Origin of the sequence: Cysteiniphilum litorale, assembly GCF_003428165.1 — a bacterium.
Classification (GTDB): Bacteria; Pseudomonadota; Gammaproteobacteria; order Francisellales; family Francisellaceae; genus Caedibacter; species Caedibacter litoralis.
In genome coordinates this window covers 1-57,671 of sequence record NZ_QLIQ01000015.1, presented here as the reverse complement: position 1 = coordinate 57,671, position 57,671 = coordinate 1, and the positions used below count along the sequence as shown (strand labels likewise).

Here is a 57,671-nt window from a genome sequence, read left to right as displayed (position 1 = left end):
GTTCATGGTTTATAAGCAAAGATATAATCCCAAGGTATAATGAGCTTTTGAGTGTGTCGATCGTATTGATTTTTCTATCGATTATATATTGAGTATCAATTCCATCAATCACTCTCCAGAAGTTATGGTTTATATCGTCTTTATTTTGCCAAAGTATATATGAATATGGCTTTTTGGACATGAGGCAAAAAGTCAATGTTTCAATGTGTCGATTTTTGGAGATTATATTAATTTGTATTTCAACATCTCGATCACTATTGTTTTTATTTTGAATGTTTATAACATTACCAGTTTGATCAATTTGTATCATTTCTTTGTTCCCAATAATTTTGAAAGTAAAATCAGTGTTAACTATGCTTGATGGATTTTTTTTAAATGTAAAGGCATTTGCATTATGAAGGTCAACTGTAAAATTTATCTTTTTTCCATAAACTATATTCTTTGACACATTACTTACTTTGACAAAAAGAATATCGTCGTCATTGGCACCGTCGAAAATATGCACGTCATTGACATCATTGCAACCTGTGCATAATAAAACTATGATCCATGTTAATTGGTTAATTAGGGTTTTTAAAAAATTCATATGTGTAACCTCGTAAATTTTTGTGAAAATTTAGAGGTTATCTAACAAGTACTAATATTATTGAGTTTGGCTCTATTAATGTTGCAAGGAAATTATAACATTTAACGAGCCTAATTTACGCCCTGTTTCATAGGATTACTGCTCATCTATTAGGTGTGTTGAGTTAATCATAGCCATATCTAACTTCCTGAAACACAAATAAAGCCTCATATAATGTGCAGATAATCCTGTCCTTATGCATACAAAATATATCCTTATATTTGATTGATAGAGTCTTGCATGATACATGAAATAAAAAAATCAACAACTATAGCTATGTATTGTGTTGTAGTAATATGTTTTTAATAATTAAATTATATTACAATAGGTTACCTTTGGATTTGGATGTTGGCGAGTTGAATTCAATGAGAAGAACTGATATTAATAAGTGGGTAAAGCTCGAGCATTAGCACAATGGTTTAGTCGTTGTTATTTTGATAAGATTATTGCCCAATTAAATAATAGCTGGCTAGCTAGGTGTTTTGAAAATGCAAAAAATTATTATTCATGGCGGATGTGGTGCTAGAGAGGATAAAAATACCCAATTTAGTGATTACCATGTACATCTATTAACCATTGTTGAGGAGACCTACGCCTTTCTTAAAACCTATGATAATGCCTTAAAAACTGCTGTTTTTGCGGCGAAATTATTAGAGGATGATCCCATATTTAATGCCGGTACGGGCTCGCGTTTGCAGCAAGATGGACAGGTGCGCATGTCAGCTTCAATTATGGATGGTGCAAAAGCTAAATTTGCAGGCGTGATTAATATTCAAAATATCCAATATCCCAGTGAAGTCGCTTTGGCACTTTTAAACGAACACCACAGTGTATGCGCAGCCAATGAGGCAACGCGCTTTGCACATGATACATTAAAAATGCCAGAATATAACCCCATAACTGAGCATCGTTATCAAGAATATCTTGAGTTAAAAAAAGGCTTAACAGGGACTATTGGTGTTGTCGTATTAGATAGTCATGGCAGTATTGTCGCATTAACCTCAACAGGTGGAGCAGGATTTGAAGTGCCGGGACGCGTGGGTGATAGTCCAACCGTTGCTGGTAACTATGCATCAAGCATTATGGGGATATCGTGCACTGGCATTGGTGAGCATATTGTTAATCAAGCTGTTGCAGCAAAAGTACATACTCGTGTCAAAGATGGTATGTCTTTGGATGAGGCTGTTGCTAAAAGTATTAAAGAAAGCGATGCTTTGGATGATTATGTGGGTTTGATTGCATTAGATCAAAAGGGCAATATTTCGACTGGTTCAACCCAAGTTGCACAAACATTATTTGCTTATCATGATGGAGAGAAAGCTAAAACGTTTTATGAGTAAATAACCAAAGTTGCATAATTTCAATCATATGATATATTCTTAATATATCAACGATAACAAGGTGATGCTATGCAACAGGGTAATCAAAGTAATCAAAATAATTTTTGGGATGCCGTTGGTATTCCGTCACGTGGTGAGCGTCTCTATCAGGCAATTCATGAGGGATTTAGCTGTGAGGTTTTTAGTAAATTGGCTGATATTTCTGGGATTGAAAAAAACCAGCTTGCTAAAATTACCACGATAGCACCGGCTTCACTTAATAGAAGATATAAAGCAGGTTTTTTTACTGAAGCTGAAAGTGATAGATTATATCGCTATGCAGAAGTTTATAAATCAGCTTTGAATTTATTTGAAGGACACGACCAGAAAGCACTGCATTGGTTAATGTCTCCGGTTAATGGATTGGGTGGCAGAAAGCCGATTGAGATGCTTAGGACATCTGCTGAAACAAAAGCAGTACTTGATCTCATTGGCAGACTTGAGCATGGCGTTTTCGTATGAGCAAAGTATTTGCCTATAGATTGGTGAAAAGCAAATTTGCACAAGATGCATTTACGGGTGATGGTGCCAGAATATATGGAGGAAGGTGGAATAATAAAGGAAGTCCTTGCGTATATTGCGCAGGCTCAGAATCTCTCGCAATATTAGAAATATTTGTCCATTTAGAGGACTATGCTATTTTGCCAAATTACACACTATTTCAAATTGAGTTGCCAAAATCAGAGATAAACTATTTAAAGCCTGAGCTATTACCACATTCATGGCAAGATCAGCCCGCACCGCCTGAAACAGCAGATATTGGTGATCAATGGCTCAAGCATTGTGAGTCTTTAATATTGGCTGTACCAAGCGTTATCGTTCCAAGAGAGTATAATTATATTCTAAACCCATTGCATAAAGGATTTGCAAAGGTAGTCAAAAAAGCCAAAGTATTAGACTTTAGCTTTGATACGCGATTAGCAAAGTAAGTATTTCACTTTACCCGCCCCAAACCATTTTGCAGTATTTCTGCCATTGAATTTCTTCGACATCAAAAACCACAGAATGGTTTACGATGGGTATATAAAAAATTTGCTTATTATTATTATTGACTTATATTTGATAGTGGTTATCATTACGCTTGTTATCGCAAATGACAATAATTATCATTTAAATCATAGGGTTTTTTTATGGAAACAAATAAAGTTGAAACGGCACTAAGAGCAAGACAGTTAACCAAACAGAAGCTATATGGCGTATTAGCAACGCAATCTGTCGCAATGCCTGGCTATCCTTTTGGTTCATTGGTGGCGTATGCATTTGATACCGATGGTGAGGTGCTTGTTTATATTAGTAAGCTTGCTCAGCATACTCGCAATGTTGCTAAAGATGACAAAGTGTCATTAACGATTATTGAAGATGAAAAAGAAGATATTCAACAGGCGGGACGTGTCACTATTTTGGGACGATTAAATCGTTTGGAAGATGAAGAAAAGGCAGCAAGTGTTTATACGCGTTTTTTCCCAGAATCAAAAGATTATCAAGACAAAACCCATGATTTTCACTTTTATAAATTACACATTGAAAAAGTGCGCTTTATCGGTGGCTTTGGTGATATCAATTGGGTGAGCAAAGAGAATTTCTGTATTGAGCAGGTGTTTAAAGACGACGAGATTAATGGTGCTATCAAGCATATGAACGAAGATCATAAAGATGCGTTAGCACTTTATTGTCAATGTGCGGGTATTTCATTAACAGAAGATAGCTCGCTTGAGATGGTCTACTTTGATCAAGAAGGCATGTGGTTGCAGAGTAAATATAAAAATCACTATATTCCATTTGATCATGATGTGACAAATCTTTCGATGTTAAGAGCGGTACTTGCGGCGATGTCAAAAAAGGCAAGACAACAAATAGCAAGTAATGAAGAAGCATTAATGGAAAAGGCAGTTTAAATATTATGGGGCATTTCTTTAGTCAATTTGGTTTAGTCAGCTACGCTATGTTGGCGGTGAGTTTTTTGATTGTTGCGATTTGTATCGAGCGGATAATTACTTTTATCAGTTTACCGAAGCTTAATTTAGGTAAGGTAGAATGTTTGATTAATGCGGTTAATCGTGATGATAAGAAGACGCTTAACCTAAGATTAAACGCATTGGCTAAGCCTATATTAAGATATATTTCACCTTTGATCACTGAACCTAAAGAACTTGCTGAAGGTGAAGTGTGCTTGTTAATGCGCAAACAACGTCAACGCATGCAGCGTCCATTAATCTGGCTTAATTTATTTGCTGTTGTTTCACCAATGCTTGGGCTTTTGGGTACGATTTGGAGCATGAGTCATTCATTTGCTGCATTAGCTGAGTCCTTAAGTGGCAATGGTTTGCAGAATATGATTATGTACTTATCTGAGGCAATGTATGCAACGGCATTTGGTATTGTGTTGGCTTTAGTGAGCTTATTAGCATTTTATTGTTTTCGACAGTTTAGTGAGCGTTATTTAGCAAATGCAGAAGAAGCATTAAATCAGTTGATTTTAAGCCTAGATCGACAAAAAGCGCGTAAAAAAGATCAGAAAGAACAAAAAGAGCAAAAAGAGCAAAAAGAGCAAAAAGAGCAAAAAGAGCAAAAAGAAATTGCTGAAATGAGCGACTTAACTGAAATAAATAAAGTAAATAAGGCAAATAAAGCAAATAAGGTAAATAACAAAACCAATATGATTAATTTGCGTGAACAGGCTCTCTTATGATCAGTAGTTTAAACCATCATGAGCATAATAGTTTGGAGGTGGATGAACCCAACTTGATTCCATTGCTAGACTTTATGTTGGTGCTTTTGGTAATGTTTGTACTGTTAGCTGGTCCCATTCAGCATTTGCTTAAACTCCCTTTGCCTGATGTAAAGGGGGCAAGTGTTACGCAAAGCAAGTCTGCTCAGACAACGCTTTATTTAAAGGCGCACGATTATATGATCAATGGTGAGCATTTTACGAGTATTGATACACTTAAAAGTTATTTATTATCACAAAAAGATACGATATCAATGTCGCAAATCACCTTGGCGGCGGATAAAAATATTCCGTTACAAACAATGCTACAGGTGTTTGCGGTGCTAAAAGAAACAGGTCTAACTGCAGCAGATATACAAGTTAATCATTAGTTATAGTGAAGAAATAAGGTAAGCTATTTTACCTCGCCCCTTGCGGGAGAGGTCGCGTGGCATAAGCTGCGCGGGTGAGGGGTGTTCAGCTTATTACTCATTTGTTACTTAGTATTGCGTAAGCGTTGGCTGAGCGTGAGTCGAAGCCTTCATGAGTCTGGTCTAGATAGACCCTTCGACTGACGCTCAGGGAGCAGGAAGTGCTTGCAGATAAAAATTCAGATATCACGAATAACTTGGGAGAGAGTGTTAAAAATGAAAACAAAATTATTAAGTGTGCTTGTGTTAACAGCCATTGCTCAGCTTATGTATGCAAGTGAAGAATCAGCAAATACGCAAGCGGTAGATTTAGGTGAAATTCAGGTGGTTGCTGTTAAGAAAGCTTTGCCAAGCATGCCTGAGAAACAAAGTAGAATAAGTCAAATCAATGTGGCACCTGAAACGGGTAGCGCTTTACCTAATATTTCAGTGCAGCAAGGAGGAGGCACGAATCTAACTCAATCAACAGCTATGCAATTAAATGAAATGGTAGGTGTGCAAATGGTTGGTGGCAATCGACCAACAACACAAAGCATTAGCTTGGGTGGTTTGTCAGATGATCGCGTTTTTGTTGGGATTGATGGTATTAATAATAATTTGGCATCCTTTGGGCATAATCAGTCACGTCAGTTATTAAACTCAGCACTATATAAAGAAGTCTCAGCAAGTCAATCTGGTAGTAATATTGCTTATGGCAATGGTAACTTGGGAGGGGCAGTTAACTTTGAAACATTAGATCCAAATGATTTTTTAGCTCAAGATAAATCCGTTGGTGGACAAGTTGGATTAGGTGGTGCGACAGGTGATTATAGTGGTGATGCCAATGCCGCCGTTGCTTTTAAAACCGGTGATGTCAGTTATTTATTAGATGTGGTTGCTGGACGTAGTAATAATGTGCGTTTGGGTAATGGTCAAACCTTAGCAGATTCTGCTAGTAATAATTTACAATATTTACTTAAAACGGTTTGGGATATCTCAAAAGCACAAACCTTGAAGGCATCCTTCTTATCAATGCAGAATGTTGGTCTTTATCCAGCAACGGTAAATAAAGAAACTTACTCAAAGAACCCAAGTTCAAATTTTAATTTCTTCCAAACGCAAAGCATGTTGGACTATCATTGGAATCCAGATAATCCGTATATTGATCTTAAAGCCAAATTATATTACAACGAAAATCATTTGGGCTCATCACCAACCAATAATGGTGGAGGCTTTGCCTTACCACAAGATGTGCATGTCAACACGACGGGTATGCAGTTATCAAATGTAACCACTGTTTATAAGCAACGCTTGTATTATGGGGCAGAGTATAGCTATATCAATGGTTATGATGGGTATAGCAGTAAAACAAGCGCTAATTTTCCGACAGCAAATCAGCAACTTTATAGTGCATTCTTACAAGATAGTTGGGATATTTTGCCTAAGCTAAACATAACTGTTGGTGGGCGATTTAATGGCTACCAAAGCACAAGTGGCAATATGAATAATGATGGCTCATTCTTTACCAAACAAGTGAGTATTAGCTATAAGGTGATTGATCCATTAAAGGTTTACCTAGGTTATACCGAAGGGTATTGCATTCCATCGCTGCAAGATTTATATTTAGGAGGAGATCATCCTAACTCAGGCTATGTGTTTTTACGATTTATACCAAATCCAAATCTCAAACCTGAGATAGGGCATAATAAAACAGTTGGTTTTGTCTATGATCACAATTTTGCAGATAAACAGAGAGTGCGTGTTACAGGTAATCTTTTCTTAAACGACGTAGATGATTATATCTTAAATAGTAATATAGGTAATGATGGTCCTCCGTTTTATACTGCAGTAAATCAAAATATTAATATTTCCAAAGCACAACTATATGGTTATAACGTTTCAGCTGAGTACCAAAATCATTGGTTTGAAGTAATGACGAATTTTACCTATACGCGTGGGAAAACAAAATCGGCATATCGTAATGAAAATGGCAATACCATTCCTGCGGGTAGTGCCTTACCTATCCCTAGAGCCAAAGGGATGGTGGCATTCGCTGTGCCGATTAGGGTTATTGACAGTACAGTTCAAACACGATTTGATTATGCTTTAGCACAAAACCATGTGCCAAATAATACACCTAAAGTCCCAGGATATGCGCTTTTAAGCTTGGCATATCAATGGCAGCCAAACTTTGTCAAAGGTTTCACAATGAGTGCAGGAATTGATAATCTATTTGATCAGTATTATCAGGATTATGATGGCAGCACCTTGGTGCCTGCTATGGGTCGAAGCATTTATTTACAGCTTAACTATCGTTTTTAGGTGAGATTGAATGTTGCTCAGAGTATTTAAAATTGCTATTGCCATTACGGGGTCTATTGCGATTAATTTCTCAATTTGGGCAGCATTAAACAGTACACCAAAAACAACATGGCATTTGGGGCAAACTGATTTTAAGGCGCAGACCGTTGCGTCTTTAATGCAGGCTTTACAGCTCACAGAAACTACAGCAGCTTCAAGCGCTACACCGGTTGCTAAAGATCTAAAAACAGCCAATGTTGCTGTAGAGCAAAAAGAGAAAAAGCCACAAAAAATCATTAAGCCAAAAGAGCATAAAGCTGAAGCTCACAAGAGCACAGTGAAAACTCAAGCCAAAGAAACAAAAGAAGTAAAAGAAATATCGAGGCAAAATGTTAAAAAGCAGCAAGCCATTGCCAAAATCACACAAGCACCAAAATTGGCGTTTACCCCGCCTCAATTAACATATCCAGGTTCAGCGATTAAAAATAATGAAGAGGGCAAGGTTAAAGTTAAGGCGGTTATTAATGCACAAGGGCAGGTTGCCGATGTCAAAATTATTCAATCCAGTGGTTTTGGCGTGTTAGATCAAGCGGCAATCGCATGGTTTAAGAAGTTACATTTCAAGCCTGCACAAAGTGGCAAAACGCCAGTAACTGCAAGTGTGGTGCAAATGATTTCATTTAACTTACAGGAGCAAAAAAGTGCGTAAAATTATAATGTTTATCATGTCAGTTGTGCTGCTAGTAGGGAGTATGCGTTTAGCTTTAGCACAAACCGTGGTTACACTTGGACCAAGTGCTAGTTCCATTGTTAGTGCGCTAGGTGTTGATATAACGGCAAGTGATACTGAGAGCGTTAAGCTGCTAGAGAAAGCGGAAAATAAACAAAGTAAGCACAATAAGCAAGTAAAGGATGTAGGCTATATGCGTGCATTGACGATTGAAAGCTTACTAAGTGTGAAGCCAAATATAGTGATTGCGGATGCGTCTATTTCTCCTTTGTCTGTGTTAACACGTCTGCAGGCTTTTGATGTACAAACAACGCTATTGACTGAGGTAAAAAGCCTAAGTGATGTTGAAAAAAATATTAAAGAGATTGCCAACAAACTCGGTAAGCAAAAAGAGGGGCAGCAGTTAATCACAACACTTCAAGCGCAAACTAAACAAGTCAATAAGATTGTCAATGCGTATGCTAAAGAGGGTAAGGGCAAGCCAAAGCAAGTGCTAATGCTTTTGCAGATTTCTGCCAATGGTGCTTATATGCTTGGTAAAGATACCCAATCAGATCGTTGGCTACAGCTTATTAAAGCGCATAATATTTTATCCTTTAGTGGTATGCGCCCAGTGTCAAAAGAAGGGCTGATGAGTTTAAAGCCACAGGTGATTGTTATTGCGCAGGCTTCAGCAAACATGGTCAAGCCTTACCCTCAGGTTTTAGACTATCTGCATGAAAAATATCACACTAAAATTGTGACAATTGATGCATCACGCATTGATAATTTTGGTGCTGAGTTTGGACAGACTGAATTGTTGTTAGCGCAGAAGGTTTATTTATAGAAAATGAAATATAGACTGATCGTATCCTGAGCGAAGTCGAAGGGTGATTTAAAAAAGGCTTCGACTTACGCTCAGCCAACGCTTACATAGTGGAGGGAATTAGAGTGTGTAGTTTCATAGCAAAAAAAAAGAGAAAAAAATGCAAACACATAATATAGCTGCTAAATCCCTATTTACCTTACAACGCCAGAAATACTGTTTTTGGTTTTGTGTGTTTATGGTCTTACTCATTGCTGCTTGTTTATTATCGCTGTTATTTGGCGCATTAAATTTGCAGTTTTCACAATTATTTGTCGATGGCAGTTTTATGCAAAAAGTGGCATTAGAGCTTAGATTGCCGCGCTTAATTGCAACCGTGGTTGTTGGTAGTGCACTTGCTGTTGCTGGTGTTGTGATGCAAGGGCTATTTCGTAATCCTTTGGCGGATCCTGCCCTTTTAGGGATGACCAGTGGCGCGTCATTATTTGCTATTTTGTTTTTGCTACTTAGTGCAAGCTTAGTGCAGACAAGCTTCTTAATCACTTGGGGATTGGGTTTAAGTGCATTTGTTGGTAGTCTGGTGATTACCTTTTTAACGTATTTACTATCGATTACTAAGGGTCGCAGTAATTTAGGTATCTTGGTGTTAGCGGGGGTTGCGATTAATGCATTGTGTGGTGCGTTGATTGGTGTGATGACGTATCTATCAAATGATAGTATTTTAAGAAGTATTACTTTTTGGAGTATGGGCAGTTTTGCTAATATTACATGGGGTCAGGTGTTGTTTCTGTTGCCATGTATTTTCGTAGCATTTATGTTATTAATGAATACTGCAAAGTATCTTAATGCGATGATCGCCGGTGAGCAGTATGCACGCATGCTTGGTGTTAATATTCATCGGCAAAAGCTAAAAAGCATCATCGCCATTGCTTTGCTTGTTGGCGCCAGTACTGCCGTTGCCGGTCCTGTGGCTTTTATCGGCTTGGTTGTGCCACATATTATTCGTTTTCTTATAGGCAATGAACATCGTCATTTACTGCTTTTTTCATGTATCTTTGGCGGATTGTTACTGACTGTTGCTGATGTTGTGGCCAGAGTGGTCTTAGCACCTGCTGAATTACCCATCGGTTTAATGACGGCATTAATTGGTGCACCATATTTCGTTTATTTGTTGTTTAGTCAAAAATTACAGCGAGGTGTCTAAGATGTTAACGCTTGAAAATATTAGTTTAAAGTTATCACAAAAGACCCTGCTTGATAATGTTTCAATGACAGTTAGAAAAGGGCAAATAACCGGTATCTTAGGAGCAAATGGTGCAGGTAAATCGACGTTGATGAAAGTGATTTCAGGCGAGCATTTACATTATACTGGATGGGTGAAATTAGATGAAATGGATATAAAAGCGATCTGTCCCGTGACAAAAAGCATGCAAATGGCTTATGTCACCCAGCACGAAGAAATTTATACAGACATTAATGTTATTGATTATGTGCTCTTAGGGGCACTGTCTTATTGCAAAGGCAACTTTTCACAAAAAGAGTATCAAAAAGCCTTATGTGCTTTATCCTTATTAAAAGCTGAGCATTTTAGTCAAAAGAAATATCAGCAATTATCCGGTGGTGAGCGTCAGCGTGTGCAATTGGTGCGCGCATTACTGCAATTGAACCAACATGATGATAGTTATCAAGGGTATTTGCTATTAGATGAATATAGCGCACATATGGATGTTTATTATCAGCGTCAAACCTTACAAATATTAAGTGAGCTTGTCCAGCAACATGATTTGGCCGTGCTTGTGATTGGGCATGATTTAAATATCGCGCTTAGTTACTATCATCAAAGCCTTCTGTTAAAAAATGGTCAGATGTTAGACTTTGATCAAACGGAAAAGGTATTAACGCCCGAGCATATTTATACGGCATTTCAAGTTGAAGCGGATATTATTCATCGACCTCAAAATAATAAAAAAGTCATTGTACTTGCTTAATTTACTCGACTACTTGCGAGCAATCAGCAGATAGATAGTAGTGATCGATATAGGTATTAAGGTCACAACAATCGCCTTGTTCAAGCTGTGATTGTGCGGCAAGTGAAGCTTGTGCTTCATGCATAAACGCTTTGCGCTCTTTGTCATCTAATCTGAGTTCTTGCAAATGCTCTGTATTTGATGCGGATAGATTAAGTACCTCACTCAAATAGCCATTTTTAACGGCATCCATCAATTGACCGGAAAGCGTTGTTGTTGGATCAGTTAGTTTTTTGAGCTGCTTATTGATGGCTTGTTCATATTGCTCACCCATATTTTTTGCTGTGTGGGCAATGTACTCAAGAAGCTCCATGCCTAAAGTTTGCAATAATTGTGGTTTGTCCTGGCTGTTAATCAATTGCAACTGAGGATTACGTCCTTGTGTTACAACTTGTGAGAAGTTTAGTTTGTTGCGTGCGATATTATTTTTTGAATACTGCTTAGTTGGCAGCATCAAGCAGGTCATTAATAAGGCTTCAATAAAATGTGCTGTCTCTTTATCTATCCCAAGTGGTGAAAACGGATTAACATCCAATACACGAACCTCAAGATAAGCCACACCGCGATTAAGCAAAGCGCAAGCAGGGCGCTCGCCACGCTTAGCAATCTGTTTTGGGCGAATACTGCTGTAGTATTCATTCTCTATTTGTAGAATGCTGCCATTAAGCTGTTGACGCAACCCATTGTCATCAAATAAACCAATTTCCTCAAATACAGAATAAGGGGTTTTAGTGGCATTGACTAAGTCATAAACATAGCTTTGCAAGTTGTCATAGGAGATAAATAGATTCTCTTGTGCTGCACTTTGATAGCCTAAATTACTCATTCTCAAACTAGTGGCATACTCTCCAATATAAAACTCATCATCAAATGATGTTAGATAGTCAGGTTTTTGCTTCACAGAAGTTTTAGCGCAAATGGGGGAAGCACCAAATAAGTAGGGTATCAGCCACATAAACTCAAAATAATGATTGATCGCTGAGAAATACAGCGCATCACTGGTCATTTTGCGTGTTTGAGTGAGCTCATGCATAAGCTTAACATCATATGAGAAATTATAATGCACACCAGAAATCGCTTGCATGATTTTGCCATAACGTTTGGCCAAACCACGACGATAGACCTCTTTCATCTTACCTGAATTAGAGCTGCCAAAATCAGCGATTTTAATCTCTTGTTCTGTGGTTGTTAATGGCATACTAGTCGCCAAAATAAGCTCATTTTGAGGTAAGTTTTGTGTGGAAAAAGCCAAGATGTGCTCTAAACGTGTGAACGTCTTATCAATAGAGTCATATGGCTCGGTAATAAGCTCAAGCAAGCCTTCTGAAAAATCAACCGTGATATTGCTATTGGTAAGCTTTGAACCAAGGGCTTTAGGGTGATCTGAGGTGGCTGTTTTGCCTGAGCGTAATATACGTAAGGTTTCGCGCTCAATGCCGCGCTTATGCTGATATTGATTTAAGTTTGAAAATAAATTCATCGTGTCACTAGCTAAGTGGAAACTTCCTGCAGTTTACGGCAAAAGAGTGTCACTTGCTAGGTTATCTCAAGTAGATAGAATGATATTTTTTTGTTTGAGCTTAACCACGCTTCATAATATTAAAAAACTCTTCATTGGTTTGCGTTTTTTTCAAGCGTTCTGTTAAAAACTCCATTGCCTGCGTATCTTCCATTTCATGCAGAATCTTACGCAGAATCCATAGTTTTTGCAGCTCTTCTTGTGTGGTTAATAGCTCCTCACGACGTGTACCAGAACGTCCAAAACTAATCGCAGGATAAACACGTTTTTCAGCAATTTTACGATCCAAATGAAGTTCCATGTTACCGGTTCCTTTAAATTCTTCAAAGATAACTTCATCCATTTTAGAGCCTGTTTCAACAAGCGCTGTCGCAATAATTGTTAAGCTACCACCTTCAGCTGTGTTACGCGCTGCACCGAAGAAGCGCTTTGGTTTTTGTAAAGCATTGGCTTCAACACCGCCTGATAATACACGACCTGAAGCAGGGGATACGGTGTTGTAAGCACGCGCCAGACGCGTAATAGAATCTAATAAAATAACCACATCTTGCTTATGCTCAACCAGACGTTTTGCTTTTTCAATAACGATTTCAGCTAATTGCACGTGACGCGCTGCCGGTTCATCAAAGGTACTAGCAACCACCTCACCACGCACAGAGCGTTGCATTTCAGTTACCTCTTCAGGACGCTCATCAATCAATAGCACAATCAAGTAACACTCAGGATATTTCTTAGCAATCGATGAGGCGATATTTTGCATCATGATTGTTTTACCCGTTTTAGGAGGTGCGACGATCAAACCACGTTGTCCTTTACCAAAAGGTGCCGCTAAATCAATAATTCGTGCAGTAATATCTTCACTTGAGCCATTACCTAATTCCATTGACAAACGTTCTTTGGCGTATTCAGGGGTTAAGTTTTCAAACAACACCTTAGTGCGTGCAAGCTCAGGTGAGTCAAAGTTGACACTATCAATATGCTTTACTGCAAAATAACGCTCGTTGTCTTTAGGTGGGCGAATTTTACCGATAATGCTGTCGCCCGTGCGTAAATTTAATTTACGGATAAAGGTCGGTGAGACGTAAATATCATCAGGGGACGCAAAGTATGACGTATCAGAGGAGCGCAAGAAGCCATAGCCATCTTGTAACACCTCAAGCACACCTTCACCATAGATGTCTTCACCTTTGTCAGCATGCTCTTTTAAAATACCAAAAATGATCTCTTGCTTACGCGCGCGCCCTGTGGCTTCAAGACCAAGTGAGCGCGAAAGCTCCATTAATTCAGGGATGGATCGGTTTTTTAAGTCGGTTAAATTCATTGAAAATTCTCACGAATGTTGAAGAAGGGGAACCCCTTCGGGTTGAACGAAAAGTTTATTTTTTATTTTATAGTTGAAATTAAATATGTTTATCAAGGATTTGAATCAATTGTGATTTCTGTACTGCACCCACTTTGGTTTCGACGTTTTCACCATCTTTGAAAACCATTAGCGTAGGGATACCACGCACACCAAACTTAGCAGGGGTATCTTGATTGTCATCAACGTTGATCTTAACGATTTTAAGTTTCTCACCGTAATGTTCAGCAACTTGATCTAAAATTGGAGCAATCATCTTACAAGGTCCACACCATGGCGCCCAGAAATCAACTAAAACAGGCTGTTCGCTGTTAACAACAGCTGATTCAAATTCACTATCAGTAATATTTACGCATTGTGACATAATTAAATTCCTTTAATGTTTAAGTTTGTCAAAAAAGATTGTTTTGGATTCTAGCAGAAAAGGTGCTTCAGGTGAATGCACTTTCATGCCAATTTATAAAGCTTGAAGATAAGTAGATTATTCTTGCTCTGTTGGTGCCAAGTTAACCACATAATCACACTCGTCATTAGGGCAAACTTTTTGCTCGCCATCTTTTTTAGTGGTTTTATGCAAAAGGATTGGTGAGTGACATTTCGGGCATTCCTCGGCAATCGGTGGATACCAGAATGAGTTTTTGCACTTAGGGAAACCAGCACAAGCGTAGAATACTTTGCCTTTGCGGGATTTTTTCTCAACAAAGTTGTTTTTCTTACATTTTGGACATTCAATACCAGTATCTTTTGGTTTTTCTAATGGCTCCATATGTTTGCATTTTGGATAATTAGAACAACCAATAAATTTACCATAGCGACCTTGTTTGATTAAAAGATCTGACTCACATGCCGGGCACTTACGATCTGCGACCACCTCAGGCTCTATTTTTTCTTGAGGCTCTTCACCATCTTTGGCAATGGCGCGCGTATAAGTGCAAGCCGGATAATTCGTACAACCGATAAAGCGACCACTGCGTCCTAAACGAATAGAAAGCTTGTGTTCACATTCAGGGCAGTCTTCATCCATTTCCTCATGTGTCACATCACTTTTTTTGACCGTGGCATCAATCTCAGTAATTTGCTTGATAAATGGCTGCCAGAATTTCTCTAACACCGGCACCCACTCGATCTTACCATCGGCAATATTATCTAGCTCATCTTCAAGCTTCGCCGTGAACGTATATTCGACATAACGATGGAAATAATCGGTTAAAAAGCTATTAACAATACGACCAACATCGGTTGGTTTAAAACGCTTTTTCTCTAATAGCGCATAATCACGCTGTTGCAGGGTTGAGATGATTGTCGCATAAGTTGATGGACGCCCAATACCGTATTCTTCAAGCGCTTTTACAAGAGATGCTTCCGTGTAGCGTGGTGGAGGCTCAGTAAAGTGCTGTTTACCGATAATATCAACCACCGGCACTTTTTCACCTTCTTTGAACTCAGGCAGGATTAAGCCCTCACTGTCATCACTGGCAGCATCTTCATCCTTGGCTTCTTGATACACTGCTAAGAAACCAGGTTTAGCAACGACTGATCCCGTTGCTTTAAAAGTATGTGCTTTATTTTCAGTAATAAAGTCAATCGCAACAGTATCCATTAATGCATGAATCATCTGGCAGGCTACGGTACGCTTCCAAATCAGATCATATAGTTTAAATTGATCATTGGATAGAAATGCTCTGACATCTTCAGGTTTACGATAAGCTGAAGTAGGGCGGATTGCCTCATGTGCTTCTTGGGCATTTTGATTTTTGGTTTTATAAATTCGCGCACTTGTTGGCAGGTGATCCTGACCATATTCCTTGACAATAAAGTCACGTAATTCATTTAAAGCATCTTGTGAAAGGTTCGTTGAGTCAGTACGCATATAAGTAATCAAACCAACAGCGCCTTCGCTACCAATCTCAATACCTTCATATAGTTGCTGTGCTAACATCATCGTTTTCTTGGTGGTAAATCCAAGTTTACGCACGGCATCTTGCTGAAGTGTTGAGGTGATAAAAGGTGGCAGTGGATTGCGACGCTTTTGTTTCTTTTCAATGCTATGAACGATTAACTCGCCATTGGCATCTTTTTTGATGATATCAAGTGCATTTGTCGCATCGTTTTCATTGGTGAAGCTAAATTGCTCACACTTTTGATTATTAAAAATAGAGAGTTTTGCCATGAATTTTTTGCGCTTTTTAAGCTCAGCAGTGATGCTCCAATACTCTTTAGATTCAAATGCTTCAATCTCAAGCTCGCGCTCAACAATCATTCTAAGCGCTGGACTTTGCACGCGTCCGGCTGAAAGTCCTCGGCGAACTTTTTTCCAAAGTAAAGGGGATAGTTTAAAACCGACCAGAAAATCCAAAGCGCGTCGCGCCTGTTGGGCATTAACAAGATCCATCGCCAGCTCGCGCGGATTAGCAACAGCGGCATTCACCGCTGATTTGGTAATCTCATTAAATGCAATACGATGCACGGGTTTATCTTTGATGAGTTTAGCACTATTTAGAAGTTCATAAATGTGCCAAGAAATTGCTTCACCTTCACGATCTGGATCCGTTGCCAGATAGATTTCATCCGCCGATTTGGCAGCCTTTTTAATCGCATCGATATGACGCTTGTTGCGCTCAATCAGTTGATATTTCATTTTAAAATGATCTTCAACATCGACTGAAGACTCTTTCGGCTCAAGATCGCGCACATGTCCATAAGAGGCAAGAATTTCAAAATCATTGCCTAAGTATTTTTTAATTGTCTTTGACTTTGCAGGTGACTCAACAATTACAAGGTTTTTTGCCATAGTTTTTTCTTAATTTCTTAAATAATATTTTTAATTTGTTTTTATTTACTTTATTTATTTTTATTTTGTGTTGTTTAAGGGGCTGATGATCAACAAACAGAACCATAAGCTTAAAATTAATCTAACGAGTTAGCTGCGACTTGCCAACTATTTTGTGCGTAAAAGTGCAGCTGCTGCGGTAAAGCCAGAGCCAAACGCGCATAATGCGACAGTTTTATCAGTCGCTTGAGCGTCTAATGTTTCGCCCAAAGCAATTGGAATAGTGCACGATGAGGTATTACCAAAACGTGTAATATTGCTATAAAGCGTGCCTGAATGCATTTTCAAGCGCTTCTCAACCGCATTGGAAATACGTTGGTTTGCTTGATGTGGGATGACTAAATCAACCGTATTTAGAGCAATATTTGCTTGCTGGCAGCACTTATGCATAATCATTGACATGGTTTTAACTGCAAAGGTAAAAAGCTTTTTACCTTGTAGTTGTGTGAATTTTGACTCATCGGTTGGAATATTAAGTACATCACCATTCTCAGCAATCGCTGTTAATGAAATCTCATCAATAATAGCTTTAGAATCCGCTTGATGCTGATCACCATTAATAATCGTCGCAGTTGCTGCATCACCAAATAAAAATGCCGTATCAAAGTCTTTTTGATCCATGCGTTTGGTCATATACTCGGCACTAATTAATAACACACGTTTATTCGGACGTGTTTGCAAGTAATCACGCGCACTTTGCAAACCATATAAATAACCGCTACATGCCGCATTGATATCATAAGCAGGCACATTATGTTCACCATAAGTTTGATAAAGTCTCTCTAATATTAAGCAAGCCATAGAAGGCGAGATATATTGATCAGGCGTCGTAGTGGTACAAATCAGCATATCGATATCTGAGAGTTTAAGATTGCCACGAGTTAAAGCATCTTTGGCAACGTCTGTTGCTAGATCAACGATATTTTCATGATCAGCAAGCCAGAAACGTGATTCAATTCCGGTGCGATCAATAATATCGCGTGAGGTGTGCTCAGGGAAATTTTGTAAAAGCTCATCATTGGTTACCAGTCTTGAACCTGTTCTGAATGACGGCGTGCTAATGCCTACTGGATAAATGCTATGTTGCTTATTTTGCTTGGCAATTTCTTGTTGAATTTTGCGCGTTAAAATAGGGCGCTTTTGGATTTTTTGCTTATCTTGAGCCCCAGCTGGCAGGCGTAGTTTTAATAAGTTCTCGCCAACGGTTGCACGCTGTGATTCTTCGACATAAATCTCTTCAATCGTGCCATTACTTGGCGATAGAATTTCACCGGCTGATTTACTGGCCTCAAGATCAACTAATTTATCACCGACCTTAATTTCATCGCCGACTTTAACGTGTAACTCGGTAATAAGAACACTCTCGTCAGATGGGCTCGCACCAATGACTTCAACATTATAAAATCCTGCATCATTGTGGTTTTTGATCTCCCACTCAAGAGATAAGTCAAGTAACTCTGCAGCCCCTGTTAAAATACGCTCATAAGAAGGTAAAACCTCCATTTGATTGTCAAAATTGCAGGGCACATAAGTATCAGCGCGTGTTATACGCTTGACTTTAACAGCCCTTTTAGCATGTTCAACCACTGAGGCAATAAGATCACCGCCAACACCACAGGTATGATTATCTTCGTGTGTGACGATTAAGTGCCCAGTTTTTTCCACTGAGGCAAGTACCGTTGCAAGGTCATATGGTTTAATGGTGCGTAAATCGATAATTTCACTATCAATGCCAACCGTTTCTAAGGTTTCAGCGGCTTCTTGGCATAATGAAACGGTGTTACCCCAGCCAACAAAGGTAATATCAGAACCTGCTTTGACAATACGCGCTTTACCAACAGGTATGATTTGTTTTTCTACATCTGTTGATGTGGTATCAGCGATACTGGCATTATTAAGTAATTTTTTAGGGTATAAGAAAACACTAGGGCGATTAGACTCAAAAGCAGCATTAAGCATACCTGCAGCATCTGCGGCATTTGATGGCATGTAGACATCAATGCCAGGAATATGAGCAAAAGTGCCTTCATTGGTTTGTGCATGAAAGGGACCTAAGCCTGGGCGATAACCACCACAAGCAGCAAAGACAATAACTGGACATTCCCAGTCACCATTTGAGCGCCAATACATGGTAGCTAGTTCGGTAAACAGTAAGTTATACGCCGGTGGCATAAAATCAGCAAACTGAATAAAGGCAACAGGGCGTTTGCCAGTTAATGCCATGCCTATTGACACACCCATAATTGTTGCTTCAGCTAAAGGACTATTAACGACACGTCCTGGGAATTGGGTTGATAAGCCTTTGGTTACCCCAAAAACATCACCTTTGTCATCTTCAATATCTTCACCTAATAAACACACACGATCATCATTTAATAAACGCTGGCGAAATACCTCGCGCATAGCAGCCCCCATACCAAGGCGTGTTTCTTGTGAGAAGTCGCCACGATATTCAGGTGCAGTGGGTAATAAATGCTCCGGTAAGGGCGCTTCAGCATCAAAAGAAGCTTTAGGTGTCGTGCCTTTTAAGGCAAGCTCCATCGCTTCTCTAACGGCTTGTGATGTTTTTGCTTCAATCTCTTGTAGGAAGCTTTCTTTGACACCGGCATTTAATAAAAATTGACGACTTAACAAAACAGGATCATTGTGTGCAATGTTAGTTAACTCATCACGACTGCGATAGATTCTATGATCATCTGCATTACTATGACTATTTAAGCGCTCCACTTTAAAGACAATAATATGTGGTGCACGATTTTGACGCATATCACTAATAATTTTTCCAACTTTTTCATGCGAAGCAAATGGATTAGTGCCATCGATATAAGTAATTGGAATGTCATAAAACTCATTAGGTTGTGAGTGATCAGGTAATGAGAAAAAGGTATTACCCTTGGTTTGCGTGGAAATTGCATAATCATTATCCTGCACAACAAATAGCACAGGTAATGTGCGGCGTTTTGCTTCTGCAAAGGCTTCTAATACTTCACCTTGTTGTGTCGTACCATCGCCCATGCCACAATAAACAATCGGATTATCCGCATCATCTTTAACACTTTGCGCAATCCCAACAGCGGGCAAAGCCTGATTGCCAACAGGCGTGATAATGCTGACAATGTTGAGTTTGCGTTCACTGACACCAATCACCATTTGGCGACCATTGGAAGCGCCTTCAGCTTTACACAAAGAGCTGTAGAAAAACATTTTGGCTTCCATTCCGCGGGCGTGCATTAATGGCTTATCACGATAATGGCAGTGTAACCAATCTTGAGGTTTTAAGTATTCCGCAAAAATAGCCGCACCCTCATGACCCTTGGATGAGGCTAGGAAGTTGGCAGTGCCACTATTAACCATCTCAGCTTCGGTATTATCAATTTGACGAATGCTATACATTTTTTGATAGCAGTTAATTAGCATATCTAAGTTCGCAGTTGTTGCGTTCATTAAAGTTTGTTCCTTAAAAAAAGTATCCACAATATTGATGATCTGGATTTTAGTGTGGTAAATATTGGTAAAGTTCGCCCTTAATGTCAAATATAAATCACGCAAATGTCAAAAAAGCAGCGAGAAATAGGGCTGTGACCATATTCCTGACCACTTTGATTGTGTAAGCGTTGGCTGAGCGTCAGTTGAAGCCTCTATGAAGTGTGATTTTCGCAAGATTACCCATTTCGACTGATGCTCAGTGCACCGCTTCGACTTGCGCTCAGGGTACGGTGAGCACTTGTGGATGAATAAAGCACTTGAACCACTATAAGCTATATTTTTTTAAGAGTGCTTGCATGACTTCTTTACAGACCTGACGTACCCAGCGATTTTTTTTGTCATGTTTCAAGCGTTCAGGATACGATAGCTTAAAGGGAAGCCCAGGCAAATCAAAAGGCAGTGGTAAATGTTTTTTGTCAAAGACGCGTGCCAATATCGTTGAAGCAGTCATGACATATTTATCTTGTAAGAGCTCGGTGGCTGCGCGCAGACTACTGATTTGTAAACATAGATTACGTGGGTCAGGATGCCCTAAAATATCCAAGAGTAATTGATTGCTACTACCTTGGGAAAAAACGATATGAGGAAGTTGTAAATACTCATCGTAAGAAATAGATTTTTTAGCATCATCAAAAAAATAATCAAACATCAAAACACCTGTCTCATAGCTATAAATTTCGTCATTAAATCCTTCAATATGCGTGGGAATGCCAATGACGGCATCGACATTTTTAAGGGTTTGATCGTGGGCTTGTAGTGAAGTATAAGACAGGGTGGTAATACTTATTTTATGTTGGTTATTATATTTTAAAAAAGCATCGATAAGTGCTTTGGTGCTTGTTTCAGAAACCGCTTCGGTGATCTGTAGTTGAATATGCGTCGGTGTCGTGTAGGGGTCAAAATCGTGAGCTGGCATTAAACTTAGCATTTCATCGGTGATTCTAATAATTGGATTCACCATATCCTCAGCTTTAGGCGTTAATTTCATCTTATTGCCGTCGCGGATTAAAATGTCATCTTTAAACATGCCTCTTAACTTGCCTAAGCGCATGGTAATTGCAGGTTGTGATACATTCATTAATTTAGCAGTTACACTAATATTCTTTTCAATGAGAAGATGCCGCAAAATCATTAAATCACTGCTATCCATTGTAATCACCTTAAACGTCTTTGTTACGCATTTTTTGTTCTATAAATAGACAATAGCAAAATAATTCTATAAGTCCATTTTATAACCTATTTATAATGAACATCTACGAAACGGTCGTTTCATCAAAGTTCACACCGATAGCGGCATATAATTAAAGCGTTATAAAACGCAGTGAAAGATCTAAAAAAGATATAAAAATTATATTGAGCATATAAACGATCTGTTTTAAGCTGAAACTCAAGGAACCAAGGAAAATATAAAGTTGGAAAAATAAAAAATGTCTGAGTATAAGCCAGCTAGATTTGCGATGTTGTTTGCACCGATTTTGAGTATGTGTATCCTAACGATCGGCAATACTTTCTATACGACCTATACCACACTTGAACTTGAGCGAATGGGGCAGAGTAATTTTGTTGTCGGTTTGATTTCAGCAGCTTATTTCACTGGGATGGTGTTAGGCTCATATTTTACCCAACGACTTATTTTGCGCATTGGTTACATTCGCGCCTATGCACTATTTGCGACATTAATGGCAGCAGGTGCAATGTCTCAAGGCATCTTTTATGATGTGAATGTCTGGGCGGCAGCGCGTTTTATCTGTGGCTATGCGCTAGCGGGATTATTTATCGTTGTTGAAGCATGGTGCTTGGAAGGAGCTGGCAGCAAACATAAGGGATTGGTGCTATCAATTTATCTGTTTGTTTACTACTTTGTGCAGGCATCAGGGCAGTTTTTATTGAATATCCCTTTTGAGACGGTGCTATTAGCATTTTGTGTTATTTCAATTCTGGCAACTTTATCGATTATTCCTGTTTGTTTGACACGCTTTGAAACGCCAAAACAAGAGCATGTTGAGCTCTTATCACCTTTTGTATTGTTTAGAAAAGCGCCACTTGGCATCTGGACAGCGATGACCGCAGGCATGATTTTAGGGAGTATTTACACAATTTATCCATTGTTTCTGAAACAAACTGATGTGCCTGTGCATACGATTTCTTATATGATGTTTGCCATTATTATTGGTGGCATGCTACTGCAACTACCCATTGGCAAAATATCGGATGTTATTGATCGGCGATTGGTATTATTAGTCATGCTCATAGGCTCTGTGGTGGTTTCAATCCTTATTTGTGTCTTGCATGGAAGTTTTTGGCAGTTAGCTATTTTCTCCTTTTTACTAGGGGGGCTTACCTTTACCTTTTATCCATTATCGATTAGTCACTCTAGTGATTATCTAGATGCCGATCAACTGGTGGGTATCGTTGGTATCTTGGCGCTATCCTATGGTATTGGCTCTATGGTCGGACCATTGCTAACAACGTGGTTTATGTCCATTTTTGGACCCTATGGCTTCTTTACTTTTGTCGGCTTTATCTGCTTCTTATTAGGTGTTTATACTTTATGGCGTTTGCGTGCGCGTGAGGCGCCTAAGGATGATGAAAAAGTGGCTTTCCAAACAGTGGTTGCCGAAGCATCTATTGCGACAGAAGCTGTGGTCGAGCAGCAGCTAATCGAAGAAAAGGAAAGTAACGACCATAGATAAAACGATTGAGTAATTGATGGTTTCTGTTACGGCATTTAAAGGCGATTTTATCCCATAACCGTTGTGCAAGCATGCCCTTTGTGATCTTGAATAATATCCTTACGGCTTAAGTGCTTGTGCTTATTTTTTCCAATCCAGTGTGTGATGAGTAACTTATGATCACTAAATACAAACTTAATCTGCTGCTTGGCAATCAATAAGTATAGAAATTCCTGATAGACATAAACCAAATGGAAATCCACTTGAATATCCTTAATGTCAAACTTAGTAAGCGCTTTTTGCCATTTGTGGGTATGAAACTCACCAAAAAGTGAGATATCGTCACCTGTTGTTAACAGAAGTGTGTGGGGAATAATAATGGGAATATGTATTTCCAATTTTAAACCATGATGTGAAGCATATGCTCTAAGCTGTGATAAAGTCTCCGCTTTTAATTTATGCTGCTTAGGTAGATAAATTAACTTATCCATAAGATCTCCTTATAAAACGTACTGTTGATGGCTGTTGATTATCTAAGTAACACAGTAGATAAATTTCCTTATTCTGGTCACTTAGTTTATTTCTAAATGAGAGCACAGTATATGTTGCAATGCCAAAAATGAGCAATGAATGTCTGGTATTGATTAGAGTCTATGCGCCTTGTATGACCGTCAACTGGCGATGACGATCATACGCTGCACTCCCTCGTGCAAGAAGATGGCAGAAATTTTGTTAAGTTCAAATTATGGTTAAAGATTAGAGAGAGGCTGATTTTGTTTTTAGCCATCTCACAAATAAATAAGATGGGCACATCAATATGAGTACAACAATAACTTTTGAAGTTAATGACACCATTATAAGTTCAATAATTTCACCAACGGATTTTATTCCCCAAAACCATATGAAGTAGCCAATAATGGTAAAAATAGTAAGACCAATAATTGTTGAAAGAAAGCTTCTTAATACATACCATTTACCATTAAATACTCGTTGCCACTTTGCCATAAGGAAGATGTTGATCAATGCGCTTATAAATAATGCTAACAACGCACCCCAATAAACCGTTGGCAATGTTCCTATTACTTGATTATAAGCTGGTTGTTGTAAGAACGAGATCGGTGAGGGTAAGTGAATAATCCATCCCAAACCAACATCTAACAAAAATTCTGAGAAAAGTGTTGTATACAGTAAGAATCGAGCTGTTTTTTTGCCGTATAATTCCGTCACAATGTCACTGAGCAAGTAGACAATTGGGAAGGTGAACAGTGAATCTGAACCAGTAAAACCATTGATCTCAAAGAGTTTATAGGTTAGTAGATCGCTAGCAATTACAATCATTGCAGACAGTGATGCGATAACGATAAGTATTTTTGTGTCAAACAGCAATTTTTTATTATCCATGTTGATTTCCTTAATGGTTAAAGTTATTTGTTTTCTGATTAATTTAAGGTCTTTACCCGACGTACTAAAATTTATCTTTCTGATATCATAAGCCTATAAGATTGACATTTATGCCACAACTCAATTTTATTATTTTTGAATGAATAATAATTCGTTTATTATTTTATTCAATCTATAGATGATATAGATTTTGATATAAAGTGGTTTACTTTCAATCTCATTGGAATAATAATAAGCCCAAAAAATGACATGGTGAATGATCTATTATGATTGATTTTGGCAATATCAGTATCAATAACCTTGTTGTTTTTAGAAAAATTATTGAAACAGGCTCTGTTACTGAAGCTGCAAATCAGCTAGGGAAAACCCAACCAACGATCAGTGCTGCCTTAAAGCAATTAAGAAGCTATTTTGGTGATGGAATATTATTAGTTGATGAATATGGCAGATACGTACCAAGCCAACATGGAATGAGAGTTTACCTTGCTATCAATAATTTGTTTGAACATATTGCGCCTGAAAATGCGAGTATAAAAAACACTACAACAAATCACTATCGATTGCTTGTAACCGATTATTTTGCAACACTTTATTTAACGAGTTTACTAGAGTACTTTAAGCAAATTAATATTGAAGTAAAAGTGAGTGTTATTTCCTCTAAAGAGAAATTTTTCAAAACCATTAGCGATAATAAAGAGCAATATGACATATATGTTGGCTCTGATGAAAATATTGTAGGTTATAATAATCAGCAACTTGATCATGATCAACGTATAGTTATTGCTAACATAGACATGCCAATCGATTCGTTGAGTTTAGATCAGTATTTATGTGCTCGCCATGTGAGTCTTACCGAGAGCGAGCCGCCATTTTTTACTGATATTGTTGCGCAATCGGTCAAAAGGAAAAAAGTGATTACTTGTAACCATACCTTGTCACTACTACATTATATTTCACAAATGCCTGATGTTTTAATGACAACAACACAGAAAACCTATGATAAGTTTCGTCAGTTGTATCCTATTAAGGCGCTGCTTACAGACTTTAAACTACCAAAGAAAGTTATATTTATTAATTATTTAAACAAGGCACACAATAACGCTTTTGTTAATTGGTTTATGTTGTGGTGGGAACAATCAAAACGTGAATCAGCGAATTAGCGAATTTAAGTGCTCAAACATTTTCAGATCTCAGTGCGGAAAATATCTAGCTTAAGAAAATACAAAGTTATTATATTTAAATTGCCCAGCCATGATTAAGTCTGTTTTTATGCTGGTTAAAAAATTATTAGGATCAAGCTCGCCTAAAAAGAGAACAAGTGTGTTGTTTGGTAAGTTCTTGAAGCGAGTATCGAAAAACCAAATATCCTACTGTTTCCTTTGCTAAGCGCTTCAGGTAGAATCTCATCCCATGATGGAAGGCTAAGACCTATAACAATGAAAAAATCATTCTACAACATTCCTGCCACACGGCTTCTGCCAAGTAAGTGGGATCTTTTCTCTTTATTTTTTGTACTTTCAATGGTGTTTGTTGTCGCTTGGGTGTGTAGCTCGTTAGGTGGTAGTGTTGATTATCGTAATCTTACTAGCGTGACGCAATATGAGCATATTTCGATGGATTTGTGGAATCTACCAAGATATGCAGCTGATACCACGGTGCGGATGTTTATAGCCCTTTTTTGCTCATTTATCTTTAGCTTTGTTATCGGTGCATGGGCAGCTAAGAGCAAACGTGCTGAGAGCGTGATTATCCCGATTATCGATATATTTCAATCGATTCCGATTTTGGGCTTTTTAGCTATAACTATCACGGGTTTTTTAGCTATTTTTCCGTATTCGTTATGGGGCGCACAGCTGGCAGTAATCTTTGGACTTTTTACTGCGCAAGCTTGGAATATGATGTTAAGTTTTTACCAGTCGCTTAAGACAATACCCAAGGAATTGCGTGAAGCGGCTGATATGTATCAATTATCAGGTTGGCAGCGTTTTTGGAAGCTTGAAGTACCTTTTTCAATGCCTGGGCTTATCTGGAATACGATGATGTCGATGTCAGCCAGCTGGTTTATGATTGTCGCATCTGAAAGCATTGTCGTTAATTTCTCAGCGACAACGTCAGCGGCTATTAATTTACCGGGGATAGGTACTTTTATCGATCAGGCAAATAATGAAAGAAATTTCACAGCAGTTATTGCTGCCATTGTTGTTATGCTGATTGTGATCGTGCTTTATGATCAACTTATCTTTCGTCCAATTGTTAAATGGTCTGAGAAGTTTGTCGTTAGTGATATGCAGCAAGAAACCGGTTCAAACTCATGGTTTTTAACGTTATTACAACGCTCAACGATTTTGCAAAGCTTTAGTCATTTTATGGCAGTGCAAGCCAATCGATTGGTGAATATTTCATACCTTAAAAAAGACCTAAGTAAAAACTATAATCAAATCGAGCATCAAAAAAATGAGCGTGAAAACTCTCGACTACAAGCCGCTATTTGGCAGCTGTGCGTTGCGTTAAGTGTTGCCTTGTTTTTATATTTATCTTGGCAATTTATCTATGGTAATAAAGAGGATCCCATCACCTTTGCCGAGACTGTTAAAGTCTTTGGCTATGGCGCATTAACCGCAGTGAGGGTTTTTGTGCTTATTATCTTAGCTTCAATTATCTGGGTGCCCATTGGGATTTGGATTGGTTTAAGACCAAAGGTTGCTGAGAAAGTGCAGCCTTACGCACAGATTTTTGCCGCTTTTCCTGTGAATGTGCTTTATGGATTATTTGGTACCGTTGTTATCGCGTTTAATTTAAATTTTAATATCTGGTGTATCTTGCTTATGGCACTAGGTACGCAGTGGTATATCTTATTTAATGTGATTGCCGGTGCCTCTGCCATACCTTATGAGCTAAAGATGGCAGCTAAAAACATGCAATTAAAAGGCATGGTTAAGTGGTTTAAGTTTTTATTTCCTGCTGTGATGCCGTTTTATGTTACAGGTGCGATTACTGCCGCAGGTGGTGCTTGGAATGCCAGTATTGTCTGTGAGTATATCAACTGGGGCAAAGACTCGGTGATTATGGCTTCAGGTATTGGTGCTTATATTTCTGAGCAGTATAACGCGCCAGGAGATCACACTGCCAATATTGCATTGGGTGTCGTTGTGATGTGTATTTTAGTCGTACTAACGAATAAGCTGTTTTGGCGCAGATTGTATAACTATGCTGAGAAACGTTTCAGCATGAATATGTAACTGTTAAATATTAGCAAGTTTCAGAATTTGAAAACGTAAAAATTTATAATTAAAAAAATAAAAAATGGTGGATCATTGTGATGACAACTGAAGCAATCAGTAAGGTAAAACCAACCACAAATAAAATTATATTGAATGTAGATAAAGTCTCTAAAGCATTTAGAAAGGCGGATCGTCAAGATTTGGTGGTGTTGGATCATGTTGATTTTTCGATGAAAGAGGGTGAGATTGTCGCACTCTTAGGTAAATCAGGTTCGGGTAAATCAACTCTACTTAGAATTATTGCCGGATTGACCGCACCGACAACAGGTGAAGTGATATATCGCGAGAAAAAAGTCTCAGGTCCTGTGCCGGATATTTCGATGGTCTTTCAAAGCTTTGCACTCATGCCGTGGCTTACTGTGTTACAAAATGTGGAACTAGGGCTTGAAGCGCGTAATATCAACGCCAAAGAGCGTAAGGAAAAAGCGCTCAAAGCGATTGATATGATTGGTTTGGATGGATTTGAGAATGCCTATCCTAAAGAGCTTTCAGGTGGAATGCGTCAACGTGTTGGTTTTGCGCGAGCTTTAGTTTTACAGCCGGATCTGTTGTTGATGGATGAACCATTTTCAGCGCTTGATGTGCTAACGGCTGAAAACTTACGTGAGGATTTGCTTGAGCTGTGGGAAAAAAATGATGCGATGAAGGGCATTTTATATGTTACACATAACATTGAAGAAGCCGTATTAACAGCGGATAGAATCATTATTTTTGGTAGTAACCCTGGCTTTATTCGTGGTGAGTTGAAGGTTGATTTAACACATCCTAGGAACTCAAATGACGAAGCGGTTGAGGATCTCATTGACGAAGTCTATCGCATGATGACAACGTCAGAAACGCGTGAGTTAACAGAGCGCATGAATAAACGCAAAGCACTGAATATCGGTTATCGCTTACCAGATGCTGAAGTCTCTGAGTTAACAGGTCTGTTAACCGAGATGGATGATCTTCAAGCCAAAGGATCGATTGACTTACCAGACTTGGCAGATCACGTGCGTTTGGATATCGATGATTTATTCCCGATTATTGAAACGTTGTCTGTACTGCATTTGGCGAGTGTTTCCGACGGGGATATCACGATGACGGCTTTAGGTAAGCAGTTTATGAATGCCGACATTGAAGAGCGTAAAGTGATATTCTCTAAATTATTAGTGCAGCATATTCCATTAGCGCGCCATGTGGTCAAAGTGCTAAAAGAGCGCCCAAATAAAAAAGCACCTGAATCACGTTTCTTATCAGAGCTTGAAGATCATTTGAGTGATGATGAAGCAGCACGCGTATTTAATACCTTTATTGGTTGGGCGCGTTATGCTGAGATTATTGAGTATGATGCGGCACTTGGTGTATTAAATCTGGATGAAACGAATACATAAACTAATGGCACTACCTTAAGCGCTGTCAATGCATAAAGACGCACTTTAAAGCATGAATTTTTTGAAGTCAGTAACCGCATGGGTGTACATATTTTTGCCTAAAAACTCAAAAACCAAATGGATATAATACCCCAAGAAATTTAAAGCAACGCTTTATTGAGGAATTAGAGAAGGTAAAAGTAGGGTTAAGCAAAAAAAGGTTGCACCAAGAAATATGATAAAGTCTGCGAAAAACTAGGGAGATTAAAAGAAAAATACAGCAAAGTAGCGAGTCATTTTGAGTTAGAGCTAAAAGCAGATGCCAACAAAGAAAATGCTTTATCCTTGACTTGGCATGACAAGGAAACTCGGGCGAATAAAAACAAGGGAATTTACTGCATTCGCACCAATCAAGCCCATTTAAATAATCAACAAATATGGCAAACCTATTGCATGCTCAATGATATTGAAGCTGCTTTTAGAGTATTAAAAAGTGACTTAGGGATGCGCCCTGTTTATCATCAAACCACAGAGCGCATAAGTGGTCATATTTTTATTAGTATACTTGCCTATCATATTTTGCATTGCATCCGTTTTCAGCTTAAGAAAGTTGACATACATGATAGCTGGAAGACTATTTTGTTAAAATTAAGCACGCATTATCGTGTCACGACCACGATGCAAACCAAAGAGGGGAAAACCTTACATATTCGTAAGTCAGCTAAACCCAATCACGAGCAGTCTAAGATTTATAAAGCCTGTAATGCGCCAGCTATTCCGCTAAAGCAGATCATCACAACGCTATAACGCGTCGATCACGTCTTCACAAAAAATCAAAAAATCAAAAAAACACAAAAAATCTGTAGTGCCTTAACTCACCTTCGCATATGGCGCAAAGCATTATGCTGTCTACGTTTCAGAAATTTTGCTTACCAAGTTGGATTACGTTCAGGGTACGGTGAGCACTTGTGGGTGAACATTTAGTCTTAGCCTAACTTTGTGGATTATAAGTCACTACTTCGGTCTTACATACTCCGTTATCACAGCGTGAGCTATTTTTATCCCCAGCATCTGACGGCGTTAAGCTAATATTGTTCTCATCACTTGTCAGTGTTAAGGTGTAAAGTCCCACTACATCACTATCATTTGTTTGAATTTTAGCTGCAGGTCTTAGTGTCATATAGTGAGTATGACCTGATGGATCAGTAACGCTGATATTCATAGATGCACTATTAATTGCAGAAGACTGAGAGTTAGTAATCAGATTTTGGCAATCATTATGTTGTGTTTTAAAGTATAGTGGGGTGCTGATACAGTGTGTGCCACTTTGATCTTTAGAGAAGTTTACTATCCCAAGGCTCGTGCTGGGAGAGATAGGCGTAATTTCGGTTTGATCATCAATGCTAGGATATAGCTTAGTATCTGCAGTCTCAATACTATTAAAATCATTTAATTTAAATTGATATTGTACAGCTTCAGATGCGCGAGTTGCCAAGCTTACACAAAAATTTACTTTTGCTTCTAGTATATTTGGATATAAATATAATGAGCCTATTTGATTTTTTTGATCGCTCCAGCTGCTTTTGTTTGTTTTGATAATGCATGCCAAATTTTTAAATTGTTTGTCATGATAATCATTCGCTGTAGAGCGTAATGTAACGTGCTGAGGATTATCAGGATTATCTGCAATCATATCAGAACCACTGATAGGATAATCGGGGTCAATGGAATAAATACTACTATATAATCTGAATTTACCTACTACTCCATCTTTCTCTTTCGCAGTCTGAGAATCCCCTGGCATGCCTGGATCTGTCTGGAATTTTTCCCCGCTTGCAGTATTTACATGAACAAAGTCATATCCAGGCTTGTAAGGTCCGCTATAATCACCAGAAAAACCATACATAGAAACTGTATACGCAGTATCATTGTAAATATAAAACTTATATTTAGGATAATCGCAGACATATTTATTGTCTCCTTGATCAATCCACATCCCTTTGCCATTATTACAGTTATAATCGGTCACATCCATCCTACAGACAACAGGGATATTGTCATGCCACGCTGTGCTAGTACCTGCCCCATGAAGATCACACGTAAAGCTTCCAGCGACATAATCACCATCTTCACAGTATTTAGTGAATCCAGTCCAGTGTTGACAATCATCCCATGGGTCTGCAGCAATAGCTACAGAACTAGATAGGCTCGAGACAATCATTGCGATGATTAACGTATTCTTCATTTTTTTCATTATTATACTCCTATGGTTGGGGTTGGTTGTGCTAAATTTAACCTTTCATTTGCGGACATTTATTATTTTTTAGTTTGTAATAACATCTGATCATGGATAGTTGGTTTTATGAAAACGCTTAAAAATAAAGGGGCATTCAGTGGCTATTGATCTGTAGTGTGCTTATATCTATTAATTTTTCTGCCAAAATAGAACGAATCTTTTGAATTGCGTCAAAGCATAACTCATGACCAGTTTCATAGGTGTGCCATGTGACATTATAACCATGCTGGATCAGCATATCTTTAGCTATGGTGCCAAGCTTTATCGGAATAATTGTATCTTGCATGCCATGCATACAGATGTAGTTAGTATGCTTGTGAGGTATTTGAATATTTCTCGCAAAGAGTGACCACTCAGGTAAATAACCCGATATTATCATACTTGCAGCAAGTGCATGTTTTGTGGTTAATGACGACAGTCCTGCAATAAGTGCGCCTTGAGAGAAGCCTATGAGTATGATGTTATGAGGTAAAATGCCAAGTTTTATTTGTTGATCAATAATGCTATGAATGTAAGCACATGAATACAAGGCTGATGTAATATCAATTTCTCTGACCATGGTAGTGTTGCAAACAGATTTAATATCATACCAAGAGTGTATGGACTCAGATTTATTAATCGTTAGCGAGTTTATTTCTGCAAATGGGAAAATAAAGCGAATACTATGATTAATAGGTAAGTCAAACTCAGGGACTAACTTTGAAAAATCACGTCTTGCACCAAGACCATGCAACCATATAACGCATGATCTAGCTTGAGTTATTGGCTCAATAATAATACTTTTTTTACGCATGAAATAAATTTAAACATAAGCTGTTGATGACCTTTGGCAGTATCCTCAGAGATAGATGCTTTGTAAATTAATTTATAGTTAAAAAGCCTTAAATATTAATTAATTTACAAATTAATTGAAAATTTATACATTTAAATTTCAGCGTGACTAATGCTTTTTTGTATTAACATCTGTTGATTATGTGGATATAACAATGAAAAATAAGGAATATATTAAGATGAGGAAAAAATTATTATCAGCATCAGTTTTAGCATTGCTGATAGGTAGTACAGCGTATCTAAATGCATATTGTCAGTTAGTTACTCAAAAAGAAATAGTGACAACGGCAAGTGCTAAATCTGTAGATGTAAATAATTTCAATCAGAGAGTAGCTAACAATGGCATGATTAAAATCATGCCTCAAGTAACCAATGGCTTTGGTGACAATCAAAGGCTAAGCTATAAATTACGAGATAAAGAAGGCGCATTAAAAAGCCAAGGAATGTTAGCGATTGGACAAATTACAACGATTACAAATCTTGAAATTGGGGCAAAAGGAGGTAGTTATCAGCTTGAGATTAGTCCGCAGTCAGTCAAAGACCACGGTGGAATACGTCGTTTAACAGGAGCGTATACTAAAAATATTGAGCTTACTGCCACCGCACCTGAAGCAGATGTTTCTTTGTTATATAAAAACACAAATGATACGGATCGCCATATTATGTTGGGATACTTCATGCCGCTTATTCCAAGTGTTAATTATTATGAGCTCGCTGCAGAGCATGGTTATAACGTGGCAATCAATGCATTTGTTAAAATACAGTGCGATACAGATAGTAGCTGTGTGCTTACAGATCAATATGGACAGCAAGCTGTGGATATTGCCCATAAAGTGGATGCTGCTAAAGAAAAATACCCCCAGTTTAAATACGCAATGCTTTCAGTTACCTGGCAAGGGCTAGATAATTTTAATGTCGGATCAGCTTCTGCTAATCATATTAAACTTTTGGCACAAACGATTGTTGATTATTTAAATCAAGCGCATTTAGATGGTATTGACTTTGACCTTGAGGCAGCACTTTCGCTAAAACATTGGGATGGAGTAGCATTAGATCATCTCATCAAACAAATACGGGCAGATAAACCTAATGTTATTGTTACGGCAGCACCTCAATTATTCAAAAACACAGATGGGAAGTATATTTTGGTAACTCAGGGGTTAAATCAAGATTATGATGTGGCAATAGAAAATGGTGATTTTGATTATGTGGTAATACAAGAAGCTTTGAGCCTGCCTGAAGAAGCTAATCCTAATATTATTTCTGAGAGCATTAAACAGCTTGAAGGCAGTGATTCTGCCGTGAAGATACCATCAAAAACCAAACTTTTGCCAGATGTTTTATCAGGACCTAATGTTAATCCAAGCAATCCTAATAGTGTGTGGTATGCATGTGCGAGCTCAAAAACGCCTGATTGTACGACCGTTTTTAAAGCATTAGCCGAGCAATATCAAAGCTTGATTGATAATCCACAATTTGGTGGCGCTGCGACTTGGAGCATTAATCAAGATCAAAGCAATACAGCAGCTAAATCAAATCCATGGCAGTGGGCAACGACTATTGGTAATGTTATTTAATTTTGATCATTGCCTGCCATTTGGCTGCTTTTGAGTAAATATTGGTTGATTTATAGTTATGTCTATTTTTTAATCCACTTTGGTATGAATTAAAGGATATGCGCTAGGGGTTTTGCGTCATTTGATAACTGGATATTAATCATTATGTATTAAGCGAATATAAACAGGAGAATAGGCATGCGCTTAAAAAAACACATTACATTTAATCCAAATAATTGATATTGAGGTTTTAGATGATTCATAAATTTAAGTTAAGTCTGATGGGCTGCCTTTTTTTGTCAGCTGTTAGCTATGGGACGAGTGTTGAAAGCGTATCAGCACCAGTTGCTGTTCATCATAATAAAGCATCACTTAAAAGCCCAAGGAATACATCATCTCAAGATGATGAGAAATCAAACTATAAAGGTTCGCAGGCAGACAATAAAACGATTAAAAGCTTAAGTGAGAGTGTCAATCCAGCAACTGGGGCTCTAAGTATTTCATTGCCGTTATTATCGGTTAAGGGCTTTATTCCTTTAGATGTCAGTGTGAGCTTCAGTGCAGGCAGTTCTGGAATGTTAGGACTTCCTAATGGTTGGCAATTTAACATTGATTATGTGGTGCCAGGAAAATCCATGACATTTAATGGTAAAACTTATGTGATTGATTTTAATTGGAGTGATAGCACAGGTTATCAATCAGGGCTTAAATATTTAAATCAACATGGTGTGTTGTTTAAAGATATGTTGACCGATACGCCATTACCTACAAGTTTCGCTGATTCAAGAGCTTATCGTTATTGTTTGAGTATGCCAGATGGTTCAGCGGATTACTTTGATGCAACGGGCAAGCTGATTGCCAAGGGGGATCGTTTTGGTAATCATATTCGATATGATTATAACGATCCAGAGATGGGTGTTCAGCATAACTATCTAAAATCAATTACCGATAGCTTGGGGCAAGTATTTAACTTTGGCTATAGTGCTAATGAACTAAGTATTAGTTATATCGATAGTCAAAATAGATCGCATACGCAGAGCTTAGCCTACAATCAAAATGGCATATTATCATATACCGATTCGTTAGGCTTTATAACTCAGTTAAATTATCAGACACGTAATGGCGTCCCAGTCGTTAATCAGATTCTTTATCCTAATGGATTGGAAACGGACATCAGTTATCAAGATCTACACTTTAAAACACCTGATAATAAGATAGGTGCTTTAAATGCGGTGGCAACAATTAATCATATTGATCATGCTAATGCTGATCAGGTCTTGGCAGAGGCAGACTATGAGTTTAGTCAGAACAATTTCACAGGATATCCAAATAATTATCCACTATCGGATGATAAAGACAGTTTAATGGAAAGTAATAATCCAGATTATCGCTATACGGTCACGGTCAAGGTTAACGAACACAGTAAAACAGCGAGTAATAGTATGGATATTCGTAAAACACAGACGATTTATAACGCGATGAGTGAGCCGGTTGAGCAAGATGTGTATTTAGCAGGGGAGAATACCCCGACGTATAGAACAAAAAATAAATATCAATTGATTAATAACAAGCATTTGCGAACGGTTAATTATAATAAGCCGATAGAAGAAACTAGTGCCATTTATGATGCTGCTACTCAAGGATATATAACGCTAGGCAAGAGCGACTACACGTACGATGCTTATGGTAATACATTAACAACCGATACGTATAAATATAATCCCTTGACACAAAAACTGGTTGAATCAACTAAGTCAATCAATAGCTATGATCAAAGCTTTAATCAACCTTTGACCAACATTAATATGGCATGGAATCCGTTAACCAATACATTCGATACAAAATCTGTGGAAAACACATTATCAAACGATCATAAAAATGTTCTTCAAAGTACACTGTATGATGGGGATATTAATGCTACTAACGCCTGGAAAAGTACCGATTATAGCTATGACAGTCATGGTCTTGTCATACAAAGTACGGTGAAGTGGAGCCAAGCAGGTCACACTGGGGTGCAATCTAGTACAGTCAAAGATAGCTTTAGTTATGATCTTAGTAAACGCTTGGAAACACTGACACATACCGATGCCTTAGGTAGTGTCACTACGCAAGTAATTGATAGCATAACAGGTGATCTATTGAGTAAGTGCTCAGCACTGGGTAATACCATAACATCTAGTTATGATTTAGATGGACGAGTTTTGAAAAAGACGCTGCCAGCAGGGCAAAGCATTACGTATCAATATGAGGATTACCAAAAAGATAAACAAAATGCCGTAACTGAAATTTCGCCATTGGGCGCTAAAACCACAACACAATATGATGCCTCAAATCACAAAATAGCAACATATAGCAACACCGATCCCAATAATATTAATGACATGGTACTGCAAGAAGCTGATCGCTATAATTCCTACGGTGAGCTAGTTCAGAAAAAGGATGCCTTGGGTAATGTAACAAGTTATAGCTATAACGCACTCTCCTTACCAACGGCTCAAACCGATAGCGATGGTAATGTAACGACAATGCAATATGATCTTGCGCACTTAAGTCAAACAAGTTTTGTCAATGGTATCAAAACTAAGACGGTTATCTATAACCCAGATAAAAAACCATTAAAGACAATAAGCTACCCAAATAGTCATAATCCACTGCAACCACATTATCATCTGGAAGAAATATCAACTTTAGATGGCAATAATCAAGTGCTGGAAACAACACATAATAAAATAGATGATAGCGGAGCGGTGACCGTTCTTAATACGTTAACTAGCAGTTATACACCTGATGGCAAAACCCAAAGCCAGATCTTACAAAGTGGGCAGTCCAAAGAAACGATAACAGCAGAGTATGATCTATTAGATGATGTGCTTGATAAAACAAAAACATTGGATTTTAGTGATATTACTGGTAGTCACCATTATATTACGCATCGCGACCATTTTAACTATGATGCGGCAGGAGAACTGATAGCTGAAACCAATCAAGCAGGTCAATCGATTACTTATAGCTATGATCAGGATGGTAATAAAATCACTGAGACACGCCTTGATGGCACGGTGGTGCACTTTGCTTATGATAAAAATGACAATCTGATCACTAAAACATATACCGATAACAGTGGCAAACATAGTTACAATTATAGTTATGATGCCGATGGCAATAAGGTCTTTGAAAGTCTCGATGGTCAAGGTATTAAGATAAGCTATACACTTTCAGGATTACAAACGGCGATTAGCTATCCAGATGGCAAAGTGGCAACGGCAACATATAATAAATATGGACAACTGCTATCAAGCACGGATGTCAATGCTCAACAAACAACAATGACCTATCTTAAAGATGGCAAACTCAATACGGTGAGTAACAATCAAGACAAAGTGACTTATTTGTATAGCACACAAGATAAGCCAAACGAGAATAATCAATATGGCGCACTTATTGCTAAGGACTATCAGGGGATTTATACACAGCAATTTACAGCAGATGCATTTGGTCAAGAGCATGAGTTAAAACAAATTGATAGCTTAGGCACGACACTTCTTGATATCGTTAATACCTTTGACGCAAAGGGTATGTTAACTGACGTTATCGCGACTTCGGATAAGGCGCCAAATGATCCCAATGTTAACTATATTAAACACTATACTTATGATGATTTTAATCAATTAATTAAAGAAGAGTCGGATAGTTTGCAAAAGCAACCAATAACAAGTACAAGCTTCGCTTATGATGGTAATGGTAACATTCTTCGCAAAACCAAAGATGGCAAAATAACGACGTATCAATATAATAATCTCGATCAATTGATCTCTTATACCGAGGATGGTAGTACATACACGCCTAAATATAATGCCAATGGTGATGAGGTTGATGATGGCAAGGGCACAAGCTATCAATTTAATGGCATAAGTCAGCTGATTGGTGTGCAAAATCAAGCGATGCATCTTGAATATAGTTATTATGCCAACGGCTTAAGATCAGATCGCACAGGATTAGATACCAACGGCATTTCTCAAGATCATTATCGTTATTACTATACGGGAGATACCATAAGTGCAGTTAATGACTTAACACACCCTGATAATGTGAGCTTTTTCCTTGATGGTAAGAATCGTATTCATGCTTATAGCGTAAGCTAAGTTTGATGTGTATTCACCATAAATTATTGTGCCATGGGTATAAACCAAGGATAGAAAATAAAAAAAGCAAATGATGGTAAGTCATGAGGGGTGAGCTAAATGAATAATAAACGATATCAACAAATTGTGGTAATAACTGGTTGTATGTTAGCACTGCTAACTGCTCAGATTAGTTTTGCACAAGAATCGTTAACAACAGGCGCAAATGATATTTATTATGTGAATAATGGCAAAAGTAATAGTTTAACCTTGGATAAGCCAATCAATAGCAATGCAGCAGTTGCCATTCAAAGCACGACAGATTATCAAGCCTATGGCGCGCATTCTGATACGCTTAACACCAATGTAGCAACGAATTTTAGCTACAATGGAGAATATCAAGACCCTAGCTCTGATTTGGTGTATTTAAGAGCACGTGACTATGATGCAGGAACACAACGATTTATCGCACAAGATAATGCTAATGTTTGGAATAAGTATAACTTTGCTGATAGCAATCCGATTATGAATATTGATCCAAGTGGGCATTTTTCTATAACCAATGTATGGAAACATTCATCAAGTGGACTCTTGATGACACTGATCATGTCTGGCGTTATATTTACTGGAGGATATCTGGGTATTGCTGAGCTTGCTGCCTTAGGTGCTGAGAGTGTTGCGACTTCCGAGGCAGCAGGAGTTGCCACAGAAGGGCTTGAAGCTGGTGCTACTGCTACTGCTACTGCAGAGTCAACTGATGTAGCGGAAGGATCATCTGCAGCATTAACGCAATCTGCAAATGATAGTGTTGCTGGTGAGGATGCTAATGGGATAGTTGATACTCAAGAAGCTGATATCGATGCACAAGAGCATTCTGTTGTTGGTACACAGGAGGGTGGGAGTGCCGAAGCTACTAACCCAAATGAAGCAAAGTTTTTTTCATGTGTATCACGCAAAACCGAGTTGCGTTTTGGTTTATTTAGTGAAGCATTAAGTGCGGTTGGCGTGATTGGCACCTATGGCAGTCATTTTTCGCCATTCTTAAAAAAATACGAAGGAGTGTGGGGTTTTTTAGACTATTTTGGTGGTGGTGCTGCATTTGGATTGATAAAAGGGTTGAAATTTGCAGACTATGTTGAAAATGCAAGTCAGACAACAAATTATTTGTTGCGTGCAGCAAACGGTGTTATGCGATTGTATAGAATGCCTTTTGGACGCTTTGCTCAAACGAATTTTATTCGTTCAGCTTCTGCAGGAATGGCGTATATGACCGTGAAAACACCATTTCTTATGGCGAGTTATGCAGGCGCTGATGCTGTTTATGATGCGACTAATCATGGGGAAGATTTGCCTGATTGGGTTTAGGAATCAATTTGCATAACGGTAAACAAGTTATTATTGAAAGCGTCAATAGAACTAACGGTTACGGATGAAACTTATGAATAAACTACCAATTATTTTGGTAACTATCGGTATCTATCTTATAGCATTAATAACAACACAAATAAGTTACGCTCATACAGCAAGACTTAGCATCAGTCTTTACTATGTGAATGATGGAAAAAGTAATAGCTTAATTTTGATTAAACCAATTAATGGCAATGCAAGTATTGCTATACAAGGTACGACGGATTATCAAGCCTATGGTATGCACCCTAATACGCTAAATACTAATGTAGCAACAAACTTTGGCTATAATAGTGAATATCAAGATCCTAGTTCTGATTTGTTGTATTTAAGAGCGCGTGATTATGATGCGGGAACGCAACGATTTATCACGCAAGATAATGCTAATGTCTGGAATAAATATAACTTTGCTGATAACAATCCGATTATGAACATTGATCCAAGTGGGCATATCAGTTTAAACACTATTGGGCTGTTAATGACAGTTGTTGTATCCTTAGCTAGCGTTCCTGTTACAAATGGAACTTCTTTGATGATGTTAGCTGAAACAGGAGCAAGTGTTTCTAATATTTTGTTTGGTATTGGTGACATAATTCATCATAGGTACTATGCTGCAGCTGGCGATTTTGCTATGGCTATAGGTGGTATGATCGGTGTCTATTCAGCCCAGGATAGTATATTTCCATTAGGGAGAAAAGCTTTGCTATCTAGACAAACTAGACAATTATCTGTCGATGAGGAAGCAGATATAAACATTGATAATATAGATATCCATAGTGAAGAGTTAAATGCGGCTAAAGTGACTAGAAGTAGTGCGGGATCAAATCTTTTATTAGGTGTTGGTTCAGGATTGAAAACATATCAAGACAACGATGGGAATCATTTTAACTTGAGTGACCTTGCAAGATTTACATTAATCAATGGTGCAACAGGATTTGCAGGTGGTCGAATCTACGGATGGGTGAGTGGTAGAATGGGCGAGGCTAATGGCATGGTTAAAAAAATTGTCTATGGGGCATTAAGAACAACGCTTAATGGTGCGGTTGGCATGACAGGCAATATGATTAATAGTGCAATTAGTCATGATATTAACTGGACAAATACAGCAGTTAATCTTGCTGCGGCACCACTTATGGGCGCATATTCTGGATTCTCACAAACTTACTTAGGTAATTATCCCAATAGTAGGTTAGCAAAAGCGATGAGATTTACTTATCTTAATTTAAAGACACCAATATTTGGTGCTTTGCTTAGTGGAGATATATCTGAGTTATGATTGAAATGAACATCTATTTTGCCTGTGGAAATTTAGATAGAAGCGGATAATCTCGTGCCTTGATTAGGTTGTATGTTTTGATATATGTGAAGCAAATTAAAAACGTCTTAAATTGAATAAGGAAGGTAGGTTATGAAATTTAGAATTCAGCTTATAAGAAAGAAGTCGATGATTAGCGGCGTTTTCTCAGTTTGGTTACCTTATCTTATTATTTTAGGTATTATTGTCAGTGTTGAAAGCTCATTTTCTAAAGAGGCTTGGATTAACAATAATAATGCAGTTAACTTATATTATGCCAATAATGGCAAAAGTAATAGCTTAACTTTGATTAAACCAATTAATGGCAATGCAAGTATTGCTATACAAGGTACGACGGATTATCAAGCCTATGGCGTGCATTCTGATACGCTCAACACAGCTGTAGCAACGAATTTTAGCTACAATGGAGAATATCAAGACCCTAGCTCTGATTTGGTGTATTTAAGAGCACGTGACTATGATGCAGGAACACAACGATTTATCACGCAAGATAATGCCAATGTCTGGAATAAGTATAATTTTGCTGATAGCAATCCAATTATGAATATTGATCCAAGTGGACATATGAGTAAAGAAGCAATCAATACCATATTGGGTATATCACTAATATTGGCGGGTATTGCCACTCCATGGCTGTTAGGCGCTTTTGCCCCAGCAGCTGAGGCAACAGTTGCATCAGTAGAAACTACAGAAGTTGCATCAGTAGAAACTACAGAAGTTGCATCAGTAGAAACTACAGATAGTTTTGTAACTGCAAATGAGTCTGCTGCAGATAGTTTTGTCACTGCCAATGAAGATGATTCGATTGCTTTAGCGAATAATAGTGTCAGTGATAGCTCAGATGAGTTATTTAAAGCGCAGTCAATGCGTTATGGACTAAAGTCTTACCCTGTTACTTTTGTCGGCAATGGGATACAGGCACTTATTCAGAGAAAGACAATGACGCCAATTGCATATCTAGAAATGGGGCTTGAGGATATTGGTGGTGCTTTTGGTACCTTAGGTATGATAAACCCTAGTTGGGCTAAATCTTTTGGTTTATTAGATAATGGACTTGAAGGAGTGGCAACGGCATTATCTGCTGAGACTGTTGGTGCTTCATCAATGCTTTCAGGAGTAGCTGGTGGATTTGGATCAGGGGGAGTAAGCGGGTGGATGGGAGGTTTTTTTGTTAAGAATATGTGGGAGCCTTTTTTAAAGTGTAATTTAAGAGCAGGTACAAAGTTTCTTGGCTCTGTTGGCATATTTGCGGCACGAGGCGCAACAATGGAGACAGCAAGAGAAGGGGTGATGTCGGCAGTGTCAGGGGAAAATGACATGTCTATTAAAAATATCTTAATGTCTTCTGGAGTTACCGCCGTTGAAGGTGGGATGTTTGCCGCGGCAGAATTAAAATTCTCCAACCCGCAAACTGTGCGTAGTTATGCGTTTACTTATAATGTGGGCGGGGCAGTTTTTCAGGTAGGTATTCCGTTTTTAATCTAATACAAAAGGAGATATGTCTCGTGATTGTCAGCACTTTCTTTGTGTCGTATTTCATTTGCCAACTTCCGGTTTTGCGCAAGATATTGTAATCTACAGCGTAAACTTTATTGGAGTGATTAATGTTTAGGAGAATTGTACTGAGTGCTTGCTTGAGCATCATAAGCACTTTGGCAGTGTATGCGCAAGAAAGTGATATTAACTCAAACAAAGTAACTAAAATAACCGAAAAATCAATGCGGCCATTAACGGTCGAGACATCATTATCACAACCTTGGTTTGGGTTTGTGTCACCTTCAGATGATGCTCATGAGGCAGTTTACATACAGAAGAAAGGTGAAGAAGACAAAAAAGCGGGTAAGTGGCAGTGGCGTTATCAGCTTTTTTACGTCAAACATATTGATGCTAATGCTATGACGGGCGCGCAAAAGCTTTTTAATTTTAATGTATTGAGTGTCTCTTGGTTCCCAGATGCACGTAAGTTATTGCTTATTAAAGAACAGCATGATCAATTAAGCCTGTGTGTTTACGATATCAAGCTTAACAAGTTATACCCACTACAAATGCCTGTGCAAGAATTAGCAAGCTATCAGATCTCACCTAATGGGCAAATGATCGCTGTGAGTGTTCATGAGGATAAACGTGATAATCTGTCGGTACTTGATCCAGCGACAATGTATGCGGGTAATAAACTTTATGTATTAATGCTGTCAAAAGATCAAACGCATGTTCAAAGCATTAAAGCGTTAAGCAAGTCAGATGATTATGTGATGAATGATCGTTTGACGTGGTTAAAGGATAGTAGTGGTATTGTCTTTGTTAGTGCGCATTCATTGGCGCCAGAGCGCTCAAGAAAGCGCACGATTAAACGCGTTGATTTAGCAGGACATGTGATGAATGTAACAAAAAATGAAGCTTATTATGATCAACCTATTTTGTCATATGATGGTCAAAGTCTTGCCTATTTCTACAATCGATTACCAAAAGGCTATCAATATGCAGATTACCTTCTAAGATACAGCAATCAGCTGTGTATTTTGAACTTAAACGACCATAAACAGCGATGTTTGAAGCCTTTGTTTGAGGGTGGCGCTCAGTTACTCTCATGGGATCAAAAAGATGAGAATCTGTTGATGGTGCAAGATGATCATTTAACAAAGCGTCTTGTCAAAGTTAATATCAAGACATCGGACATTGTGCCATTAACACATGATGTATCAGTTGTTAGTCCTGTTGTTAACAATCAAGCAACAGCAATTGGCTATATGCAAATGACTAGCAATAAAGCGCCTGAAGCAGTTGTTAGCCGTTTAGATGAGTTTTTACCAGAAGTGATTAATCCGCAAAGAAAACTGCCCTATGCACTAGGGCAAACAGAAATCATTCATTGGCTTGGTAGCAATAAAGAAAGTATCGAAGGCTTTGTAACGTATCCACCAAACTATAAGAAAGGGCAAAAATACCCGCTTATTGTTGCGGTGCATGGTGGACCTGCTAACCATTGGTGGGGAAGCTTTATTGGCTCCCCTCATACGCTAGATACGCCTTTTTGTGTGGGCTGTATGGCGGCAGAAGGTTATATAATCTTTAGACCGAATGTGCATGGTAGTACGGGCTATGGTGTGCCATTTATGGCATCTAACTATCAGAAAATTGGACAAATTGACTTGGAGGATATTACTCTTGGTGTTAGGCATTTAATTGCCGAGGGGATTGTTGATCCTAAACGTATTGGTATCTGGGGTTGGAGTTATGGTGGCTTTCTTGCAGCAGTAGCAATGGAGCGTGACAGTCTTTTCAAAACGGCAGTCGATGGCGCTGGAGTCAATGATTTGATGAGTCTTGAAGGCACTTCGGATTATCATACACTCACGTATCTTATGGGGGTGCCTTTTTGGCAAGATGCTAAGCCTTGGGTAAATATATCACCGGTTTTACATGTGGGTTCAGCTCACGGTAGCATATTGATTCAAGGAGGTGATAGAGATACTGAGGTGCCGCTTAGTCAATCGTTAGAATTATATTATGCTTTAAAACAAGCACATAAAAAGGTCTCACTAAAAATTTATCGTGATCAAGGACATGAGTTCTCAGATCCTAATCAGCTATTAGCAGGGATGAAAGATACGGCAAATTGGTTTAGGCAAAATCTCTAACTCGTGGCAGAATAATAAGCATTCTTTTAACATAAATAACTGGCATTACGCACTTTAGAAAAAACTATGATTTTATAAACACCCCGTCAGCCCATGGCTGCCACCCCTCTTGCAAAGAGGGGAATTGGGCAAGGGTGATTTTAATTCCCCTCTTTGCAAGAGGGGTGCCAAGCTTGCGAGGTGGGGTGTTGAAATAGCAAAAGTGCGTAGCTCCAGCAAATAATCTAAATGTTGCACAAACAACCATAGTTTAGCAACTTGAGAGTATAAGAGCTTATTATCTATGAACTTAAGTGATTACAAACGCATTGTGATTAAAATTGGTTCATCACTGTTGGTTGATGATCAGTACGAAATCAAAAAAAAGTGGCTTGAAAGTTTAATCGCTGATATTGATCAGTTATACAAACAAGGCATTGAAATCATTATTGTCTCATCGGGCGCTGTGGCATTGGGGCGCAAAGTGCTTAACTGTATGGGGCGTAAATGTACCTTGGCAGAAAAGCAAGCTGCTTCAGCAATTGGGCAAATTAAGTTATCACAAGTCTATCAATCACAATTTGCAGCCTTTGACATTCATAGCGCGCAAGTGCTATTGAATATCGATGATATTGAAACGCGTCAACGCTATGTCAATGCGCAAAACACCTTGGAAACGCTGCTTAGATTTCGCGTAATTCCGATTATCAATGAGAATGATACCGTAGCCACGACTGAGATTAGCTATGGGGATAATGATCGCTTAGCGGCACGTGTTGCGCAAACCATTAATGCTGATTTGCTGATTTTATTCTCCGATATCGATGGGCTGTATACCGCTAACCCAAATATGGATAAGACAGCACAGTTTATCAAAAGCGTTGATGTGATTACTGATAAGATTAAAGCGATGGCAGGAGAAAGTCATACCAAGATTAGCTCAGGTGGTATGATCACTAAAATTCTAGCTGCTGAGATTGCGGTTAATAATGGTTGTAATATGCTGATTTGTAATGGCAAGGCACTTAAGCCATTAACAAGCTTACAAAACGCGGGACGATTTACGTTGTTTAAGGCGCAAAAAATTGATCAAAGTGCTAAAAAGCGCTGGCTGGCGCATCATGTGAAACATAGTGGTGCGCTTACTATTAATGAGGGGGCACTGCGCGCACTACGTCTTGGTAAAAGTCTGTTAACTGTTGGTGTGATTGAGTGTGTCGGTAATTTTAAAGCAGATGATGTGCTTACGATAAAGGATGAGCAAGGCAACACAGTAGCAGTTGGTGTGGCAATGTTGCATGCCGAGGTATTAAAACAGGTGCTATTAGCTAAAAGTTATACGCCAGAGACAAAAGTGATTGTTCATCGCAATAATATGGTATTGGTTTGAGAGTGAATTCAGTTTTAGGAGTTAAGATAAGTGATGAATGAATATCAGGCAATAGAAACACTGTGTAAACAAGCCAAACAGGCAACATATCATTTGGCAGCAAGCACGAACGATATGCGTAATCAAGCGTTGTTATTAATCGCCGAGGAGATTGTGAATAATGCCGATAATATTCTAAAAGGAAATGCCAAGGATATTGAAAATGCAACGGCAAAAGGTTTAAGTAAAGCCATGCTTGATCGCTTATTGTTAACGCATGAGCGAATTGTCGTGATGAGTGATGGCCTGCGTGAGATTGCAAAACAACCTGACCCACTTAACTGTGTACTATCACATGTGCAAAGACCAACAGGACTTGATATCAAAGCAGTCAGTGTGCCACTAGGTGTCATTGCAGTCATTTACGAGTCACGTCCAAATGTCACCGTTGATGCAACTGGACTGTGTTTAAAATCAGGTAATGCCGCAATTTTAAGAGGTGGTAGCGAGAGCTTTTATTCAAATCAAGCGATTATGCGCGCAATACAGATGGGATTGGCAAAGTCAGAGATTGCCAGTGATGCCGTACAAATCCTGCCAACTCAGGAAAGAGCCGCCATCGAGTATCTGGTAGCTCAAGATCAATATATTGATGTGGTTGTGCCACGCGGTGGACGCGCGCTGATTGAATATCTGACAAAGCATAGTAAAGTGTCTTTGTTTAAGCATTTAGATGGGATATGTCACACCTATGTTCATCATGCAGTGGATTTACGCAAAGTGCTTAATGTGTGTGTTAATGCCAAAATGCGTCGCCCTGGCATTTGTGGTGCAACAGAGACGATTTTATTGGATCGACAGTTGCCAATAGAGGATATTGACGCGCTATTAACCGCATTGGATAAAGCAGGGTGTGCGCTGCGCCTTGATCAGGATTTATGGCAGCAATTTTCACAATATGAAAAAGCAACAGAGTCTGATTGGTCAACGGAGTATTTAGACAGTATCGTCTCAATCAAGTATGTTGATGATGTTGCTGCAGCGGTTGTACACATTAATCATTATGGCTCGCATCACACCGATGCGATTCTAACCGAAGATCAAACAGCTGCGCAATTTTTCATGCAGAATGTTGATAGTGCCGTCGTGATGCATAACACCTCAACGCAATTCTCAGATGGTGGAGAATTTGGCATGGGCGCTGAGATTGGAATTTCAACAGGCAAACTTCACGCCCGAGGACCTGTAGGCATCAAACAACTAACCACGTTTAAATATCAAGTAATGAGTAATGGCAGTGTACGTACTTAAGCAAACCACAAGGACACAGTGCCCTTAATGCGTTGCCATAATGAGCCAGTTCCATCATCTTTTAATGCAACCACTGGGAATGTCTCAATGGTTTTGCCTTTGTAAACCATATCTACACTTCCAGCATTAGTGCCTGCTGTAACTGGTGCAACAAGACCTTTAGGGTTCTTGTGTAATACAAACTGAATATCTTTGGCATCGATATAGCTTGGGAAGCTAATTGCTACGGGTTTTTGCACACCGATATCGACGGTGTCACTCTCGCCTTTGTAAATGCGGATATTGCCTAAGGCGTAATTAGCTGGATAGAACGTTTTCGTCTGGAAGTTAGAAAAACCATACTCTAGTAATGTCTGGCTATCACGAGCGCTTTGCAAAAGGCTGGTTGAACCAATAACTACAGAGATTAAGCGATCATGATCAGGCTTCACTGCTGAAGAAACCAGCGAGTAACCCGCAGAGTCTGTTGAGCCTGTCTTGATACCATCAGCATAAGGATAAATATCTAATAATTTGTTGTAATTACGGGTAACAAAACCATTCATGCTAACACTAGACATTTTGTAGTAATGATAGTATTGCGGGTAGTCATAAATAATATGTTGCGCAAGAACAGACAAGTCACGCGCTGTCGTGTATAAGTTAGGGGCTGGTAAACCCATAACATCACTAAAATGCGTGTTATTCATGCCTAGTTTCTTCGCTGTGAAGTTCATAATATTGACGAAACCTTCTTGTGTACCGGCAAGCGTCATTGCTAAGGTGACTGCAGCATCATTACCTGAGGCAACAATGGTGCCTTCTAGTAAGTCTTGGATAGTCACTTCTTGAGCTGCTTTTAAATGCATGCTTGATCCTGCGGTATGCCAAGCAATGGCAGGAACTTGTACTTTTTGATCAAGCTTAATACTTCCTGCAGCTAGCTTCTGCTCCACGATATAAAGGAGCATCATCTTGGTTAAAGAGGCAGGTGCAATACGCATGTTGGCATTTTTCTCAGCTAAGATATTACCTGTCTTAGCATCAATCAGTAGATAGCTTTTGACATTAAGCATAGGTGGTGTGACAACTTGATTGTGCCAGATCGCAGTTGCAGGTGTAATATTCGGTAGTACTAAATCCGCAGGTGCAGGTGGCACTTGCACTTCAAGTGGAACATTGGCGCTTGATGAAACAGCACCATAGGCATTAAGTGGCACACCCATATAATTAACTGATGTTGCGCCATAAGTATTAGGTTCATTTTGTGCCGCGGGTTGCACTACTTGTGTTGATTGTGTTTTTTCTGCTGTTTGTGCTTTTACTGCATCTTGAGCAAATGACAGTTGCGTGGCTAGTAAAGTGATAGAGGATGCTGCAATCAAAGAGATTTTTTTAATAGTAAACATGTTATTACCTATTATGTTGACGTTTGAATTTATAATGATATTTCAATGCAGTCATTATACTGATCTTAAAAGTCTTTTAAACATAAATACGGCGAAACTTAGCGATTGATTTTGATCCGATGGATAGACATTTTAGAAATTGCAAACAAAGCACGCTTCGGTATAATACATGCCAGTGAGTAAAAGATGAGTAAAAGAGTTGAACAATGCCTGGCATGTTGCATGCTGGGCGTTTTTTATTGTTTACATTTAAAAGTAAAGACTAAAAGATAAAAGAATTAAGGATAAAAATGGCAGTACGAATTCCAATGACTGTTGCCGGTGAAGCGGCGTTAAAAGCAGAGTTACAAGATTTAAAAAGTGTTCAGCGCCCAAAGGTGATTGCTGCAATCGCTGAAGCACGTGAGCACGGTGATTTAAAAGAAAATGCCGAGTATCATGCCGCACGTGAGCAGCAGAGCTTTATCGAAGGGCGCATTCAAGAGCTTGAAGGCAAACTTAGCAATGCGCAAGTGATTGATATTGCTAACATGACTAATAATGGCAAAGTGATCTTTGGTGCGACGGTTACCTTGATAAATATTAATAGTGATGAAGAAATAACCTATCAAATCGTCGGCGAAGATGAAGCGGATATCAAATACAATAAAATTTCATTAAGCTCACCATTAGCGCGTGGGCTCATTGGCAAAGAAGAGGGTGACGAAGCCAATATCGCAACGCCTTCAGGTGTGGTTGATTATGAAATTGTGACGGTTGAATATCGATAAGGTGTGATCGTTAGCAATGAATTATATTTTACTGTTATTTATCGGGGTTATCTGGGGTGGTCAGTTTGTTTTAATCGACTTCTCGTTAGCCAGTTACACGCCTGAGCAGCTTGCTTTATTACGAACATTTTATGCCGCAGTTTTTTTGATTGTCTTTTGTTTGGTTGCCAAAAGAAAGCGCTATAAAAGAGACCTTAAAACATGGTCTAAAGTTGCAGCAATTGGTATGCTTGAAGTGGTGATTCCATTTACTTTGGTGATGTGGGGGCAACAATCTGTTTCAGGCAGTATGGCATCGATTTTGATGGGCACGATTCCGTTTTTTACCATTATCTTAGTGTTATTAACGCGTGTTGAGCGCGCAACAAAGGCTAAGTTTGTCGGCATGCTCATTGGTTTTATTGGTTTATTGGTTTTATTTGCGCCTGATTTAATGACAACAGGGTTATCAAGCGCATTATTGCCACAATTAGCGATTATGCTTGGCGCGTTATCATTTGCCAGTGCGTTAATTATTATCAGAAGCTTACCCAATGAAGATGCGTTTTTGCTATCACGTGACGCGTTCATCATTGGTACGATAATTATGCTTGGTATAAACCTTGGCAATGGCTCGTTGCAAGGTATGCACTTCGCGTTACATCCTTTTATTGCATCGATTATCTTAGGTGTGTTTTGCTCTGGATTAGTTTATGTGCTGTATGTCAGTTTAATTAAACGTGCAGGCGCTGGGTTTTGCTCATTATCGAACTATCTTGTGCCGCTATTTGGCAGCTTGCTTGGTGTTATCATTATGGGCGACCATATTAGCATCAATATGATATTCGCTTGCTTGTTGATCTTATTATCTATTGCTGTTGAGCCAATATTAAGCCTGTTAAAGCGACAAAGTCGCGCAAATGCAAGCTGACATTACTCATCAGTAAGCTATACTTGGTCACATGGACACTGAAAATGAATTTCAGTTTATGAAAAAACACACCATTTCGTCATTATTAAAGGTACAAGAAGAAGACCTTGAAGCGATGCTCTATGATAGTGCCACTAATGCGGCGATTATCAGGCAAATTTTAGATATTATTTGTGAGGATACGATTAGTACCTTAACGTGGGTACGGCGTTTTGAGGCAAATCAATATGCGATGATCACAAGCTTTACTAAAGCGTTGATTAAGCCCTATCTTGAGCTTGGTTTATGGCGTTATGACCCCTCAATCATCCCTAAGCAAACCAATGTATTTAAAGTATTTAGCTATGATGAACTAACCTGTGATCAGATGAAACATAAGCTTATCACTCAAGATGCGCATAATATCGTGCTGTATATTGTGAGGTGTTATCACAATTATACGGATCATTTCTCCTTTGATATCAATGCCGATTATTTCAATCAGCTAACATTTGAGGATAAAACCAAGCTTTATCAGTGCTTGACAGACTGTATTGATCTATTGATGAGTGTGGTGCGATTTCACACCTTAATTGAGATTAAGGACTTTAGTGATGGTATGGTGATGCCTGATATCGTGCGTTTACCTCAAAATTTACAGCAGCGCTTGAAATTGACAGATTTGAATGTCGAGTATTTGCGCTTTATTGCAACCGGTGCCACGGCGAAAGAGATTGCGATGCATGCGGGGCGTTCCTATCGCTCAGTTCAGGGCAGTATTGCCAGTTTGTGTGAGAAACTGAATTGTCAGAATAAGAATCAACTGATTAGTCTAGCGCGGATTATTACCAGCTATATAGAGTAATGACTAATGCGTGCGCCTAATAATATATTCAGCCAGTTGGGCTAACGATGTTGTGTCATGCCCTTTGATTTGTTGCAGATGCGCCATGGATTGAGTAAATAACTTATCCAGTAATTGTTGCGTCTTTTCAACACCTAATAAAGAAGGGTAGGTTGACTTATTGAGCTTAAGATCACTCATATTGTTTTTGCCTAAAGTCGCCGTGTCAGAAGTTACTTCAAGCAAATCGTCTTTGACTTGAAAGGCTAAGCCAATACATTGACTAAATGCAATAAGGTGTTTTTCAACGGTTTGATCCGTGTAATAAGGTGAAGCAATAAAAGGCAATACAACTGCAGCGGTTAAAAGCTTACCTGTTTTTAAGCGGTGTATTGTCTCAATGCTCGTGATATCTTGAGTTTGACCCTCAGCATCAATATCTAATTGCTGACCATCGACCATACCTTGGCTGCCTGCATGTGTTGCCAACATAAAAAGCGCTTTTTGCAGTTGTTTAATATCAATAGCTTTTAATTCACTTAAAGCCTGAAATGCGAGTGTCTGCAACGCATCACCTGCTAAAATGGCAGTGGCTTCATCAAATTGAATATGACATGTCGGTTTGCCACGACGCAAATCATCATCATCCATTGCCGGTAGGTCGTCATGAATCAATGAGTAAGCGTGGATTGCCTCTAGTGCCAAAGCAATATGTTTGATGTTATGCGGATCACAGTTAAAACAGGCACCACTTAAGAAGCTCAATATGGCACGAATACGCTTGCCACCATTAAGAAAGCTATATGCCATCGCTTCTTTCAAACGTGGGCTTTGAATGGATTGCGCTAAGAAATAGTCCTTGGCAAAGTCTTCAAAATCATCCTTTATTTGTATGAATTTGCTTAGCATAAAAATCCTTTAATGATTGAGAACTGTTTATCAAGTGCGCCTTTGTTTTGTTGAAAAACCGTTAATGCCGCATTGCCTTGGGATGCTGCTAATTGCGGGTTGTTAAAGAGTCTCTGTAATTGCTTGGCTAATTCATCACTATTATTGACTAAAGTTAAAGCGTGCTGATTTTGTAATTTCTTGGCAACTAAAGCGAAATTAAATACCGATGGGCCCGATAAAACAGGCTTAGCAAGAGCAGCGGGCTCAAGCATATTATGCCCACCATTATTAACAAAACTGCCACCAACAAAAGCAATATCACTTGCGGCATATAACAGCATCATCTCACCCATGGTGTCTCCTAGATAGACATCATCGTTATGATGGTATTGATCTAGACTTCTATAGCTGTAATTAAACTTGTGTGTTTTAATTAATTCAGCGACTTGATTAAAGCGCTCAGGGTGTCTCGGCACTAAAATCAACAATGCATCAGGTGTTGTTTGTAATAACTTTCGATGCGTTTCAAGAATAATCTCATCTTCACCTTGATGCGTACTTGCGGCAATCCAGATATGCTGTTTTGCAAAACGTTGGCGTAAACTTTGGGCATTTTCAAGAAGATCATCCGCAATTGGAAAGTCATATTTGATATTGCCATCAACGCTTATTTTATCTTGGGGCATACCAAGTGCTATAAAACGAATCGCATCATCATCAGATTGTGCGCTGATATGACTAATTTGTTTAAGCATGTGACGCATAATAAAACCAATCTTGGCGTAACCTGTCGCTGATTTTTGTGATAAACGTGCATTGATTAAAATGCTTGGAATATGGTGTTTTTCGCATTGTGCAAGTAAGTTTGGCCAAATCTCTGTTTCCATGATAATACAGAGCTTAGGGTTAGTGCGTTTGATAAAGCGCTTTAATAAGCAGGGGATATCATAGGGGATATAACTGTGTTTGATATTGCCAAAGTCTTTATAAAGCTTTTGCACCTGCGCACTTCCTGTTGGCGTCATCGTTGTGATCACAAAGGTTTTATGTGGGTAGCTTAAGGCAAGTTTTTTTACCAAAGGCGCGATAGCAATACTCTCACCCATAGAGACTGAGTGAATCCAAATACTTTCGTCTGTCTTAAAGGGAGTAAAGCCAAAGCGCTCACGCACTCTTTGGCGATAGCCTTTGTTTTTGCGACTGCGAATTAATTTTTTGATACTGATAAAGGGTAAACCTAAACAAAATAATAGGCTGTAAGTTAGGCGAATGAGTGTATAGATCATATTTTATTATTTATTTATTTTATTTATTATGTTTTTCAAGCCATTGTAAGTAATCCGTAACACCTGTTTTGACATCTCTGAAATTAACATCGCAACCTGCTTCACGCAATTTGTCTAAGTTGGCTTCAGTGTAACTTTGATAGTGTCCCTTAAGATGCTCTGGAAACTCGATATACTCGATCTTGCCTTCTTTGTAAAAATCAATGACAGCATGAGCGATGTTGTTAAAAGGTTCAGCTTTGCCCGTGCCACAATTAAAGATACCAGAGACTTGCGGGTGATCCAAAAACCATAGATTAACCTTGGCAGCATCTTCGACATAAACGAAATCACGCATTTGCTGACCTGCGGCAAAACCATCATAGGCATCAAATAGTTTAACTTTTTTATGCGCTTTAAATTGATTGTAATGGTGATATGCAACACTTGCCATTGAGCCTTTGTGTGTCTCGTGTGGTCCATAGACATTGAAGTATTTTAAGCCAACGATTTGGCTTTGCGCATGCGGCAAAAACTTGCGAACGTATTGATCAAATAAGAATTTAGAGTAACCATAAACATTCACCGGTTTCTCATATTGGCGCTCTTCAATAAAGGTTGTGTTATTGCCATATGTAGCAGCACTAGAGGCATAAATAAATGGAATCTTGTGGCGCATCGCAAAATGCAAAAGGATCTTACTGTATTCGTAGTTGTTCTCCATCACATATTGACCATTCCATTCAGTTGTCGCTGAGCACGCTCCTTGGTGGATGATGGCAGTAATATCATTAGGATTAATCTTTAAGCCCGCGTTTGGTGTGTAATAAGCTAAATCAGACTCAATCGCTTGTAAAAAAGGTGTTTGATCACAATAATCTGCAATTTCATAATCAACTAAATTGATAAATTTATGCCCGTCTTTTAGGTTATCAACAACGAGAATATCTTCATGTCCGCGTAGGTTAAGCTGCTTAATAATATTTGCGCCAATGAATCCGGCGCCACCTGTAACAATAACCATTGATTTGCTCCATGTGTTAAAACGACGGCAATTCTAACAAAAAAAACGCAAGTTGGCTGTAATTTCTGTGATTAACTTTTATGGGCGCCAGATGCTGACTTGTAGTTATTCTCTTTAGCGCTACAATGAGGATATGTATAGATAGCAAAGCACATGGATATGACCGACATTTCACTTGATTTATTAAATCGTCGTAAACTCTTTACTGAGAATATTTACCCTTATCAGGAAAAAATGCCAAGAAAGGTCTACGAGCAGCAGAAAACACAATTACAAATTGAGCTTTTGAAGATGCAACAGTGGGTAAGATCAACAGGTCAGAAGGTGCTGATTATATTTGAAGGACGTGATGCAGCAGGCAAAGGGGGTACAATTAAGCGGATGATGGAGCATCTTAACCCGCGGGGTGCGCGCGTTGTGGCATTAGAGAAGCCATCTGAGCGTGAGCAGGGGCAGTGGTATTTTCAGCGTTATATCCGCCACTTGCCAACCTCTGGTGAGATCGTTCTTTTTGATAGATCGTGGTATAACCGCGCGGGTGTTGAAAAGGTGATGGGATTTTGTACCCCTGAGCAATATCAACTATTTCTAACACAAGCGCCAGATCTTGAAAAAATGTTGGTGCAAAGTGGGATTAAGCTGTTTAAATTCTGGTTTTCAGTTAGTCAAAAAGAGCAAAAAAGACGCTTCCAATCACGTGCCGTGCATCCACTAAAGCAATGGAAGCTAAGTCCGATTGATAAAGCAAGTATGGATAAATGGAATGATTACACCGAAGCCAAAGAAAGTATGTTTTTGCATACCGATACTGAGCTTGCTCCTTGGACGGTGATTAAATCAGATGACAAAAAACGTGCACGTATCAATGCGATGCGCTTTGTGCTATCACGTCTGGATTACAAAAATAAAGATATGAATATTGCGATTAAACCTGATCCACTGATTGTTGGCTTGGCGAGTGAGATTTATCCAGAGTAACCTAAGTTTCTGTTTAACAGTTCATAACTCCAGTTAATAACAGTAATGACGCTATCTTTAAGAACTGAGCTTTCCCGAATTTTGTAAGAATTTGCTGTTGATGAGCTGCTATATCACCACATAGAGCTATGGCAATGCCAGTCAAATGATTATAGGGGTTTAGGCTGAAGTATGTTATTAGAGCTTAGGACTGATGCAATATAGCTTAAACAAACAACTCACCATCCTTAATGGCCTATTGCTCCGGAACTTGCGCTGTGGGTCAGTCTGGGGTAATTTCATACAGGAAAGTCCCCAATAACATCATCATACTTCCCTTGTGCATCTGCTAATGATAGCTTTGAGTATATTTCTAAAGATTCACGTTTTGAGTGACCTGAATACGGTTGAATAAAGGCATCATCAATATTCTGTTTTTTTAACCACGTGAATAAAAAATGCCTAAGTTTATGTGGCGAGATTGAATGTGCTAATTTAGCTTCTTCTGTATAACGCATAAACATTCTTCTAATCCCTCGGTCAGAATAATGTCGATGAAATCCTGATTCAAAGAGATAGATACGATTTTCTTTTTTATATTGCTCCATATGAATTACAAGGGCTTCTTTAAACTTTTGGGGGAAAGGCACCATTCGATCTTTTTTGCCCTTGCCTTGATTTATTCTGATACGACATTGATTTAGATCGACGTCGGCTAATTTGATTTTCACAAGCTCGCTGACTCGAACGCCTGTATATAAAAAGACTTTAGTGATAAGAATATGTTTTGGATCCTTCGTATCCCATATCACTTGATATATTTTTTTAATTTCATCCTCTGTTGGGACATAAGGAAGCTGTTTAGTTTTAGTCGTGACTTCAATGTTTAAATCTTGGCGTACAAATTTAAAGACATCGCGCAAATAATCATAGTTGGGTTGTTGTGGCTTTAATAGTTTAGCAATTTTAACTGCCATTTTTTTAGCTGATATTTTCTCACTCATGCTGCTACCTCATATTGTATATATGGCAATCTCTTTTCTAAATCTAAAGGAAATAGTCCATAAGGATTAACATGCTCGTATATCAATGGTGTTAAGGCGCGTTTATCTTCTTCGGTTAATTTGCCTATTAAATTATATTCAACTAGAATTTGCTGAATCATTATCGTATTAATATAGACCATTGATAATTGTGTCAGGTGTAGTGATTTAACAGATAGGTTCTGAACCTTTTCATTATTTGAGGTAATTTCACCTGTTTTTCCATAAAAAATATATTTGCTGACACCATTCCAAAGCTCAACAACATTCAAGCCCTCTTGAATCTCCTGACGCATTGACTCATCCATGAGATATTCACATAAGAATATTGTTTTAATAACTCTACCTAACTCTGATAATGCTTTATACCCAAGTTGGTAAATTTTTGATTACAAAGCATTCAAATCAAACTTTTTTTGCAATTTGATGCCACTCAAACCCTTATTCCTACGTTCATTTTATGTCAAAATCACTTTTGTAGTGCCATAATGTCTGTATTTGCTATTGCTTATGCTTGCAAACTCTGATAGAGTCAGCTCAATACAAAATATCGCTGCATGATTTATGTACATACGCAAAACAAAAACACGCACCATCGCTGATGTCACCTACTACAGCTATCGTTTAGTTGAAACGATGCGCATGGCAAGCGGCAAGGTGCGCCAAATTACACTCTTAAATCTAGGCAGTAGCTATACTGCCATTGATGAGTCAGAATGGACATTGTTAACCGATCGCGTTAAAGACTTACTCCATGGCGCTGAGCATGCGCTATTGAATGTTGATGATCATATCGAAGCAGAAGCACGTCGCTTAAGCGCTCTTGTGATTAAAAAGCACGGTGAAGCGTTATTTAATACAACACCAACAGAGTTAAATTACCACCGGCAGAGCCGGGGGCTTATTTTTGTTAGCCCCACTAAGGGGCTGATAAAGATGAAGTGCTCAAAGCGCTATAGACCAAGTGTCAGTTGCTCATAGTGTTCATCCTCTTTTTCTTGATTTCGGATGTACTGCTTTACAACTTCCTCATCCAAACCAACTGTTGATACAAAATAGCCTCGTGCCCAAAAATTCTCGCCCGTGAAATTCCTCTTTTTGCCCATATACTGTCTTGCTATTTGAATGGCACTTTTCCCCTTCATAAAACCCACAACATTAGAGACTGAATATTTTGGCGGAATACTTAAACACATATGCACATGATCACGCATCAAATGACCCTCAACTATTTCAACACCTTTCATTTGAGCTAACTCATGCAGTAGTTTGCCCAAATATTTTCTTAATGACCCATAAATAACCTTCTTGCGTCGCTTCGGAATGAATACAACATGGTACTTGCAATCCCATTTTGTATGCGACAAACTTTTGTAGTCTCTCATTGGTTCTTTTTCCTTTTGTCTGTTGATCCAAACAAAAGGATATTACGACCGCCTCAACGGTCAAACCTTTGAGAGTCACCCCAGCATAGCTGGGGGTTTACCATATTTAATCACACTATGAGCAAGTAGATATTTCCTCTGTTGAATCCTTTGATATTAAAAGTATTGGTGCCGAAAGCCTTGTCCACAAAGCAGCGCAAGACCTACATTTGCCACAGATTCTAAGTACATGCGGTTTATCTAATAGCGAATGTCAAGATGCGCTAGCCACGATTTTAGCGCGCACATTGTACCCTGCCAGTGAGGTGAGGACGTGTGAAGTTTTAAAAACCAAAAGCGCACTAGATGAGGTGCTACAGACTGATTTTAGCACCTTACACAAGAATCGCCTGTATCGTATTTCGGATGTTCTGTTAAAGTCTAAAGATGCCATTGAAGAAGCCTTATACCAAAGAGAGAAAACATGGTTTGAATTTGAGGAAATTGTGACGCTTTATGATTTAACCA

General features: G+C 38.6%; 44 protein-coding genes and 4 pseudogenes (1 of these 48 running past the window's edge). 30 read left to right on the top strand and 18 right to left on the bottom strand.

The genetic code is table 11. The features are described from left to right. Positions 1-586 carry the 5' portion of a hypothetical protein gene (locus DNJ75_RS07615; protein WP_117002853.1) on the bottom strand. 1,166 nt of this gene lie to the left of the window's left edge, so only the first 586 of its 1,752 coding nucleotides appear in the window; its start codon is at positions 584-586; the stop codon falls past the left edge of the window. A 527-nt stretch (positions 587-1,113) separates the two neighbouring features. Between DNJ75_RS07615 and DNJ75_RS07610 the strand changes: the two genes are divergently transcribed. The 11 genes from DNJ75_RS07610 (at position 1,114) to DNJ75_RS07560 (ending at position 10,945) form a co-directional block, all read left to right on the top strand. Continuing rightward, positions 1,114-1,965 (top strand): isoaspartyl peptidase/L-asparaginase, encoded by an 852-nt coding sequence (locus tag DNJ75_RS07610; protein ID WP_117002852.1) that lies wholly within the window; start codon positions 1,114-1,116, stop codon positions 1,963-1,965. Between the two features lie 69 nt (positions 1,966-2,034). Then, positions 2,035-2,466 carry a type II RES/Xre toxin-antitoxin system antitoxin gene (gene parS / locus DNJ75_RS07605; RefSeq protein WP_117002851.1) on the top strand — a complete coding sequence of 144 codons (432 nt, stop codon included), beginning with the start codon at positions 2,035-2,037 and terminating at the stop codon, positions 2,464-2,466. Then, positions 2,463-2,933 (top strand): RES family NAD+ phosphorylase, encoded by a 471-nt coding sequence (locus DNJ75_RS07600; protein WP_117002850.1) that lies wholly within the window; start codon positions 2,463-2,465, stop codon positions 2,931-2,933. The genes parS and DNJ75_RS07600 overlap by 4 nt, the downstream gene beginning before the upstream one ends. Positions 2,934-3,134: 201 nt before the next feature. Next, positions 3,135-3,899 carry a HugZ family pyridoxamine 5'-phosphate oxidase gene (locus tag DNJ75_RS07595; protein WP_117002849.1) on the top strand — a complete coding sequence of 255 codons (765 nt, stop codon included), beginning with the start codon at positions 3,135-3,137 and terminating at the stop codon, positions 3,897-3,899. 5 nt (positions 3,900-3,904) lie between these two features. Continuing rightward, entirely contained in the window at positions 3,905-4,693 is a 789-nt protein-coding gene (locus DNJ75_RS07590; RefSeq protein ID WP_117002848.1) for a MotA/TolQ/ExbB proton channel family protein, read from the top strand. Next, the gene (locus DNJ75_RS07585; protein ID WP_117002847.1) at positions 4,690-5,103 is read left to right on the top strand and encodes a biopolymer transporter ExbD; all 414 of its coding nucleotides are present in this window, start codon (positions 4,690-4,692) and stop codon (positions 5,101-5,103) included. Before DNJ75_RS07590 ends, DNJ75_RS07585 begins: the two co-directional genes overlap by 4 nt. A 255-nt stretch (positions 5,104-5,358) precedes the next feature. Further along, a complete protein-coding gene (locus DNJ75_RS07580; protein WP_117002846.1) occupies positions 5,359-7,443 on the top strand; it encodes a TonB-dependent receptor domain-containing protein in 2,085 nt (694 codons plus the stop codon). A gap of 10 nt (positions 7,444-7,453) precedes the next feature. Next, positions 7,454-8,131, top strand: a complete 678-nt coding sequence (locus DNJ75_RS07575; RefSeq protein WP_117002845.1) for an energy transducer TonB — start codon at positions 7,454-7,456, stop codon at positions 8,129-8,131. Continuing rightward, on the top strand, positions 8,124-8,978 hold the full coding sequence (locus DNJ75_RS07570) for an ABC transporter substrate-binding protein (protein WP_150468941.1): 855 nt from the start codon (positions 8,124-8,126) through the stop codon (positions 8,976-8,978). Before DNJ75_RS07575 ends, DNJ75_RS07570 begins: the two co-directional genes overlap by 8 nt. Before the next feature lie 139 nt (positions 8,979-9,117). Further along, a complete protein-coding gene (locus tag DNJ75_RS07565; protein WP_117002843.1) occupies positions 9,118-10,161 on the top strand; it encodes a FecCD family ABC transporter permease in 1,044 nt (347 codons plus the stop codon). Position 10,162: 1 nt separating this feature from the next. Beyond that, positions 10,163-10,945: an ABC transporter ATP-binding protein gene (locus tag DNJ75_RS07560; RefSeq protein WP_117002842.1), complete on the top strand. Its 783-nt coding sequence runs from the start codon at positions 10,163-10,165 to the stop codon at positions 10,943-10,945. A gap of 1 nt (position 10,946) precedes the next feature. On the opposite strand, the gene gshA is transcribed toward DNJ75_RS07560, so the two are convergent. From gshA to DNJ75_RS07530, 6 genes are all read right to left on the bottom strand, one after another. Next, positions 10,947-12,464: a glutamate--cysteine ligase gene (gshA, locus tag DNJ75_RS07555; protein WP_117002841.1), complete on the bottom strand. Its 1,518-nt coding sequence runs from the start codon at positions 12,462-12,464 to the stop codon at positions 10,947-10,949. A gap of 100 nt (positions 12,465-12,564) precedes the next feature. Further along, entirely contained in the window at positions 12,565-13,824 is a 1,260-nt protein-coding gene (rho, locus tag DNJ75_RS07550) for a transcription termination factor Rho (RefSeq protein ID WP_117002840.1), read from the bottom strand. A 79-nt stretch (positions 13,825-13,903) separates the two neighbouring features. Then, the gene (trxA, locus tag DNJ75_RS07545) at positions 13,904-14,227 is read right to left on the bottom strand and encodes a thioredoxin (RefSeq protein ID WP_117002839.1); all 324 of its coding nucleotides are present in this window, start codon (positions 14,225-14,227) and stop codon (positions 13,904-13,906) included. 117 nt (positions 14,228-14,344) lie between these two features. Then, the gene (gene topA, locus DNJ75_RS07540; protein WP_117002838.1) at positions 14,345-16,654 is read right to left on the bottom strand and encodes a type I DNA topoisomerase; all 2,310 of its coding nucleotides are present in this window, start codon (positions 16,652-16,654) and stop codon (positions 14,345-14,347) included. A gap of 147 nt (positions 16,655-16,801) precedes the next feature. Next, positions 16,802-20,137: a beta-ketoacyl-ACP synthase 3 gene (locus DNJ75_RS07535; RefSeq protein ID WP_117002837.1), complete on the bottom strand. Its 3,336-nt coding sequence runs from the start codon at positions 20,135-20,137 to the stop codon at positions 16,802-16,804. A gap of 307 nt (positions 20,138-20,444) precedes the next feature. Continuing rightward, positions 20,445-21,329, bottom strand: a complete 885-nt coding sequence (locus DNJ75_RS07530; RefSeq protein ID WP_117002836.1) for a LysR family transcriptional regulator — start codon at positions 21,327-21,329, stop codon at positions 20,445-20,447. 277 nt (positions 21,330-21,606) lie between these two features. On the opposite strand from DNJ75_RS07530, the gene DNJ75_RS07525 reads away from it, so the two are divergent. Continuing rightward, a complete protein-coding gene (locus DNJ75_RS07525; RefSeq protein ID WP_117002835.1) occupies positions 21,607-22,872 on the top strand; it encodes an MFS transporter in 1,266 nt (421 codons plus the stop codon). Between the two features lie 47 nt (positions 22,873-22,919). Here DNJ75_RS07525 and DNJ75_RS07520 read toward each other — a convergent pair whose 3' ends face one another. Both DNJ75_RS07520 and DNJ75_RS07515 read right to left on the bottom strand, forming a co-directional pair. Next, positions 22,920-23,342, bottom strand: a complete 423-nt coding sequence (locus DNJ75_RS07520; protein ID WP_117002834.1) for a hypothetical protein — start codon at positions 23,340-23,342, stop codon at positions 22,920-22,922. A gap of 265 nt (positions 23,343-23,607) precedes the next feature. Beyond that, on the bottom strand, positions 23,608-24,252 hold the full coding sequence (locus DNJ75_RS07515; protein WP_117002833.1) for a queuosine precursor transporter: 645 nt from the start codon (positions 24,250-24,252) through the stop codon (positions 23,608-23,610). 266 nt (positions 24,253-24,518) lie between these two features. Between DNJ75_RS07515 and DNJ75_RS07510 the strand changes: the two genes are divergently transcribed. The 4 genes and pseudogenes from DNJ75_RS07510 to DNJ75_RS07495 all read left to right on the top strand — a co-directional run. Next, on the top strand, positions 24,519-25,412 hold the full coding sequence (locus DNJ75_RS07510; RefSeq protein ID WP_117002832.1) for a LysR family transcriptional regulator: 894 nt from the start codon (positions 24,519-24,521) through the stop codon (positions 25,410-25,412). A gap of 360 nt (positions 25,413-25,772) precedes the next feature. Continuing rightward, positions 25,773-27,491: an ABC transporter permease gene (locus tag DNJ75_RS07505; RefSeq protein WP_373282847.1), complete on the top strand. Its 1,719-nt coding sequence runs from the start codon at positions 25,773-25,775 to the stop codon at positions 27,489-27,491. An 80-nt stretch (positions 27,492-27,571) separates the two neighbouring features. After that, a complete protein-coding gene (locus DNJ75_RS07500; RefSeq protein ID WP_117002830.1) occupies positions 27,572-28,906 on the top strand; it encodes an ABC transporter ATP-binding protein in 1,335 nt (444 codons plus the stop codon). Between the two features lie 143 nt (positions 28,907-29,049). Next, positions 29,050-29,692 (top strand): annotated as a pseudogene (locus tag DNJ75_RS07495) (IS1634 family transposase); the annotation flags it as partial. 184 nt (positions 29,693-29,876) lie between these two features. Here DNJ75_RS07495 and DNJ75_RS15345 read toward each other — a convergent pair. Both DNJ75_RS15345 and DNJ75_RS07485 read right to left on the bottom strand, forming a co-directional pair. Then, a complete protein-coding gene (locus DNJ75_RS15345) occupies positions 29,877-31,139 on the bottom strand; it encodes a hypothetical protein (RefSeq protein WP_157968260.1) in 1,263 nt (420 codons plus the stop codon). Positions 31,140-31,275: 136 nt separating this feature from the next. Beyond that, positions 31,276-31,974, bottom strand: coding sequence for an alpha/beta hydrolase (locus tag DNJ75_RS07485; protein WP_117002828.1), 699 nt, complete (start codon positions 31,972-31,974; stop codon positions 31,276-31,278). Between the two features lie 217 nt (positions 31,975-32,191). Here DNJ75_RS07485 and DNJ75_RS07480 point away from each other — a divergent pair, with 217 nt between their 5' ends. The 8 genes from DNJ75_RS07480 to DNJ75_RS07445 all read left to right on the top strand — a co-directional run bounded on the left by DNJ75_RS07480 (position 32,192) and on the right by DNJ75_RS07445 (position 46,708). Continuing rightward, positions 32,192-33,589 carry a glycosyl hydrolase family 18 protein gene (locus tag DNJ75_RS07480; RefSeq protein WP_157968259.1) on the top strand — a complete coding sequence of 466 codons (1,398 nt, stop codon included), beginning with the start codon at positions 32,192-32,194 and terminating at the stop codon, positions 33,587-33,589. 233 nt (positions 33,590-33,822) lie between these two features. After that, entirely contained in the window at positions 33,823-37,710 is a 3,888-nt protein-coding gene (locus tag DNJ75_RS07475; RefSeq protein ID WP_117002826.1) for an RHS repeat domain-containing protein, read from the top strand. A 99-nt stretch (positions 37,711-37,809) separates the two neighbouring features. Then, a complete protein-coding gene (locus tag DNJ75_RS07470; protein ID WP_117002825.1) occupies positions 37,810-39,054 on the top strand; it encodes an RHS repeat-associated core domain-containing protein in 1,245 nt (414 codons plus the stop codon). 73 nt (positions 39,055-39,127) lie between these two features. Beyond that, a complete protein-coding gene (locus DNJ75_RS07465) occupies positions 39,128-40,372 on the top strand; it encodes an RHS repeat-associated core domain-containing protein (RefSeq protein WP_157968258.1) in 1,245 nt (414 codons plus the stop codon). Between the two features lie 132 nt (positions 40,373-40,504). Continuing rightward, positions 40,505-41,896, top strand: coding sequence for an RHS repeat-associated core domain-containing protein (locus tag DNJ75_RS07460; protein WP_117002823.1), 1,392 nt, complete (start codon positions 40,505-40,507; stop codon positions 41,894-41,896). A gap of 119 nt (positions 41,897-42,015) precedes the next feature. Further along, complete coding sequence (locus tag DNJ75_RS07455; RefSeq protein ID WP_117002822.1) at positions 42,016-44,049, top strand: S9 family peptidase; 2,034 nt, start codon at positions 42,016-42,018, stop codon at positions 44,047-44,049. A 283-nt stretch (positions 44,050-44,332) separates the two neighbouring features. Next, a complete protein-coding gene (gene proB, locus DNJ75_RS07450) occupies positions 44,333-45,418 on the top strand; it encodes a glutamate 5-kinase (protein ID WP_117002821.1) in 1,086 nt (361 codons plus the stop codon). Between the two features lie 33 nt (positions 45,419-45,451). Further along, entirely contained in the window at positions 45,452-46,708 is a 1,257-nt protein-coding gene (locus DNJ75_RS07445) for a glutamate-5-semialdehyde dehydrogenase (RefSeq protein WP_117002820.1), read from the top strand. Here DNJ75_RS07445 and DNJ75_RS07440 read toward each other — a convergent pair. Next, positions 46,705-48,096, bottom strand: coding sequence for a D-alanyl-D-alanine carboxypeptidase family protein (locus DNJ75_RS07440; protein WP_117002819.1), 1,392 nt, complete (start codon positions 48,094-48,096; stop codon positions 46,705-46,707). The genes DNJ75_RS07445 and DNJ75_RS07440 overlap by 4 nt on opposite strands. Before the next feature lie 290 nt (positions 48,097-48,386). Here DNJ75_RS07440 and greA point away from each other — a divergent pair, with 290 nt between their 5' ends. Genes greA through DNJ75_RS07425 form a run of 3 tightly spaced genes read left to right on the top strand, consistent with a single transcriptional unit; the run spans position 48,387 to position 50,620 of the window. Next, positions 48,387-48,866 (top strand): transcription elongation factor GreA, encoded by a 480-nt coding sequence (gene greA, locus DNJ75_RS07435; protein WP_117002818.1) that lies wholly within the window; start codon positions 48,387-48,389, stop codon positions 48,864-48,866. A gap of 16 nt (positions 48,867-48,882) precedes the next feature. Then, positions 48,883-49,776 (top strand): DMT family transporter, encoded by an 894-nt coding sequence (locus DNJ75_RS07430; RefSeq protein ID WP_117002817.1) that lies wholly within the window; start codon positions 48,883-48,885, stop codon positions 49,774-49,776. Between the two features lie 58 nt (positions 49,777-49,834). Continuing rightward, a complete protein-coding gene (locus DNJ75_RS07425; RefSeq protein WP_157968257.1) occupies positions 49,835-50,620 on the top strand; it encodes a helix-turn-helix transcriptional regulator in 786 nt (261 codons plus the stop codon). Between the two features lie 3 nt (positions 50,621-50,623). Here DNJ75_RS07425 and DNJ75_RS07420 read toward each other — a convergent pair whose 3' ends face one another. From DNJ75_RS07420 to rfaD, 3 genes are read right to left on the bottom strand one after another with little or no spacing between them, the layout of a single operon-like run. Further along, positions 50,624-51,508, bottom strand: coding sequence for a polyprenyl synthetase family protein (locus DNJ75_RS07420; protein ID WP_117002815.1), 885 nt, complete (start codon positions 51,506-51,508; stop codon positions 50,624-50,626). Continuing rightward, positions 51,502-52,776, bottom strand: coding sequence for a lipid IV(A) 3-deoxy-D-manno-octulosonic acid transferase (gene waaA, locus DNJ75_RS07415; protein WP_117002814.1), 1,275 nt, complete (start codon positions 52,774-52,776; stop codon positions 51,502-51,504). The genes DNJ75_RS07420 and waaA overlap by 7 nt, the downstream gene beginning before the upstream one ends. Positions 52,777-52,795: 19 nt before the next feature. After that, the gene (rfaD, locus tag DNJ75_RS07410) at positions 52,796-53,779 is read right to left on the bottom strand and encodes an ADP-glyceromanno-heptose 6-epimerase (RefSeq protein WP_117002813.1); all 984 of its coding nucleotides are present in this window, start codon (positions 53,777-53,779) and stop codon (positions 52,796-52,798) included. Between the two features lie 159 nt (positions 53,780-53,938). On the opposite strand from rfaD, the gene ppk2 reads away from it, so the two are divergent. After that, the gene (gene ppk2, locus DNJ75_RS07405) at positions 53,939-54,757 is read left to right on the top strand and encodes a polyphosphate kinase 2 (RefSeq protein ID WP_117002857.1); all 819 of its coding nucleotides are present in this window, start codon (positions 53,939-53,941) and stop codon (positions 54,755-54,757) included. A gap of 278 nt (positions 54,758-55,035) precedes the next feature. Here the strand turns inward: ppk2 and DNJ75_RS07400 are convergent, their stop codons facing one another. Beyond that, the gene (locus tag DNJ75_RS07400) at positions 55,036-55,740 is read right to left on the bottom strand and encodes a tyrosine-type recombinase/integrase (protein ID WP_117002812.1); all 705 of its coding nucleotides are present in this window, start codon (positions 55,738-55,740) and stop codon (positions 55,036-55,038) included. Next, a pseudogene (locus tag DNJ75_RS07395) lies at positions 55,737-56,147 on the bottom strand (Tn3 family transposase); the annotation flags it as partial. The gene DNJ75_RS07400 and the pseudogene DNJ75_RS07395, both read right to left, overlap by 4 nt. Before the next feature lie 196 nt (positions 56,148-56,343). Between DNJ75_RS07395 and DNJ75_RS07390 the strand changes: the two are divergent. Further along, a pseudogene (locus DNJ75_RS07390) lies at positions 56,344-56,667 on the top strand (IS1634 family transposase); the annotation flags it as partial. A 65-nt stretch (positions 56,668-56,732) separates the two neighbouring features. On the opposite strand, the gene tnpA reads toward DNJ75_RS07390, so the two are convergent. Further along, a complete protein-coding gene (tnpA, locus tag DNJ75_RS07385) occupies positions 56,733-57,164 on the bottom strand; it encodes an IS200/IS605 family transposase (RefSeq protein ID WP_117002809.1) in 432 nt (143 codons plus the stop codon). Positions 57,165-57,274: 110 nt separating this feature from the next. Here tnpA and DNJ75_RS07380 point away from each other — a divergent pair. Next, positions 57,275-57,671, top strand: a pseudogene (locus tag DNJ75_RS07380) (IS1634 family transposase); the annotation flags it as partial.

Coding starts and splice junctions, on each gene's coding strand:
- DNJ75_RS07610 (WP_117002852.1), top strand. CDS start 1,114: ATGCAAAAAATTATTATTCATGGCGGATGTGGTGCTAGAGAGGATAAA.
- parS (WP_117002851.1), top strand. CDS start 2,035: ATGCAACAGGGTAATCAAAGTAATCAAAATAATTTTTGGGATGCCGTT.
- DNJ75_RS07600 (WP_117002850.1), top strand. CDS start 2,463: ATGAGCAAAGTATTTGCCTATAGATTGGTGAAAAGCAAATTTGCACAA.
- DNJ75_RS07595 (WP_117002849.1), top strand. CDS start 3,135: ATGGAAACAAATAAAGTTGAAACGGCACTAAGAGCAAGACAGTTAACC.
- DNJ75_RS07590 (WP_117002848.1), top strand. CDS start 3,905: ATGGGGCATTTCTTTAGTCAATTTGGTTTAGTCAGCTACGCTATGTTG.
- DNJ75_RS07585 (WP_117002847.1), top strand. CDS start 4,690: ATGATCAGTAGTTTAAACCATCATGAGCATAATAGTTTGGAGGTGGAT.
- DNJ75_RS07580 (WP_117002846.1), top strand. CDS start 5,359: ATGAAAACAAAATTATTAAGTGTGCTTGTGTTAACAGCCATTGCTCAG.
- DNJ75_RS07575 (WP_117002845.1), top strand. CDS start 7,454: ATGTTGCTCAGAGTATTTAAAATTGCTATTGCCATTACGGGGTCTATT.
- DNJ75_RS07565 (WP_117002843.1), top strand. CDS start 9,118: ATGCAAACACATAATATAGCTGCTAAATCCCTATTTACCTTACAACGC.
- DNJ75_RS07560 (WP_117002842.1), top strand. CDS start 10,163: ATGTTAACGCTTGAAAATATTAGTTTAAAGTTATCACAAAAGACCCTG.
- gshA (WP_117002841.1), bottom strand. CDS start 12,464: ATGAATTTATTTTCAAACTTAAATCAATATCAGCATAAGCGCGGCATT.
- rho (WP_117002840.1), bottom strand. CDS start 13,824: ATGAATTTAACCGACTTAAAAAACCGATCCATCCCTGAATTAATGGAG.
- trxA (WP_117002839.1), bottom strand. CDS start 14,227: ATGTCACAATGCGTAAATATTACTGATAGTGAATTTGAATCAGCTGTT.
- topA (WP_117002838.1), bottom strand. CDS start 16,654: ATGGCAAAAAACCTTGTAATTGTTGAGTCACCTGCAAAGTCAAAGACA.
- DNJ75_RS07535 (WP_117002837.1), bottom strand. CDS start 20,137: ATGAACGCAACAACTGCGAACTTAGATATGCTAATTAACTGCTATCAA.
- DNJ75_RS07530 (WP_117002836.1), bottom strand. CDS start 21,329: ATGGATAGCAGTGATTTAATGATTTTGCGGCATCTTCTCATTGAAAAG.
- DNJ75_RS07525 (WP_117002835.1), top strand. CDS start 21,607: ATGTCTGAGTATAAGCCAGCTAGATTTGCGATGTTGTTTGCACCGATT.
- DNJ75_RS07520 (WP_117002834.1), bottom strand. CDS start 23,342: ATGGATAAGTTAATTTATCTACCTAAGCAGCATAAATTAAAAGCGGAG.
- DNJ75_RS07515 (WP_117002833.1), bottom strand. CDS start 24,252: ATGGATAATAAAAAATTGCTGTTTGACACAAAAATACTTATCGTTATC.
- DNJ75_RS07510 (WP_117002832.1), top strand. CDS start 24,519: ATGATTGATTTTGGCAATATCAGTATCAATAACCTTGTTGTTTTTAGA.
- DNJ75_RS07505 (WP_373282847.1), top strand. CDS start 25,773: ATGGTGTTTGTTGTCGCTTGGGTGTGTAGCTCGTTAGGTGGTAGTGTT.
- DNJ75_RS07500 (WP_117002830.1), top strand. CDS start 27,572: ATGACAACTGAAGCAATCAGTAAGGTAAAACCAACCACAAATAAAATT.
- DNJ75_RS15345 (WP_157968260.1), bottom strand. CDS start 31,139: ATGAAAAAAATGAAGAATACGTTAATCATCGCAATGATTGTCTCGAGC.
- DNJ75_RS07485 (WP_117002828.1), bottom strand. CDS start 31,974: ATGCGTAAAAAAAGTATTATTATTGAGCCAATAACTCAAGCTAGATCA.
- DNJ75_RS07480 (WP_157968259.1), top strand. CDS start 32,192: ATGAGGAAAAAATTATTATCAGCATCAGTTTTAGCATTGCTGATAGGT.
- DNJ75_RS07475 (WP_117002826.1), top strand. CDS start 33,823: ATGATTCATAAATTTAAGTTAAGTCTGATGGGCTGCCTTTTTTTGTCA.
- DNJ75_RS07470 (WP_117002825.1), top strand. CDS start 37,810: ATGAATAATAAACGATATCAACAAATTGTGGTAATAACTGGTTGTATG.
- DNJ75_RS07465 (WP_157968258.1), top strand. CDS start 39,128: ATGAATAAACTACCAATTATTTTGGTAACTATCGGTATCTATCTTATA.
- DNJ75_RS07460 (WP_117002823.1), top strand. CDS start 40,505: ATGAAATTTAGAATTCAGCTTATAAGAAAGAAGTCGATGATTAGCGGC.
- DNJ75_RS07455 (WP_117002822.1), top strand. CDS start 42,016: ATGTTTAGGAGAATTGTACTGAGTGCTTGCTTGAGCATCATAAGCACT.
- proB (WP_117002821.1), top strand. CDS start 44,333: ATGAACTTAAGTGATTACAAACGCATTGTGATTAAAATTGGTTCATCA.
- DNJ75_RS07445 (WP_117002820.1), top strand. CDS start 45,452: ATGAATGAATATCAGGCAATAGAAACACTGTGTAAACAAGCCAAACAG.
- DNJ75_RS07440 (WP_117002819.1), bottom strand. CDS start 48,096: ATGTTTACTATTAAAAAAATCTCTTTGATTGCAGCATCCTCTATCACT.
- greA (WP_117002818.1), top strand. CDS start 48,387: ATGGCAGTACGAATTCCAATGACTGTTGCCGGTGAAGCGGCGTTAAAA.
- DNJ75_RS07430 (WP_117002817.1), top strand. CDS start 48,883: ATGAATTATATTTTACTGTTATTTATCGGGGTTATCTGGGGTGGTCAG.
- DNJ75_RS07425 (WP_157968257.1), top strand. CDS start 49,835: ATGAAAAAACACACCATTTCGTCATTATTAAAGGTACAAGAAGAAGAC.
- DNJ75_RS07420 (WP_117002815.1), bottom strand. CDS start 51,508: ATGCTAAGCAAATTCATACAAATAAAGGATGATTTTGAAGACTTTGCC.
- waaA (WP_117002814.1), bottom strand. CDS start 52,776: ATGATCTATACACTCATTCGCCTAACTTACAGCCTATTATTTTGTTTA.
- rfaD (WP_117002813.1), bottom strand. CDS start 53,779: ATGGTTATTGTTACAGGTGGCGCCGGATTCATTGGCGCAAATATTATT.
- ppk2 (WP_117002857.1), top strand. CDS start 53,939: ATGACCGACATTTCACTTGATTTATTAAATCGTCGTAAACTCTTTACT.
- DNJ75_RS07400 (WP_117002812.1), bottom strand. CDS start 55,740: ATGAGTGAGAAAATATCAGCTAAAAAAATGGCAGTTAAAATTGCTAAA.
- tnpA (WP_117002809.1), bottom strand. CDS start 57,164: ATGAGAGACTACAAAAGTTTGTCGCATACAAAATGGGATTGCAAGTAC.